This is a genomic window from Natronococcus sp. JC468 (assembly GCF_012163165.1).
Taxonomy (GTDB): domain Archaea; phylum Halobacteriota; class Halobacteria; order Halobacteriales; family Natrialbaceae; genus Natronococcus; species Natronococcus jeotgali.
Window position 1 is genome coordinate 1 of the sequence record NZ_JAAVUO010000023.1, and the last position, 43515, is coordinate 43515.

At 68.6% G+C, this 43515-nt stretch carries 50 protein-coding genes; 26 read left to right on the forward strand and 24 right to left on the reverse strand.

The annotated features are described in order from the left end of the window. Positions 1–21 precede the first annotated feature (21 nt). The gene (locus tag GWG54_RS13530) at positions 22–756 is read left to right on the forward strand and encodes a methyltransferase domain-containing protein (protein ID WP_167938331.1); all 735 of its coding nucleotides are present in this window, start codon (positions 22–24) and stop codon (positions 754–756) included. Between the two features lie 244 nt (positions 757–1000). Here the strand turns inward: GWG54_RS13530 and GWG54_RS13535 are convergent, their stop codons facing one another. Beyond that, positions 1001–1309 (reverse strand): transcription factor S, encoded by a 309-nt coding sequence (locus GWG54_RS13535; protein ID WP_008426978.1) that lies wholly within the window; start codon positions 1307–1309, stop codon positions 1001–1003. A 49-nt stretch (positions 1310–1358) separates the two neighbouring features. Next, positions 1359–1613, reverse strand: coding sequence for a hypothetical protein (locus tag GWG54_RS13540; RefSeq protein WP_167938277.1), 255 nt, complete (start codon positions 1611–1613; stop codon positions 1359–1361). Between the two features lie 115 nt (positions 1614–1728). Between GWG54_RS13540 and GWG54_RS13545 the strand changes: the two genes are divergently transcribed. After that, positions 1729–3015, forward strand: coding sequence for an MFS transporter (locus GWG54_RS13545; RefSeq protein ID WP_167938278.1), 1287 nt, complete (start codon positions 1729–1731; stop codon positions 3013–3015). Positions 3016–3079: 64 nt separating this feature from the next. Then, positions 3080–3580, forward strand: a complete 501-nt coding sequence (locus tag GWG54_RS13550) for a DUF5797 family protein (protein ID WP_167938279.1) — start codon at positions 3080–3082, stop codon at positions 3578–3580. 26 nt (positions 3581–3606) lie between these two features. On the opposite strand, the gene GWG54_RS13555 is transcribed toward GWG54_RS13550, so the two are convergent. Together GWG54_RS13555 and GWG54_RS13560 are read right to left on the reverse strand one after the other, a co-directional pair. Continuing rightward, positions 3607–4659: a DUF5787 family protein gene (locus GWG54_RS13555; RefSeq protein ID WP_167938280.1), complete on the reverse strand. Its 1053-nt coding sequence runs from the start codon at positions 4657–4659 to the stop codon at positions 3607–3609. A 164-nt stretch (positions 4660–4823) separates the two neighbouring features. Next, complete coding sequence (locus GWG54_RS13560; RefSeq protein WP_167938281.1) at positions 4824–5261, reverse strand: bis(5'-nucleosyl)-tetraphosphatase; 438 nt, start codon at positions 5259–5261, stop codon at positions 4824–4826. A 104-nt stretch (positions 5262–5365) separates the two neighbouring features. On the opposite strand from GWG54_RS13560, the gene GWG54_RS13565 reads away from it, so the two are divergent. Beyond that, entirely contained in the window at positions 5366–5701 is a 336-nt protein-coding gene (locus tag GWG54_RS13565) for an uS10/mL48 family ribosomal protein (protein WP_167938282.1), read from the forward strand. A gap of 57 nt (positions 5702–5758) precedes the next feature. Continuing rightward, positions 5759–7036: an amidohydrolase gene (locus GWG54_RS13570; RefSeq protein ID WP_167938283.1), complete on the forward strand. Its 1278-nt coding sequence runs from the start codon at positions 5759–5761 to the stop codon at positions 7034–7036. 111 nt (positions 7037–7147) lie between these two features. On the opposite strand, the gene GWG54_RS13575 is transcribed toward GWG54_RS13570, so the two are convergent. Beyond that, positions 7148–7999, reverse strand: coding sequence for a DUF4397 domain-containing protein (locus GWG54_RS13575; protein WP_167938284.1), 852 nt, complete (start codon positions 7997–7999; stop codon positions 7148–7150). Positions 8000–8134: 135 nt separating this feature from the next. Next, on the reverse strand, positions 8135–9541 hold the full coding sequence (locus GWG54_RS13580; RefSeq protein ID WP_167938285.1) for a geranylgeranyl reductase family protein: 1407 nt from the start codon (positions 9539–9541) through the stop codon (positions 8135–8137). Between the two features lie 163 nt (positions 9542–9704). On the opposite strand from GWG54_RS13580, the gene GWG54_RS13585 reads away from it, so the two are divergent. Next, positions 9705–10031: a 2Fe-2S iron-sulfur cluster-binding protein gene (locus tag GWG54_RS13585; protein WP_167938286.1), complete on the forward strand. Its 327-nt coding sequence runs from the start codon at positions 9705–9707 to the stop codon at positions 10029–10031. Between the two features lie 49 nt (positions 10032–10080). On the opposite strand, the gene ftsZ is transcribed toward GWG54_RS13585, so the two are convergent. The 4 genes from ftsZ to GWG54_RS13605 form a co-directional block, all read right to left on the reverse strand. Further along, complete coding sequence (gene ftsZ, locus GWG54_RS13590) at positions 10081–11265, reverse strand: cell division protein FtsZ (RefSeq protein ID WP_008426991.1); 1185 nt, start codon at positions 11263–11265, stop codon at positions 10081–10083. A 157-nt stretch (positions 11266–11422) separates the two neighbouring features. Further along, a complete protein-coding gene (locus GWG54_RS13595) occupies positions 11423–12742 on the reverse strand; it encodes a D-aminoacyl-tRNA deacylase (protein WP_167938287.1) in 1320 nt (439 codons plus the stop codon). Between the two features lie 56 nt (positions 12743–12798). Beyond that, a complete protein-coding gene (locus GWG54_RS13600) occupies positions 12799–13263 on the reverse strand; it encodes an NUDIX domain-containing protein (protein ID WP_167938288.1) in 465 nt (154 codons plus the stop codon). Between the two features lie 52 nt (positions 13264–13315). Continuing rightward, positions 13316–14260 (reverse strand): calcium/sodium antiporter, encoded by a 945-nt coding sequence (locus tag GWG54_RS13605; RefSeq protein WP_167938289.1) that lies wholly within the window; start codon positions 14258–14260, stop codon positions 13316–13318. 109 nt (positions 14261–14369) lie between these two features. Between GWG54_RS13605 and GWG54_RS13610 the strand changes: the two genes are divergently transcribed. The 6 genes from GWG54_RS13610 to GWG54_RS13635 all read left to right on the forward strand — a co-directional run bounded on the left by GWG54_RS13610 (position 14370) and on the right by GWG54_RS13635 (position 19870). Beyond that, the gene (locus tag GWG54_RS13610; protein WP_167938332.1) at positions 14370–15170 is read left to right on the forward strand and encodes a shikimate dehydrogenase; all 801 of its coding nucleotides are present in this window, start codon (positions 14370–14372) and stop codon (positions 15168–15170) included. Between the two features lie 76 nt (positions 15171–15246). Further along, a complete protein-coding gene (locus tag GWG54_RS13615; protein WP_167938290.1) occupies positions 15247–15969 on the forward strand; it encodes a helix-hairpin-helix domain-containing protein in 723 nt (240 codons plus the stop codon). A 47-nt stretch (positions 15970–16016) separates the two neighbouring features. Continuing rightward, positions 16017–17543, forward strand: a complete 1527-nt coding sequence (pabB, locus tag GWG54_RS13620; protein ID WP_167938291.1) for an aminodeoxychorismate synthase, component I — start codon at positions 16017–16019, stop codon at positions 17541–17543. Positions 17544–17679: 136 nt separating this feature from the next. Beyond that, positions 17680–18339 carry an anthranilate synthase component II gene (locus GWG54_RS13625; protein ID WP_394352928.1) on the forward strand — a complete coding sequence of 220 codons (660 nt, stop codon included), beginning with the start codon at positions 17680–17682 and terminating at the stop codon, positions 18337–18339. Next, positions 18336–19208 carry an aminotransferase class IV gene (locus GWG54_RS13630; protein WP_167938293.1) on the forward strand — a complete coding sequence of 291 codons (873 nt, stop codon included), beginning with the start codon at positions 18336–18338 and terminating at the stop codon, positions 19206–19208. Before GWG54_RS13625 ends, GWG54_RS13630 begins: the two co-directional genes overlap by 4 nt. Positions 19209–19534: 326 nt before the next feature. Next, positions 19535–19870 carry a hypothetical protein gene (locus tag GWG54_RS13635; protein WP_167938294.1) on the forward strand — a complete coding sequence of 112 codons (336 nt, stop codon included), beginning with the start codon at positions 19535–19537 and terminating at the stop codon, positions 19868–19870. Between the two features lie 94 nt (positions 19871–19964). On the opposite strand, the gene GWG54_RS13640 is transcribed toward GWG54_RS13635, so the two are convergent. Continuing rightward, positions 19965–21047 (reverse strand): trans-acting enoyl reductase family protein, encoded by a 1083-nt coding sequence (locus GWG54_RS13640; RefSeq protein ID WP_167938295.1) that lies wholly within the window; start codon positions 21045–21047, stop codon positions 19965–19967. An 84-nt stretch (positions 21048–21131) separates the two neighbouring features. Between GWG54_RS13640 and GWG54_RS13645 the strand changes: the two genes are divergently transcribed. After that, the gene (locus GWG54_RS13645) at positions 21132–21545 is read left to right on the forward strand and encodes a Rieske 2Fe-2S domain-containing protein (protein ID WP_167938296.1); all 414 of its coding nucleotides are present in this window, start codon (positions 21132–21134) and stop codon (positions 21543–21545) included. Here the strand turns inward: GWG54_RS13645 and GWG54_RS13650 are convergent. Together GWG54_RS13650 and GWG54_RS13655 are read right to left on the reverse strand one after the other, a co-directional pair. After that, on the reverse strand, positions 21542–21907 hold the full coding sequence (locus GWG54_RS13650) for a hypothetical protein (RefSeq protein ID WP_167938297.1): 366 nt from the start codon (positions 21905–21907) through the stop codon (positions 21542–21544). The two genes, GWG54_RS13645 and GWG54_RS13650, sit on opposite strands and share 4 nt — an antisense overlap. Positions 21908–22039: 132 nt before the next feature. Next, the gene (locus GWG54_RS13655; protein WP_167938298.1) at positions 22040–22330 is read right to left on the reverse strand and encodes a transcriptional regulator; all 291 of its coding nucleotides are present in this window, start codon (positions 22328–22330) and stop codon (positions 22040–22042) included. A gap of 104 nt (positions 22331–22434) precedes the next feature. Between GWG54_RS13655 and GWG54_RS13660 the strand changes: the two genes are divergently transcribed. From GWG54_RS13660 to GWG54_RS13670, 3 genes are all read left to right on the forward strand, one after another. Next, positions 22435–23406: a sugar phosphate nucleotidyltransferase gene (locus GWG54_RS13660; RefSeq protein WP_167938299.1), complete on the forward strand. Its 972-nt coding sequence runs from the start codon at positions 22435–22437 to the stop codon at positions 23404–23406. A gap of 264 nt (positions 23407–23670) precedes the next feature. Beyond that, complete coding sequence (locus tag GWG54_RS13665) at positions 23671–24345, forward strand: bacterio-opsin activator domain-containing protein (RefSeq protein ID WP_167938300.1); 675 nt, start codon at positions 23671–23673, stop codon at positions 24343–24345. 169 nt (positions 24346–24514) lie between these two features. Continuing rightward, on the forward strand, positions 24515–24886 hold the full coding sequence (locus tag GWG54_RS13670; RefSeq protein WP_167938301.1) for a hypothetical protein: 372 nt from the start codon (positions 24515–24517) through the stop codon (positions 24884–24886). 262 nt (positions 24887–25148) lie between these two features. Here the strand turns inward: GWG54_RS13670 and GWG54_RS13680 are convergent, their stop codons facing one another. From GWG54_RS13680 to GWG54_RS13700, 5 genes are all read right to left on the reverse strand, one after another. Continuing rightward, positions 25149–25874, reverse strand: coding sequence for a diphthine--ammonia ligase (locus GWG54_RS13680; protein ID WP_167938302.1), 726 nt, complete (start codon positions 25872–25874; stop codon positions 25149–25151). Positions 25875–25921: 47 nt separating this feature from the next. Further along, positions 25922–27217, reverse strand: coding sequence for a DUF373 family protein (locus GWG54_RS13685; protein ID WP_167938303.1), 1296 nt, complete (start codon positions 27215–27217; stop codon positions 25922–25924). 37 nt (positions 27218–27254) lie between these two features. Further along, a complete protein-coding gene (gene sppA, locus GWG54_RS13690) occupies positions 27255–28250 on the reverse strand; it encodes a signal peptide peptidase SppA (protein WP_167938304.1) in 996 nt (331 codons plus the stop codon). Positions 28251–28318: 68 nt separating this feature from the next. Continuing rightward, positions 28319–29620, reverse strand: a complete 1302-nt coding sequence (locus GWG54_RS13695; protein ID WP_167938305.1) for a carboxylate--amine ligase — start codon at positions 29618–29620, stop codon at positions 28319–28321. A 302-nt stretch (positions 29621–29922) separates the two neighbouring features. Further along, positions 29923–30804 (reverse strand): coiled-coil protein, encoded by an 882-nt coding sequence (locus GWG54_RS13700; protein WP_167938306.1) that lies wholly within the window; start codon positions 30802–30804, stop codon positions 29923–29925. 377 nt (positions 30805–31181) lie between these two features. Between GWG54_RS13700 and GWG54_RS13705 the strand changes: the two genes are divergently transcribed. Then, positions 31182–31607: a DUF5791 family protein gene (locus GWG54_RS13705; RefSeq protein ID WP_167938307.1), complete on the forward strand. Its 426-nt coding sequence runs from the start codon at positions 31182–31184 to the stop codon at positions 31605–31607. 6 nt (positions 31608–31613) lie between these two features. Here GWG54_RS13705 and GWG54_RS13710 read toward each other — a convergent pair whose 3' ends face one another. Beyond that, positions 31614–31910: a HalOD1 output domain-containing protein gene (locus GWG54_RS13710; protein ID WP_167938308.1), complete on the reverse strand. Its 297-nt coding sequence runs from the start codon at positions 31908–31910 to the stop codon at positions 31614–31616. A gap of 54 nt (positions 31911–31964) precedes the next feature. Further along, complete coding sequence (locus tag GWG54_RS13715) at positions 31965–32615, reverse strand: helix-turn-helix domain-containing protein (protein WP_167938309.1); 651 nt, start codon at positions 32613–32615, stop codon at positions 31965–31967. A 137-nt stretch (positions 32616–32752) separates the two neighbouring features. Between GWG54_RS13715 and GWG54_RS13720 the strand changes: the two genes are divergently transcribed. Together GWG54_RS13720 and GWG54_RS13725 are read left to right on the forward strand one after the other, a co-directional pair. Next, positions 32753–33637: an SDR family oxidoreductase gene (locus GWG54_RS13720; RefSeq protein WP_167938310.1), complete on the forward strand. Its 885-nt coding sequence runs from the start codon at positions 32753–32755 to the stop codon at positions 33635–33637. 62 nt (positions 33638–33699) lie between these two features. Further along, a complete protein-coding gene (locus GWG54_RS13725) occupies positions 33700–34887 on the forward strand; it encodes a bifunctional oligoribonuclease/PAP phosphatase NrnA (RefSeq protein ID WP_167938311.1) in 1188 nt (395 codons plus the stop codon). Between the two features lie 5 nt (positions 34888–34892). On the opposite strand, the gene GWG54_RS21185 is transcribed toward GWG54_RS13725, so the two are convergent. Then, positions 34893–35018 (reverse strand): hypothetical protein, encoded by a 126-nt coding sequence (locus GWG54_RS21185; protein ID WP_280842104.1) that lies wholly within the window; start codon positions 35016–35018, stop codon positions 34893–34895. A 68-nt stretch (positions 35019–35086) separates the two neighbouring features. Here GWG54_RS21185 and GWG54_RS13730 point away from each other — a divergent pair, with 68 nt between their 5' ends. The 4 genes from GWG54_RS13730 to GWG54_RS13745 all read left to right on the forward strand — a co-directional run bounded on the left by GWG54_RS13730 (position 35087) and on the right by GWG54_RS13745 (position 38248). Next, positions 35087–36214, forward strand: a complete 1128-nt coding sequence (locus GWG54_RS13730; protein ID WP_167938312.1) for a glycosyl transferase family 2 — start codon at positions 35087–35089, stop codon at positions 36212–36214. Between the two features lie 40 nt (positions 36215–36254). Continuing rightward, positions 36255–36752 carry a hypothetical protein gene (locus GWG54_RS13735; RefSeq protein WP_167938313.1) on the forward strand — a complete coding sequence of 166 codons (498 nt, stop codon included), beginning with the start codon at positions 36255–36257 and terminating at the stop codon, positions 36750–36752. Between the two features lie 4 nt (positions 36753–36756). Continuing rightward, entirely contained in the window at positions 36757–37347 is a 591-nt protein-coding gene (locus GWG54_RS13740; protein WP_167938314.1) for a CoA pyrophosphatase, read from the forward strand. A gap of 121 nt (positions 37348–37468) precedes the next feature. Next, on the forward strand, positions 37469–38248 hold the full coding sequence (locus tag GWG54_RS13745) for a luciferase (protein ID WP_167938315.1): 780 nt from the start codon (positions 37469–37471) through the stop codon (positions 38246–38248). Positions 38249–38408: 160 nt separating this feature from the next. On the opposite strand, the gene GWG54_RS13750 is transcribed toward GWG54_RS13745, so the two are convergent. Beyond that, entirely contained in the window at positions 38409–39143 is a 735-nt protein-coding gene (locus GWG54_RS13750) for a lamin tail domain-containing protein (RefSeq protein WP_245242811.1), read from the reverse strand. Between the two features lie 406 nt (positions 39144–39549). On the opposite strand from GWG54_RS13750, the gene GWG54_RS13755 reads away from it, so the two are divergent. Together GWG54_RS13755 and GWG54_RS13760 are read left to right on the forward strand one after the other, a co-directional pair. Beyond that, positions 39550–39783: a hypothetical protein gene (locus tag GWG54_RS13755; RefSeq protein WP_167938317.1), complete on the forward strand. Its 234-nt coding sequence runs from the start codon at positions 39550–39552 to the stop codon at positions 39781–39783. Continuing rightward, positions 39780–40967, forward strand: coding sequence for an FAD-binding oxidoreductase (locus GWG54_RS13760; RefSeq protein ID WP_167938318.1), 1188 nt, complete (start codon positions 39780–39782; stop codon positions 40965–40967). The genes GWG54_RS13755 and GWG54_RS13760 overlap by 4 nt, the downstream gene beginning before the upstream one ends. On the opposite strand, the gene GWG54_RS13765 is transcribed toward GWG54_RS13760, so the two are convergent. Both GWG54_RS13765 and GWG54_RS13770 read right to left on the reverse strand, forming a co-directional pair. Next, positions 40964–41407 carry an Hsp20/alpha crystallin family protein gene (locus GWG54_RS13765; RefSeq protein ID WP_167938319.1) on the reverse strand — a complete coding sequence of 148 codons (444 nt, stop codon included), beginning with the start codon at positions 41405–41407 and terminating at the stop codon, positions 40964–40966. The two genes, GWG54_RS13760 and GWG54_RS13765, sit on opposite strands and share 4 nt — an antisense overlap. Before the next feature lie 155 nt (positions 41408–41562). Then, positions 41563–41721 (reverse strand): hypothetical protein, encoded by a 159-nt coding sequence (locus GWG54_RS13770; protein WP_008427040.1) that lies wholly within the window; start codon positions 41719–41721, stop codon positions 41563–41565. Positions 41722–41902: 181 nt separating this feature from the next. On the opposite strand from GWG54_RS13770, the gene GWG54_RS13775 reads away from it, so the two are divergent. Then, positions 41903–43237, forward strand: coding sequence for an RNA-guided endonuclease TnpB family protein (locus GWG54_RS13775; RefSeq protein WP_167938320.1), 1335 nt, complete (start codon positions 41903–41905; stop codon positions 43235–43237). The last annotated feature ends 278 nt before the right edge of the window (positions 43238–43515 follow it).

Consider the following 43515-nt stretch of genomic DNA (forward strand, 5'->3'; position numbering starts at 1 on the left):
GTCGAGGCCCTCGAGTACCGCGTGACCGTCCCCGTTCTACTGGTCCGCGGCGACCGCGAGTCCCTCGTCGAGCCCGGCGAGGAGATGGGTACCGACCTGGGCGTCCTCGAGGTTCCCGAGGACGTCGAACCCGGCACGTCCCTCGAGACCCACCTGGGCGAGGAATTTCGGGTCCGGCGGCTCCGGGGTCCCGACCTCTTCCATCACTTCGAGCGCACGGGCGCCCCGATGGTCCCCCGGGATATCGGTCTGGTGATCGGCGAGACCGGGATCTCGCGGGGCGATCGCGTCCTCGACGCCGGAACCGGTACGGGCGTGCTCACGGCGCTTTTGGCCCGCGCGGGCGCGTCGGTCGTCACGTACGAGCGCGACCCCGAGTTCGCCGAGGTCGCCAAGAAGAACATGCGACTGGGCGGGGTCGCCGAGGACGTCGACGTTCGCACCGGCGATCTGGTCGAATCGGTCGACGAGCTCGAGCCGTCGTCGTTCGACGTCGTCACCCTCGATACGGGCGACGCCCCGGACGTGGTCGAGCACGTTCCGGAACTGCTCGTCGAGGGCGGGTTCCTGGCGGTCTACAGCCCGTTCGTCGAGTCGACCCGCGAGGTCGTCGCGGCCGCCCGCGAGGCTGATCTCTCGGAGATTCGCACTCGGGAGACGATCCAGCGGGAGATGCAGTTCGACGACCGCGGCTCGCGACCGTCGACGGCTCCGGTCGGCCACACGGGATACCTGACGCTCGCTCGAAACGAGTGATGCGGTCCGCTGTACGTGATTTCCGGAGCCGCTGCGGGACGGTCCCGGTCGCTCCGATAAACAGTTACAGCAGACCGTCCGAACTACCAAACGATATTGGAACCGGGCTTTTGTTTTCGGAGCGGTAGGTTCGGAGTGCAGTGCAGGTCGGTTGCCCCGACGGGGCGACCGCAGGTGTCAGAGGTTCGGTCGCCGTTCGACCCCCACCCTCACCCCCTTCGTTCGACGTTCCCGACTCGCAGCGCTAGTTGTCGTCCTCGCGCCACTTGTACTCGCAGTCGGTGCAGATGAAAAACCGCGTCTCGGACTCGTCGGCCGAGCGGATCTGTTGCATGTACCAGTAGGCCCGATCGTTGCCACACTCGGGGCAGTTCGCGTCGGTCTCGGGCAGCGACGTCTCCTCGGAGGACTCGATGACCTCGCTGGCCTCCTGATCCTCGGTCACCGTGTACTCCGCCGCGTCGCCTTTCGGTTTCGTAAAGCCGCAGCTCCCACACTCCCAGGTGCCGTCCTCGGCTTTCATCATCGAACCGCATTCGTCGCAGAATTCCATCGTTGTCCGGCATACGTCGACGGAGCGACTTAAGCGACCCGTTTGGGTGTTAGCCCTCGCCTTCCGACTGGTAGGGCTCGCCGACGGCCTCCCGGGGCAAGACGTTGTGCAGTTCGGTCTCGAGGTCCTCGACCGACTCGAATCGCTCGTCGTTCGCCCGCTCGATCAGCTCGCCCAGGTCGCGCTCGCCGTCGGCGAGCAACAGCGTGACGCCCGCGAGCGCGCTCGCGGCCGCGTCGGCGTCGATCGGGTACGAGAGCTCCTCGAGGGCGTCGTCGATCCGGCTGAGTTTGACCGCGTCCATGTGAGCGGAGACGACGGCCAGGGGCTTGTAGAATCGCGGCGATCACACGGACGGTCCGGACGGCAGGAACTTCGATTCGAAACGGTAATCGGGATGGACCGCACACCTCGAGTCGATGCGGCGTCTCGTTCGATGGATTCTCGCGCAGTTCGCCGTCGACAGGCGGGTGCTCGCGCTGGCGTTCGCACGGATGGCCGACGGGATCGGGAACTCGTTTCTGATCATCGTGATTCCGCTGTACATCGCCGACGACGTCGTCGGCGGACCGACGTTCGGGCTCGGCGAGTCGATGATCATCGGGGTCATCCTTTCGCTGTTCGGCTTTCTCAACAGTTCCTTCCAGCCGTTGACGGGACGGCTCTCGGATCGAACGCGGCGCCGGAAGACCTTCATCCTGGTTGGACTGGGCGGCCTCGCGCTGACGAACCTCGCGTACGTCTTCGCCGACACGTACGTCTCCCTGCTCGCGATTCGGGGGCTCCAGGGGGTCAGCGTCGCCTTCATCATCCCCGCGTCGGTCGCGCTGGTCAACGAACTCGCGACGACGGGCGACCGGGGCGGGAACATGGGCGTCTACAACACGTTCCGGCTGGTCGGGTTCGGCGCCGGTCCCGTCGCCGCCGGTGCGGTCGTCAGCGCCGGACCCTACCCGCTTCCCGGCGGGCTGGTGATCAGCGGGTTCGACGCCGCCTTCTCCGTCGCCGCGATCACGGCCGCGCTGAGCTACCTGCTGGTGACGGTGCTGATCACGGATCCCGACTCGACGGGTGCGACTGCGGGCGCCGACCTCTCGATCGACGTCCTCGATCCGTCGGGGAAGAACCTGCTCGACCCCATCTTCACGCTGGGGGTCGTCTCGCTGTTCATGGCGGCGGTGATCGCCCTGTTCTCGACGATCCAGCCCCAGATCAACGCCCACCTCGAGCAGGGATCGACCTGGTTCGGGCTCCAGTTCTCGGCGTTCATCATCGCCCAGATCCTGCTGCAGACCCCCATCGGACGGGCCTGTGACCGATACGGGCGACGGCCGTTCATCCTGACCGGGATGGTGATCCTGATCCCGGCGACGATGGCCCAGGGGCTGGTCGCGAGTTCGGTGGCGATGTTTCTGGCCCGCCTCGCGCAGGGGGTCGCCGGCGCGATGGTGTTCGCTCCGGCGCTCGCCCTGGCGGGGGATCTCGCCGGGGAGGGCGAGTCCGGCTCGAAGCTCTCGGTGCTGACGATGGCCTTCGGCTTCGGGATCGCGATCGGCCCGCTCTCTTCTGGGGCGCTGATCGGGTTCGGGATCTGGGCGCCGTTCGCCTTCGGTACCGTCCTGGCGGCGCTCGGCGCCGTTCTGGTCTACACCCAGGTCGAGGAGACCCTCGAGACGGCCGCGCCCGTCTCGATACTCGGGGACTGAGCGGGCCGCGCCCCGCCGGAGCGGGACACAACGCAAAAGTATCGGATCCGCGTACCTCCGGGCGATGACGCTCTCGGACGAGGCCAGGGAACGGCTGGCGGACGTGGTGGAACTACAGCCGACGAAGAACGCGGAGCTACAGGAACGGTGGGGGCTGGAAAGCGGCAGCGAGGTTCACGGCTACCTCGAGGACGAGTTGGGCGACTACTACTTCCGGGACGACAACAGCCTGATCCGGGCGACCGCCGAGGCGGCCGACCTCGTCGACGTCGAGCCGGGCGTCGAGAGCGATCCCGACGACGGCACGCCCTCCAGGATCCGGGTGCCCGAGCTTCAGGCGCTGATCGTCGACGTGCTCGCCGGCCCCGACGAGGAGTCAGAGAGCGTCGTCTCGGTGTTACACAAGCTCCGGAACGCCCACGACGTCGACCCTGACTCCGAGGACGTCCGCTCGGGACTCCAGAGCCTGCGCCGGAAGGGCGTCGTCGAGATCGAGTACCGCACCGTCCCGACGTTCCGGCTGGCCGTCGACCGCGACGAGCTCGAGGTCTCGACGACGGACTGACCGCCGCGTCTCGGTCCGCAGTTCGGCTACAGTCCGGGGCGACGGCGTCGTCGTCGATCCTCGAGCAGCCGTCGACAGCGTGTTCCCGGCCCGCCCTCGATAGGCCACCCCTTCGTCCGCCAGCGCGGCGGTTCGGGTTCGAACTCCGGGCAGGCGCCCGAACACTCCGCGGCCGTCTGGCAGCGTCCCTTGGCCCCGCAGTAGGGACGCAGCTGAGCTCCGTCGGTTCCCCGCAGCGCGAAGTGTCGACAGTCGGGGCGCATCGTGTCGACGAACGAGCGCCACCCCCGCTCGTAGGCCCGTTCGGCGATCGCCAGGCGCTTCTCGACTTTCGTCTCCGGGGGAACGTACTCGAACCGAGCGGCCGACCCGTTCCGTCGACCACCCTCGGGCCGCTCGAGGATCCGGGTTCCCGGCTCATCGACCGAAAGCGAGCGGGGATACCACGCGACGTCGGCCGACGGCGACTCGGGCTCGAGCGCGAGCACGCCGGCCTCGACGGGCAGGTCCTCGAACAGCACGGGTTCGACCCGTTCTCCCGTCGCCCGGGTGGCGACCCAGACCTCGTCGGCGAGCCCGAGCGCGACGTCGTACTCGAGCTGGGCCGCCAGGTTCCGGGCCGCGCTGGCGTCGAGGTCGGGCTTGTTCTCGATCGCGACGATCCGGTCGACCCACTCCGGATAGTCCCACTTCCGGCGGATCTCGATGCGGTTGCCCGACTTGCGGGTCTCGAGGATCCCCCGGTTGTCGGCCTCGTGGATCGCCTCGCGGACGTACCGCCAGGGGTAGCCCGGATCCGGGAGCGCGTCGCGGTAGTAGCGCCAGTCGGCGGGCGCGTTCCGGACGACGTGCAAGAGGTCGCTATCGAGTCGCTTCGGGCCGAAGTTCGCGCGCCGCTCGAGGGCCTCGCGGTCGCACTCGAGGACGATCGTGTCCCAGCGCCGGCGCTTCGTGCCGAGCTGGCGGGCGACGAGGACGGCCCGGTCGTCGTCGACGTCCTCGGCCGGCGGCCAGGCCCGCTCGGCCCACCGGCAGGCCCGCAGCTCGAAGGCGAACTCGCTGTCGGTCGCTCGCGTCACTGGCGTCGGTAGGGCGATCGGAGACAAGTGTACTGCGGTCCGCCGACGGCTCCGAGAACGCCTCGCTCGTATTCGAGCGGTCGGCGGTCACCGTAGATCGCCGCGATCGACGGAGCCCGGGCTTGCCGACCGCTGTTCCGTCGCGGCCCGGGTCGCCGGGGGGCCTACTCCTCGTCTTCCTCCAGAATCTGGTTCAAGTACACGTGGGCCTCCTCTAAGATCTCGCGTGGCCCGTCCTGAGTGACGGTGTTTATCGCCTGCTCGTAGTCGCGCCACTGGAGGTCGCGGTGCTCGTTCGAGAGCTCCGCGCTGGCCTCGAACGACTTCGCGATAAAGAGGTGGACGGTCTTGTGGATCGTCTTCCCGTTGGCCTCGAAGACGTAGTCGTAGTCCTCGCGAAAGCCGTCGAGTAGTCTGAACTGGTCGATACCTGCCTCTTCCTTTACTTCGCGGATCGCCGTCTGCTGTAGCTCTTCATCTCCTTCGACACCGCCCTTCGGAAACTCCCAGTCGCCCGGGCGGCTCTTGAGTAGAAGATACTCGCGCCGGCCCCGCGTATCGCGGAAGAGGATCGCGCCTGCGCTCGTAGCTTCGACTGCCATTACCTCGAGTAACGTGCCCGACGTTAAGAGAATATCGGACCGTGCGTCCGCCGGCACCGGATCTCAGCAGGTTTTTACGCGCCGGCCGTTCAGGGTCGTACAGCATGACCTTCGTCACCCGGCTCACGCTTCAAAGCGGCGATCGAGCCGCCCTCGACGGCATCGTCGACGACATCAAATCCACCGCCGAGCGCAAGGGTGCGGCGCTGAAGGGACCCCACTCTCATCCCCCGGAAAAGCTGACCGTCCCCCAGCACGCTCGCCTGCACGGCGACGACGAGCGCCGGTTCGCGTCCTGGGAGTACACGGTCTTCACGCGGGAACTCGAGATCCACGGTCACGACGACCTCGCGCGAAACATCGCCGAACAGAACTTCCCGAACTCGGTCCACATCGAGGCCGAGGTCGAGCAGATCCACGGTGCCGGGCGAGGAAACTGAGACGGCCGTCTCGAAGAACCCGCCACTGCTTTGAGGTCGCCCGACGAAGACGGCGCCATGTCCACCGATCCGGACCTCGTTTCGCTGCGCCGCGACCTCCACCGCAAACCCGAGCCCGCCTGGCGGGAGTTTTACACCACCGCGAGGATCGTCGAGGAACTCCGGTCCCGTCTCGACCTCGAGGAACTCCACGTCGGCCCCGACGCCCTCGCGGGCGAGCACCGAATGGGCGTCCCCGACGAGACCGAACTCGAGACCTGGTTCGAGCGGGCCCGCGACCACGGCGCCGACGAGGACGTCCTCGAGGCCCTCGAGGGCGGGTACACGGGCGCCGTCGCCGTCCTCGAGCGCGGCGAGGGGCCGACGGTCGGACTCCGGGTCGACATCGACGGCCTCCCTCAGCCCGAGTCCGAGGACCCGGACCACGCTCCATCCGCGGGGGGGTTTCGCTCCGAACACGACGGGGCGATGCACGCCTGCGGCCACGACGCCCACGCGACGATCGGAATCGGGGTCCTCGAGGCGGTCGCGGACAGCGACTTTTCGGGCACGCTGAAGGTCTTCTTCCAGCCCGCCGAGGAGGTCGTCGGCGGCGGGAAGTCGATGGCGAAAAGCGACCACCTCGCCGACGTCGACTACCTGCTCGCGCTCCACGTCGGGCTGGACCACCCCACGGGCGAGATCGTCGCCGGGATCGACGGCTTCCTCGCAGTGCGCCACCTCGAGGCCACGTTCACCGGTGAGCCCGCCCACGCCGGGGGCCACCCGGAGCAGGGCCGCAACGCCGTCCAGGCGATGGCGACGGCGGTCCAGAACTGCTACGGCATCCCGCGCCACAGCGACGGCGCCACCCGGATCAACGCGGGCGTCGTCGAGGGCGGCAGTGCGGCCAACGTTATCCCCGAGGAGGCCCGCATCGTCGCCGAGGTGCGCGGCGAGACGACCGAACTGATGGAGTACATGTACGGGAAGGCCGAGCGCGTGATGCGATCCGCGGCCGAGATGCACGACTGCGAGGTCGCCCTCGAGATCGGCGCCGACGCACCCAGCGCGACGAGTGACCAGGAACTCGCCGATGTCGTCGCCGACGTCGCGGGCGGCGTCGCCGGGGTCGAGAACGTCCTCGAACGCGACCAGCTCGGGGGCAGCGAGGACGCGACGTTCCTGATGCGGGAAGTCCAACAGAACGGCGGGCTGGCGTGTTACGTCGGCGTCGGCACCGACCATCCGGGCGGCCACCACACCTCGACGTTCGACGTCGACGAGGACAGCATCGGCCAGGGGGTCGAGACGATCGCGGGCGCGATCGAACGGATCGCTACCGAGCGCCCCTGACGTCCTCCCGCGGCTGACGTCGTGGGCGTTCTCCTCGAGTCGCTGTAATCGACGGTAACGGAAGAAAGGGGACAGTGGCTGTCGGCGTCGATCGTCGCGGCAGCGGGCGTCTCAGTACTCTTCGTCGGAGCCGTTGTCGTGATCGTCGGATTCGTTGCCGTGATCGTCGCCACCGTCCTCTCCGCTCCCGTCGCCGGTGGCATCCGCGACGACCTCGAGGTCGAACGCCTCGTCGGCCGGCGCGCAGTTGGGCTCGAGGTAGCCGACCGCGAAGGCGCTGTAGACGCCGCCGGCCTCGGGCGCGACGTCGAACTCGGCGACGACGTCGCCGTCGTTGCAGTCGGTGGCGGGGCGGACCTCGAGGGTGTACTCGCCCGCGGGAACCTCGAGGGCGCCGGCCTCCCCGAAGGCGACGTTCTCGAACAGCACCGTCTCGCCGCCGTCAGCGGTGACGTCGACCGCCGGGGCGTCGGGCGAGGCGTGGACGAGCCGTACGCGAGCGTTCTCGCCCGGATCGCTCGGGTCGTCCTCGAGGACGGCCGGTGCGAACGCCTGGTTCTCCCCGGAGAGCTCGCCCAGCGCGGCGATCGTAAAGGCCCCTTCGGCGAGCTCCAACTCCTCGTCGAAGACGACGGTGTCGGGGTCCTCCGCCGCCGAGATGGCGACGTTTGCAGTGCCGACCGGGAGTTCGAGGTAGTCGCTGACCGCGCGGAAGGGAACGTCCTCGAGGACGGTTTCGCCCTCGACCGCGACGTCGACGTTCGGCGCGTCCGGCGAGAGGTGGGCCGCACGGACGCGGGCCGTCGCCTCCGCACCGTCGTCCTCGTGATCCTCGTCGGATTCGTTGCCGTGATCCTCGCCGCCGTGTTCGTCGCTCGCTGCTCCGAAGCTGCCGGCGACCAGACCGGCGCCCGCGGTTCCGACCAGCGCTAGTGTGCGTCGACGGGTATGTCCTTGCGACATGGATACTCGTTACAGGGGACAGGAATAGTCGGCTTTCCCTAACAGAGTAGGAATCGGTGTTCGCCAATTCGGGCCGACGCCCGACCGAGAGCGCGCCTCGAGCACCGCGAGAGACTGCAGAGTAAAAGGTTGGTGTTAGTACTTCGGATCGGCGCCCGTCGTCTCGTAGACCGCCTCCATCAGGTCGTCGCGTCGGTCCTGCCAGCTGTCGAGCGCGCCCGGGTGCGAGGGGTAGTGACCGTAGTGCTCGAGCAGGTCGTCCGCACACTGCTTCGTCTTGTAGAGGTTCCAGATCGTCCCCCAGTGGTCGCGGCTCTTGAGCAGCGCCTCGAGCTTGAGCTTCGTTCCGATGTCCGTGCTGCCGGAGTACAGCGCCTCGGCGAGCTTGTCGCCGGGCATCGCCGCGAGTAGCCCCATCAGGTCGTCGACGTCGACGGCCGTCGAGAGGATGTTGTAGACGTCCAGGGCGGCGTAGCGGGCGCCGAAGTGGTCCATCACGCGCTGGTTGTACTCCCAGAGCGCTCGCTCGCCGACATCGCCGCTCTCGATCGCCTCGACGGCGGCCTCGGCGGCGTACTTGCCGGCGTAGGCCGCGCCCGCGATTCCGCCGCCCGTCGTCGGGTTGACGTGCCCCGCGGCGTCGCCGACGGCCACGTAGCCCGGGTGGACCGCCGAGTCGTAGGGCCGACGCGTCGGGAGCGCGGCGCCGAGCTTGTCGTCGACCTGCGCGCCCTCGAACTCCGGGCGGCTCCGGAGGTCGCGCTTCAGACTCTCGACGAGTTTCATCGGCTCCTCGGTCATCTGGAAGCCCAGGCCGACGTTGATCTCGGTCTCGGTGCGCGGGAAGTACCAGAGGTAGCCCGCGGCCCGATCGGTCGGCTTGAAGACGAGGGCGTCGGACCACTCGACGGGGTCGTCGACGGTGACGACCTCGCGGTAGCCCGAACAGAAGTGGGTGTAGTTCACGTTCGTGTCGAACGTCGACCCCGAGAAGTCGACGTGGTCCTGCAACACCGACAGCGAGCCCGCGGCGTCGACGACGATTTCGGCCTCGTACTCGAGGGGCTCGCCCTTCCGGGTCGCCCGCACGCCCGTCACCCGACCGTCCTCGGCCTGGGTGACGTCCTGAACGACGGTGTCGTAGTGGATCTCCGCGCCCGCGTTCGCGGCGCCCTCGATGACGAGTTTGCCGTACTCCCAGCGGTCGACGACGGCCAGCTCCCCGGGGATCGGAATCTCGAGGACGGTGTCCTCCTGGGGGATCTCGAAGCGGCCGTGGTCGACGTCGGTGTTCGTGAAGGCGGGCTCGAGCTGGGATTTGGGAATCGCGTCGGGGAAATCGGCCGCGCCCTTCAGGGCGTCCCCGCAGGCGATGTGGCCCGCCTCCTCCTCGGACTTGCGCTCGAGGAGGACGACGTCGTACCCCTCGCTTGCGGCGGTCGCTGCGGCGTAGCTGCCCGCGGTTCCGGCGCCGACGACGACCACGTCCGCCGATCGGGTGCCCGGCGTCGCGGCGTCGGCCGACTGCTCCTGCGTGCTCATATAGGACAGTGTGAACTCCGCGGTAAGAAAACGTTTTATGTGCACGTCCTCGCGCGCTCGGATCGCGGCCCGCGGGCACGGCCCCCGCGTCGGTCGATTTCGTCGGCTCGAGGGCGACGAATCGTAATAAAGAGTTTTAGTGCGGTCTTCCGTACCGTTCGGTATGACTGAGTACACGGTCGAGTTCGTCGGCACGGGGGAGTCGATCACCTGTACCGACAAGGAGACGATTCTCAGCCGCTGTCTCGAGGAGGGGATCGCCCAGGAGTACTCCTGCCGCGTGGGAATGTGTCTGGCCTGTACCGCCGAGATCCTCGAGGGCGAGGTCACCCAGCCCGCGGCTCGCGGGTTCACCGAGGAGGAAGCCGAGAACTACGCGCTGACCTGCATGGCCCGCCCCCAGTCGGATCTGAAACTCGAGCGCGGGAAGTACCCGCCGAGCATCGAGGCCGACCTCGCGGGCGGGGAGCCGGCCACGGCCGACGACTGACGGCGCCGTCGATTCTGCGAAGAAGCGTCCCGCGAGTCGCGTCCGCCGATCAGTTGACGAAGTCGATGTCGTCCTCGCCGCGAGCGCCGCCCCGACCCCGCGCCCCGGAGCCGCGTTCCGGCTGGGTCGACTCGCCGTCGCCGTTGCCGTAGATCTGGGGCGATTCGACGCCCGTGACGACGATCATCGTCCGCATGCTGCCCTCGAGGGTCTCGTCGATCGAGGTCCCCCAGATGATGCGGGCGTCGGGGTCGATCCGGTCGTAGATCTCCTCGACGACGCCCTCGGCCTCCTCGATGGACATGTCGTTGCCACCCGTGACGTTGACCAGCGCCGAACTCGCCCCGGAGATGTCGACGTCCAAAAGCGGCGAGCGCAGCGCGGTCTTGACCGAGTCCTCGGCCTTGGCCTCGGAGTCGGACTCGCCCAGACCGATCATCGCGACGCCGCCGCGTTCCATGACGGTGCGGACGTCGGCGAAGTCGAGGTTGACGAGACCGGGCTTGGTGATGAGTTCGGTGATACCCTTCACCGAGCGCATCAGCACCTCGTCGCTGACCTTGAACGCCTGGCGAACCGGCAGCTTGCCGACCGAATCGAGCAGGCGATCGTTGGGGACGACGATCACCGTATCGCTCACGTCGCGCAGGCGCTCGAGGCCGGCCTCGGCGTTCGTGCGGCGGACCTCTCCCTCCGCGGTAAAGGGCGTGGTGACGATCGAGATCGTGAGCGCCCCGGACTCTCGAGCCGCCTTCGCGACGACGGGCGCCGAACCGGTACCGGTGCCCCCGCCCAGCCCCGCGGTGACGAAGACCATGTCCGACCCCTCGATCGCCCCGGAGATGTCCTCCTGGCTCTCGAGGGCGGCCTCCTCGCCGACCTGCGGGAGCGAGCCGGCGCCGCGACCGCCCGTCTTGTCCTCGCCCATCAGGATCTTGGTGTCGGCCTCGATCTCCACGAGGTGCTGGACGTCGGTGTTCGCGGCGACGAGTTTGGCCCCGTGGATCCCCTCCTCGTGCATCCGGTTGACAGTGTTCCCGCCGGCGCCGCCACAGCCGACGACCGTGATGTCGGTCTGGAGATCCTGCAGAACGTCCTCGAGTTCGTCGTCCGTCATCGTCCCGCTGTTGTCGGCCCCGTTCGCGCCCGACTGGCCCGACCGCGACGCGTCGGCGGGGACGTCCCCCTCCGCGGTCTCGGCCTCGTCGATCGCGTCTTCGATGAGAGAGTCCATTCCTGGGAGCCAGTAGTAGATGGAGCATAATTACCTTTCCCCTACACGTCAGCCGCCCGGAGGCGGGATAACGCGGGGTTACGTGTCGGAACTCGAGAATCGACCGATCGCGGGGCGGGGCGGAACAGTCGGCGATTTCCCTCCGGGATCGAACCGGTCAGAACTCGAACCGGCGGTTCCGCTCACGGTGGACGGCGTCGGGGTCGATCCGTTCGCCGTCGACCGTGACCGCCTCCCCGTCCGCGAGCGCGCCGAACGCCGGCCCCTCCGGAACCCCGAGGGTCCGGGCGAGGTCGGGATCGAACGCCACCTCCTCGACGACGACGGCGTCGTCCTCGAGGGCGACGCGCTCGAACTTCGCCTCGAGGACGTCGGCGACGGCCGCGACGAGCTCCCGTTTCGCCCCGGAGTCGGGGAGGGCGATCCGACTGCCGACGCGGCTGCCGGCGTTTTCGGTCTCGAAGGCGACGGCGTGGCGTTCGACCAGCTCCCGGACCCGGTCGGGGTCGATCCCCTGGGCGGTCTCGAGCAACTCGCTCGGGAGTTCGCGGACGACGAAGGAGTCCTCGCGGCGGTCGCCGAAGCGAACGCCGTCCTCGATGCGGCCCAGTTCGTCCTCGACGGCGTCGACGAGTTCGAGCGGTCGGTCGCCGACCGCCCGCAGCCAGGTCTCGCCGACGATCCGGCGGTCGAGGTCGTCGAGGACGTCCTCGAGGACGGGCCACTCGCCGTCGAGGACGGCGAGGTCGGCCCGGCTTGCCTCGAAGGCCCGTTCGATCACCTCGCGGTGGGTCTCGGGGTGGCCCATCGACTCGAGGGCCCAGTCGGCCGCGGCGTGGCCGACCGTCCACTCGGTCTCCTCGACGATCCGCTGGAAGCGGGGCGCGTAGTGGTTACCCCCGAAGCCGACGACCTGCCGATCGCGGTGGGCGTCGACCCCGCGGAGCTCGAGGATCGCTCGCGCGACGGCCGCGGCGCCGTCGGGATCGGTCCACTGGGGTTCGTCGCTGCCCAGCTCCGCAAAGAGCGAGGGACAGCCGACGTCGCTGGGGCCGTGGTGGGTACACTCCATCCCGACGTCGTACCTCTCGGGCGCGTGGGTCTCGAAGGCCTCGAGCAGTCGCGCGAGGGCGTTCGGACAGGCCTCGGCGAGGGAGTCGTCCTCGCCGCCGAACTCCGCGGCGCCGAAACTTCCCGTGAAGTGGCCCGTCAGCAGGGCGCCCGTATCGCCCGAGTGCCGGGAGGCGAAAACCAGCAGCTCGGGGTCACAGTCGAAGGCCTCGGCGGGGCGTTCGAGCTCGAGGTGGAGGTCGTCGAACGAGCGCAACTCGGCGTCCTCGAGGCGGTAGTACGTGCCGCCGCCGTCGCCCGCGGGGCGGGCGTCGTCCTCGCGTTCGGTCCAGTCGGCGAGCTCCCGGAGCCGCTCGCAGACGTGGACGGAGGCGCTGTCGGCGCGGCTCTCGACGATTGCGATCACGACGAACGTTCGGGGGCGGCGCCTCGAATACTCTCCGTTTTCGTTCCGAAAAGGCGTCAGTCGGAGGCGACCGGCCGATCCGGGCCGGCCGTCGCGGACGGCAACAGGCCGACGTAGTCGTCGAGGTCCAGCGCGAACTCGCGGTCGCCCGTCGGCTCGATCCAGCTGAACTCGAACTGGGAGCCGTGCTCGTCCCCGCCGTCCCGGACCGTGTGTGTCCAGCTGTCCCGGGGCTCGTGGACGGTCGCGTGGAAGAAGTGACGGACGTAGTACTTCGGCGGGGACGGGCGTCGCACCCAGATGTCCGTCGTGAGGTGCTCGGCACCCTGCAGCGTCGCCAGACCGCTCTCCTCGCGTACCTCGCGGAACAGCCCCTCTCGAGGGGATTCGTCGCCCTCGAGAGTCCCCTTCGGGATCTGCAGACCCTCGTGTCCCGGGCCTTCGAAGACGAGTAACTCGCCCGTCTCCCGGGTGATGTACGCGCAGGCCTTCCCGACGTACGTGGTTTCCGGTTCGCTCATACGTTTCGTACAATGGGTATCCCGTAAAGTCCACTCCCAAATCCTTTGGGTTCTACGGGACGAGCAGGTAGACGAAACCGAGGTAGGCCGCAAGGAGGGTGGCGCCGTCGAGCCGGGAGAGGCGGCGTCCGTACCCCATCATTCCGATCAGGACGACGGTGAACCCCACCAGTACCGGGAGCTCGAACCGGATCGTGCTCGCGGCGACCTCGATCGGCGTGATCAGAGCGACGATCCCGAGCACCGCGAGGATGTTGTAGATGTTCGAGCCGACGACGTTGCCGACGGCGAACTCGGTCTGTCCGCGCAGGGCCCCGATCGCGGAGGCGGCCAGCTCCGGCAGTGAGGTGCCCAGCGCCAGCACCGTGAGCCCGACGAACAGCTCCGAGAAGCCGAAGGCGAGCAGGAGGTCGGTCCCGCCGGAGACGAGCCACCGCGAGCCGACCACCAGCGCGAGCAGTCCCCCGCCGACGAGCGCGAGGTCCCGAACCGAGACACCGCCGCTGGATTCGGGCGTCTCCTCGGCCGGCATCGGGTCGGCGTTGACGTAGTACAGCAAGTAGGCGGTGAAGCCGGCGAGCACCAGCAGGAAGATCGCCCCCTCGAGCCGGCCGATCCGCCCGTTCGCGCCGAAGGCGACGAGCAACAGCGCCGCGATCACCATGAACGGAACGTGGCGTTTCATCACGATCTCGCCGACCGACAGCGGCTTGATGAGCGCGGAGACGCCCAGCACCAGCCCCACGTTGGCGATGTTCGAGCCGACGACGGCACCCAGTCCGATGTCGGTCGAGACGTCGAGGGCGCCGATCGTGGCGACGAACAGCTCGGGGGCGGTCGTCGCGAACGCGATCACGGTGACGCCGACGGTCGCGGCGCGGAGGCCGATCCCGAGCGCGAGGCGGCCGGCCCCGGCGACCAGCAACTCGGCGCCGGCGTACAGCGCGACGATCCCGGCGCCCAACAGGAGCAGCGAGAATCCGGTTTCCGACAGCATGGCGACCGCTACTCGAGAACGCCGTATAAGCGACCCGGAACCCGCTCGGCGGAAACGCTGCCGGAGTCACACCCGTTATAGGCCCCCTCGCTCGAGTCGACGTATGACCATGGACGTGTTCGGACTGATCGGCAACCCGGTCGGCCACTCGCTGTCGCCGCCGATGCACGAGGCGGCCTACGACGAACTCGGACTCGACGCGCGCTACGTCACCTTCGAGCCCGCTCCCGACGACCTCGAGTCGGCGATCCGGGGCGCCGAGGCGCTCGGCGTTCGCGGGCTGAACGTGACGATCCCGTTCAAGCGGGACGTCCTCGAGTTCGTCGAGCCCGACGAGCTGGCGGGTCGGATCGGCGCGGCGAACACGATCGACTTCTCGGGCGCGGAGCCGACCGGCCACAACACCGACGCCGCCGGGGCCCTGCGGGCGCTGCGGGATCACGGCGTCGCCCTCGAGGGCGCCGACGCCCTCGTGGTGGGCGCCGGCGGCGCCGGGCGGGCGATCTCGTTCGGGCTCGCCGACGCCGGGGCCGCGGTGACGATCGCCAACCGGACCGCCTCGACGGCCCGCGAGCTCGCCGCCGAGGTCCCCGGCGCCGACGGACGCGGCCTCGAGGACCTCGCCGAGGCCGTCACGGACGCTGACGTTCTGGTCAACGCGACGAGCGTCGGGATGGAGGAGGACGCGACGCCGGTGCCGGCCGAGGCCCTCCACGGCGAGCTGGCCGTGCTCGACGCGGTGTACCGCCCCCTCGAGACGCGCCTGCTGCGGGACGCGGCCGCCGCCGGGGCGACGACCGTCGACGGCGCCTGGATGCTGCTGTACCAGGGCGTCGAGGCGTTCGAACTGTGGACGGATCGAACCGCCCCCGTTGACGAGATGAACGAGGCGCTTCGCTCGCGGCTGTAGGCCTCGAGCGTCGAACCTGTCGTTCAGCTCGGGTATCAGGCGAATTTAAGTGGTGGGAGTCGACTATATCCAGCTAATGGCAATCCTCCAAAAGCTGAAGTCGCTGTTGGGGTTCGACGACTCCGACTCGGAGCGCGGGGACGCCCGGGACGTCGGGGTAACGGTCGAACGAGAGCGCGGGGCCGGCCCCGGCGAGGAGTCGGCGGCCGCCGAAACCGCGGCCTCGGCCTCGCCGGGGGCGAGAACCGCCGTCAACAACGCCCCCCAGGGCGCCGCCGAGCCGGCCGAGGCGACGGGGCCCGACCAGTCCGACGCGGCGCCGACCGAGTCGAAGGTGCCCGACGAGGAGGACGTCCACGACGAGGAGTTCGTCGACGACGCCGAGCCGGAGGCCGGGGGCGTCGAACTCGAGGACCCGTCCGACTCGGTCGAGTCGGCCGACACGGACGATGCGGACGAGGACGGAACCGAGACCGAACCGGCGAGCGAGGCCAAGACGGTCGACGACTCCGCCCCCGACAGCGGGGACGCGCTCGAGGAGGCCGAGGACGCGACGGCGACCGACGGGGAGGAATCGTCGGCCGAAAGCGACGAGGCCGACGGCGAGCCGTCCGATACCCCCGACGAACCGGTCGACGTCATCAAGGGGATCGGTCCCGCCTACGCGGATCGGCTGGCCGACGCCGGCGTCGAAACCGTCGCCGAGCTCGCCGCGGCCGACGCCGCCGCCCTCGAGTCCGAGACCGACATCTCCGAGAAGCGCATCCAGGGCTGGATCGACCGCGCGAAGGTCCGCTAACCCGACCGAACCGTACACTGATTAGGCCGACGCCCCTCTTCGGGCGTATGAGCGATCCGCGCGTCGAGACGGCGGCCGAGGCCTTTCGCGCCGCCGCCCGCGACGGGCTCGAGGACGGCTCGACCGTCCGCGTGCCCGTGGTCGTCCGTCTCCCCGTTTCCGATCCCTTTCTCGCGTACCGCCGGGCCCGCGACGGCCCCGGCGGCGTCTACCTCGAGACCACCGGCGGCCAGCCCGGCTGGGGGTACTTCGGCACCGACCCCGTCGACGGGCTCACCGTCGGCCCTGACGCCGTCGGGCCGGCCGACGGCCAGTCGCCGACGCTCGCCGCCCTCGAGGGCGTCCTCGCGGGCGAAGCGCTCGCCCGTGGCGAGTGTTCGATCCCCTACCCCTGCGGCGCCGTCGGCTGGCTCTCATACGATATCGCCCGCGAACTCGAGGACCTCCCCGAATCGGCCGTCGACGACCGCGGGCTGCCCCGCCTCGAGGTCGGCGTCTACGATCGGCTGGCGGCCTGGGAGGAGCCGACCTCCGACGACGAACAGACCGAGCTCCGGATCGCGGCCTGTCCGCGCGTCGAGTCCGGCGAGGACCTCGAGGACGCCTACGAACGGGGCCGAGAGCGAGCCCTCGAGCTCGCCCGGGCATGTCTCGAGGGCGATCCCGCGGTCGGCGCCCCGCCCGCCGCGACCGACGAGGCGACCTTCGAGAGCGACTGCGGCCGCGAGGCCTTCGCCGACCGCGTGCGGCGGGTCAAGGAGTACGTCCGGGCCGGCGACACCTTCCAGGCGAACGTCTCCCAGCGGCTGGTCGCACCTGCAGCAGTTCATCCCGTCGCGGCCTACGACGCCTTGCGACGGGTGAATCCGGCGCCGTACTCGGCGCTGCTCGAGTTCCGCAGCGCCGACCTGGTGAGCGCGAGCCCCGAACTGCTGCTCGAGCGAGACGGAAAGTTCGTCCGAACGGAGCCCATCGCGGGAACCCGTCCGCGCGGGGAGACGCCCGAGGCCGACGCCGAACTCGAGGCTGACCTGCTGGGCGACGAGAAGGAACGCGCCGAGCACGCGATGCTGGTCGACTTAGAGCGCAACGACCTCGGGAAGGTGAGCGAGTACGGCAGCGTCGCCGTCGAGGAGTACCGCCGCGTCGATCGCTACTCGGAAGTGATGCACCTGGTCTCGAACGTCACCGGGCGGCTCCGTTCGGACCTGACCCTCGCGGACGCGATCGCCGCCGCGTTTCCCGGGGGGACGATCACGGGCGCGCCCAAACCCCGGACGATGGAGATCATCGACGAGCTCGAGGCGACCCGACGCGGTCCCTACACCGGCAGCGTCGGGATCTTCGGCTTCGACGGGCGGGCGACGCTTTCCATCGTCATCCGAACGCTCGTCCGCCACGCCGAGGAGTACCACCTCCGGGTCGGCGCGGGGATCGTCCACGACTCGGATCCCGACGGCGAGTACGACGAGACCCTCGACAAGGGGCGGGCCCTGATCACCGCCATCGACGACGCGCTCGGGGAACGGGCCGGAATGGGCCTCGAGGGCACCGGAGGTGAGGACGATGAGTGACGAGCACGGCAGCCGCTCGCTCGCATCCGCGAGCGAGCGGCCCAACGACCGACCGGAGGGAGGGAGGCAGGGTTTTCATCAACGTTTTGCCAGCGAACGAGCGTCAGCGAGTGAGCGCAGCAAAAGGTTGCTGGTCATCGATAACTACGATTCGTTCGCGTACAACCTCGTCCAGTACGTCGGCGAGGCCGTCGAAGCGACGGCTCCCACGACGGCGTCGCAGGACGAGGACACCGTTCTCGTCAGACGAAACGACGAGATCGACCTCGAGGGCGTCCGCGAGCTGGATCCGACGGGGATCGTCGTCTCGCCGGGGCCCGGCACCCCCCGGGAGGCCGGAATCTCGATCCCGCTGTTCGCCGAGACCGAGTATCCGATCCTCGGGGTCTGTCTGGGCCACCAGGCGCTGTGTGCCGCCGAGGGAGCGCCCGTCGTCCACGCGCCCCACGTCGTCCACGGCAAGCCCTCGCGGATCACCCACGACGGCGCGGGACTGTTCGACGGGCTCCCCGATCGGTTCCAGGTCGGCCGCTACCACTCGCTGGCCGTCGAGCGCGAGGACCTGCCCGACAGCCTCGCGGAAACGGCCCGGACCGCCGACGAGCGGGGCGTCCTGATGGCCGTCCGCCACCGCGAGAAACCCCACCTGGGCGTGCAGTTCCACCCCGAAAGCATCCTCACGCGGGATCCCGAGGAAGACGACGGCGGGGAGATCTCGCTGTCGGTCGGTAAGCGGCTGATCGAGAACTTCTGTCGGTTCGCCGCCGCGCGGTCTGACTCGGAGGACGGGAGATGAACGACGACCGCGTCTACCACGTCGACGGCGAACTCGTCCCCGCGGCGGAGGCGACCGTCAGCGTCGACGACCGGGGGTTTCGCTACGGCGACGCCGCCTTCGAGACCCTGCGAGCCTACGGCGGCCGCGTCCTCGAGTGGGCGGCCCACCGCGAGCGCCTCGCGGGGACCTGCGAGGCCCTCGCCCTCGAGCACGGCCTCTCGGGGAGCGAACTCCGAACTCGGATCGACGAGACGCTGGCGGCCAACGACCTCGCGGACGCCTACGTCCGGCTGTCGATCACCCGCGGCGTCCAGCCCGGGAAGCTGACCCCCCAGCCATCGGTCGAGCCGACGGTCGTCGTCTACGCCAAACCGCTCCCCCGCGGCGGGCTCGAGGGCGACCCCGTCTGGGACGAGCCCGCGACGGTCAGCAGCGTCGAGACCAGACGGATCCCCGACGCGGCACTGCCCGCCGGAGCGAAAACGCACAACTACCTCAACGGGATCCTCGCGCGGGCGGAACTCGAGGACGGGGTCGACGAGGCCCTGCTCTCGACGCTTGATGGCGCGGTCGCCGAGGGTGCCACCAGCAACCTGTTTTTCGTCCGCGACGGGCGGCTCCACACGCCGACGACCGACGCCGACGTCCTGCCCGGGATCACCCGGGCGACCGTCCTCGAACTGGCTCGTGAGGCGGGCCTCGAGGTCGAGACGGGACGGTACGAACTCGCCGACGTCCGCGGAGCCGACGAGGCCTTCCTCACCAATCGCACCTGGGAGCTGCGACCGATCGACGTCCTCGACGGGATCGGGATCGGCGGCGGCCCGGTAACGGAGCGACTCTCGAGGCTGTACGACGAGCGCGTCGAGGAGCGCTGTTATCGGTAGCGCGATTCGATTCCCCCGTTCTACCGCGGACGCCGATCGGTAAAAACACCCGATACTGGGGGAGTACGCGTAGATTAGCGTCCGCAACGAATAGTATGAAGGGGACCGATACGCCAGTACGAACCGATGGGACGCTACTACGCCGTAGCGACCGCGACGGGTCGGGAGCGCCCTCCGAAACGCGCGATCCGTCCGTTCGGCGGCGGGACCGACCGTCTCTCGACAGTGCGAGAACGCCGCGACGCGGCTCCGCGGGGCTGGACCGCGCCGAAGCGTCCGAGGACGGCCTCGCGGGCGCAACCGACGCCACGGAGGTGCGCTACGCGATGAGCGAAGACCCGATCCCGCACAGGCGCGTCCAGCGAGACGATCCGGTGCCGGAAGTGATCTGGTGTCTCGTCGACGCGACGGGGGAAAACCGGATCGTCGGAATGTTTCTCACCCGCAAGGCGGCGAAGGAGGTGGGCGTCGAGGAGGCGAAAGCGCGGGACCTGACCACGGAGGACTTTCCGGTCGTCGCGGTCCACTACAAGGACCTCCACGACCTGTACAGGGCGCTCGAAGGCGGGATCTGCGACGACGTCCTCGTTCCCACGTCGGACGGGTTCCGGGAGTTTCGCGCGTACATGGACTCGGACGAGACGGGCGGTTCGAACGCGTAGCCCGATCGCGTCCGAACGGTGGCTCGAGTTTCGGCGACGGATCGAGACGAGACGATCGTTCTGCCGACGGTCCGCCCCGCTGGAGCGGGTCGGCTCAGTCGGCGGGCTCGAGCCCCACCTCGGCGTTCGACTCGAGGACGTCCAGTTCGACTCCCGCCAGCTCCGTGACGAACTCGGCGCCGAACGCGCTCGCGGGCGTCCGGAACCCGGCCTCGAGCCCGTCCTCGAGGACGCGTTCGACCGCGCTGACCGCGGCGTCGGCCGTCAGCGCGTAGGGGTTAGGCGTGGATAGCCGCCCGGTTGCGCGCCCGCCGTCCCCGTCGGCGACCTCGCCCCAGACGGTCGCGGAGCCGGTTGCGAGCGCGCTGCCGTCGGGCCCGTCGACGAGGGCGTCGATCGCGCGGGTCGCCGCCCGCTCGACCGACGGGCGCTCGAGCAGCCAGCGCAGCGAGTCGGCGGCCGACAGCAACGGCTCGCCCCGTTCGGGGACGGCGCCGTAGACCTCGACGGACTCGATCCCGGTGGAGTGGGCGGCAGTGACGACGTCGCCCATCGGAATCGTCACGGCGTGTTCGGGGCCGTCGCCGAAGTTGATCTTCCGGCTCCGGTAGGCGGCGGGGACGGTGAGCAGGCGTCCGTTTCGGCGGACGACTCCCCCTTGTCCCGCCAGTTCTACCATCGTCCGCGCGGTTCCCGGCGAGATCTCGTCGTCGCTTTTGATCCCCAGCCGGAGCCGTTCGGCCGTGGGAAGCTCCCCGTGGAGCATCGCTGCCAGACAGTCGGTCGGCACGACGTCGAAACCGACGCCGGGCAGGAGCCCGATCCCTGCCGCGCGGGCGGTCTCGCCGTACTGGCGAAGCCGTTCGAACACCGGGAACTCGCCGGTGACGTCGAGGTAGTCCGTGTTCGATTCGAGGCAGGCCAGCACGAGCGGTTCGGCGGTGCGATCGAACGGGCCGGCGCAGTTCAACACGGCGTCGAACTCGCGGAGTTCGTCCTCGAGAGGTCCCTCCGTGAGGTCGATCGTCCGTCCCTCGAGGCCGAGGTCGGCCGCCTGCTCGGTCACCCGGTCGCGATCGCGCCCCGCGAGGGTCGGGGAGCGACCGCGCGCTGCCGCCTCGCGCGCGATCAACCGGCCGGTGTAGCCGTACGAGCCGTAGACGAGGAAGGAGTCCATGGCAGCCGTTCGGGACTCGGCCTGTTAAAACTCCGTCAGACGGTCTCGAAACGTTCACGAGTCCTGATGCGTAACGGCGAAGCGATGGCGGCTACACAGCGAATTATGGCCCTCGAGAACGTCCCCGCGGAGTCGACGTTTCTGTTTCGGGTCGTCGACGAACTGGGCGACGAGCGGGAGGCGATCCTCGTCGCTACGGGGGACGACGTCTCCTGCTGGCTCAACTACTGTCAGCACTTCACGCACATCAACCTGGACAAGGGCGACGGCGCGCCGATGCGCGACGGCGAGGTGATCTGTGCCAACCACGGCGCGTACTTCGCGGCCGACTCCGGGGAGTGTACGTTCGGCCCCTGCGAGGGGGCGTACCTCTCGGCGCTCGACGTGACCGTCTCCGACGGCGCGGTCTACCTGTCCGACGACGAGTACGAGTTCGTCGGCCCGGGCCCGATCGACGACGGCGACGATCTGACCTCGACGTCGAACGTCGAGTTCTAGCGCATCTCGAGCGGGAACACCAGATCCCGCTCCTGGTCGTACTCGATGAGGCCGGCCTCGACGAGCCGGGGCATGTGATCGTGGTACAGCGAGATGTAGACGTTGGCGACCCGTTCGGCCGACAGCTCGGTCACCTTGCGGCCGGTCTCGCGGACGGCGACCTCCTCGGCGGCGTCGGGCAGGGTCAGCTCCTCGCCGTAGGTTCGCATGACCTCGAGCAGCAGCCGGCGGCGCCGATCGGCCAGCAGCTCCAGACAGGCGTCGACGTCCGCCGAGGACTCCTCGCGGTCCTCGAGCCACTCGATGACGGCCAGGGCGAGCTCGGGGGAGTCGAGATCCGGATCGGAATCGGGGGTGGACATGCGTATGTTCCTCGGGCCTCGCGTCGGCGGCGTCCGTCGAGACCGGCGATCCGCCCGCTCGAGGCGTCGATATCGGATCGTTGCCACGCCGACAGATAGGCGTGTCGAAACAGCACCGACGGTCGCGGCCGGCTACTCGATCGTGTACGCCGGCTCGTCGATGGCCTCGCTCTTGCAGTCGGGACACCGCGAGGGGCGGTTCAACAGCTCGTCGAAGTCGTCGAACCCGCAGTCCTGGCAGGTCGGCGGCGCCACGAGGAACTGTTCGTCGCCACCGTCGACCGACCGCGAGACGTGCTCGAGGTGACGCAGGATCGTCTCCGGGGTCAGCTCGAACTGGACCGCGAGCTCGCTCGGGGTCGCCGGCTCGGCCCGGAGCGCGTCGGCGAGTCGCTGTCGGGTCGTCTCGTCTGCCTCGCGCATACGTAGGAGGATCGGCCGGACCCGCATATGTGTTCGGCTTCGCCCGATGCGACGCGCGGCGCGCAGGGGTAAACGACTTACATCCCCTCGGCGAACTCGAGGGCATGAAAGCCGTCGTTCTGGCAGGCGGATACGCGACGCGGATGTGGCCGATCACGAAACATCGACCGAAGATGTTTCTCCCGGTCGGCGACGCCACGGTCATCGATCGAATCTTCGCCGAACTCGAGGAGGACGATCGGATCGACGAGGTCTACGTCAGCACGAACGAGCGCTTCGCCGCCGACTTCGAGGCCCACCTCGCCGACAGCGAGTTCGAGAAGCCGACGCTGTCGGTCGAGGAGACCACCGAGGAGGACGACAAGTTCGGCGTCGTCGGCGCGCTCTCCCAGCTGATCGACCGCGAGAACATCGACGACGACCTGCTGGTCGTCGCCGGCGACAACCTGATGAGCTTCCACGTCTCCGAGTTCGTCGACGACTTCTTCGAGCGGGAGGCGCCCACGCTCGCGGCCTACGACGTCGGCTCCCGGGAGAAGGCGACGTCATACGGACTGGTCGAACTCGAGGGCGACCGCGTCGTCGACTTCCAGGAGAAACCCGACGACCCCAACAGCACGCTGGTCTCGATCGCCTGTTATGCCTTCCCGCAGGAATCGCTCTCGCTGTTCGACACCTACCTCGCGGGCGACAACAACCCTGACGAGCCGGGCTGGTTCGTCCAGTGGCTCCAGGATCGCGAGCCGACCTACGCCTATACGTTCGAGGGGGCGTGGTTCGACATCGGTACCCCCGAGAGCTACCTCGAGGCGGTCTCCTGGTACCTCGAGGGCGAGTCGCTGGTCGCCGAGTCCGCGACCCTCGAGAACGCGACGATCGGTGAGAACGTCCACGTGATGGACGACGTCACCCTGATCGACACCGACCTCGACTGTGCGGTGATCTTCCCGGAGGCGTCGATCGAGAGCGCCACCGTCCGGCGGTCGATCATCGACGAGGGCACCCGCCTCGAGGAGCTGAACCTGGCCGGCGCGCTGATCGGCGCACACACGACGATCACGAACGGCTCGGACTGACCGCTCCGGGAACCACCGGGGGTCGGCGCACGCTCGATCGCACGCCGACCGGGCGGTCGGCTCCCAGCCGCAGTCGTTCCGCTAGACGGCCCTCGACAGCTCCCGGAACCGGCCGAGACCGTCCTCGGCCTCGGTTTTCGTCTCCTCGAGCGGGTCGACGATCTCCGCGGGCGGGTTCATCCCGACGACGCGGCGCGGTTTCGCGGGATCCCGTCGGTAGCTCGCTCCCGATTCACTTATGCTGACCCGGAAAAAGTAGCGTCTATGAGTCTGTTCGGGGAGTTTCGTATTCCGGCCGAGGCGTTCGCGCTCCACGAGACGCTCCGGTCGCTGCCGGAGCTGGTCGTCGAGGTCGAGCGCGTCGTCGCCGCCGACGAGGTTCTCACCCCGTACCTGTGGGCCTCGGGCGTCGACCGCCGCGCGTTCGAGCGGGCGATCGGCGCCGATCCGTCGATCCGAAGCGTCGAACACATCGACGACTACGAACGCTCGATGCTGTACCGGGGTGAGTGGACCGAGAACGTCGACTCGCTGGTGTACGCGTACACGGAGCTGGGGGCGACGATCCTCGAGGCGTCCGCCCAGCGCGACGAGTGGGAGCTTCGGATGCGATTCGTCGATCGGGACAGCCTCGACGAGTTCCAGGCCTACTGCAGCGAGTTCGACGTTCCCTACCGACTCACGCAGCTGTTCGCCCGCGCGCACTCCCGCGGTGTCGGCCAGTACGGACTGAGCGAGAAGCAACACGAGGCGTTGCTGACCGCCTGGGAGATGGGCTATTTCTCCTCGCGGTCGGTCTCGCTCGCGGACGTCGCCGCCGAGCTCGGAATCACGCCCCAGTCGCTGTCAGAGCGCCTCCAGCGCGGTCACCGGGCGCTGATCGAGAACACCCTCGCGGTGACGCCGCCGGCCCAGGAGTCGTCGATGGCCATAGAGTGAACCGCCTCGGGGTCAAGCCCCGAGGCACTCGCCTTGCTTTCTCTGTAGATCCCGCCCGCGACCCCGGGCGGCGCAGGTACCGTCGCGCGACGGATTCGGGAGCCGCAGTATATGAACGGTTGAACATACAACCCGACCAACGAATAGGGGGCGACGCCGGTACGTAGGTATGACACGCGGTCGCCCCGATCCCGACGTCGTCTTCGACCTCCTGGCGAACCAACGGCGTCGGCGGGTCCTGGCCGTCCTCAGCGCCGAAGACCGTCGACTGACGGTAAACGACCTGACAACGGCGATCGCCCTCGAGGAGTCGGGACCGACCATCGCCGACGTCCCCGGCGAGACGGTCGAGGACATCTTCCTGTCGCTACAGCACGTCCACGTTCCGAAGCTGGCCGCCCTCGAGCTGATCGAGTACGACGGGGAGCGACGGCTCGTCGAGCCGACCGATCGGCTCGCGGCCCTCGAGCCGTCGCTGTCGGCCGTCCTCGACGGCGACCTCGAGTCCGTCGCGTGGCCCGATCCGGCGGAATCGCAGTAGCTCCTCGAGGAACGACACGTTCGTCGCGAGTCCGCTCACTCCAGCCGCGCGTCGGTCACCCGCAGCGTCCCTCGGGTGCCGTCCCACTCGGTCTCGTACTCGAGGGCGATGCGCCGGTCCATGTGCGGGCCATCCACCACCAGCGTCTCAGAACCACCTTTTTCCTCTCGGGTTCTCCCGAACTTCGTTCGGTCGAACCGCTCGAGCAAAAATCTGGACCAAAAACTGCTCGTTCGCTCCGCTCACTCGCAGTCCAGTACCGTTACTCCAGCCGTGCGTCGGTCACCCGCAGCGTCCCTCGGGTGCCGTCCCACTCGGTCTCGTGCTCGAGGGCGATGCGCCGGTCCATGTGCGGGCCATCTACGACCAGCGTCTCGAACTCCCCGCCCTCACCCAGGATGTGGACGCCGTACTCCTCGTTGAGCGCCTCGAGTTCCGCGAGGGCCTCCGCGTCGATCGTGCGCCCGAGCCAGGATTCGTCGAGGCCGTAGGCCGCGACCCGGACGATCCGGATCTCGAAGCCCGCGGCGAGCATCGCGTCGGCGAGCTCGCGGGGGTCCTCGCGCCACAGCGGCGCGAACAGATCACAGCCGAGGCGGTCGCACATCGCTTCGATCCGGCTCGTCTGGTACTCGCTCTCGACGGCGCCGGCGGTGACGCCCGCGATCCCGCCCGGGAGTTCGGCGTCGAGCTCCCGCAGGGCCGCCTCGAGGGGTTCGAGCTCGTCGTCGCCCTGCGCGCTCGCGTCGGTCGCGGCGTCGGCTCCGAAATCGTCGGGCTCGACTTCGAGCAGCGGAACGCCGATGCTCTCGGCCGCTAGCCCGGCCAGTTCGGTCGCGGGGACGTGGTACATGTAGGAGTCGCCCGTCGGGTGGACGGTCACGAGCCGCTCGACGTTCAGGTCGCGCTCGAGGGCCCTGTACAGCGCCCACGCCGAGTCCTTGCCGCCCGAGAAGAGGCTGACCCAGGCGCCGTCTGCGTCGCTCATACGGACACCTGGGCCGAGGGAACTATAGGGGTGACGAGTTCCGGACGCTACCGGGGGTAGTCAGGACCCGATCCGGCCTCGTCGCGCGTCGAGTCGGACCCCTCGGACTCGGAATCGGCGCCCGGGCTCGAGTCGCCGTCCGAATCCGACCGCCAGCCGTCGAGCCCCTGGGGGCCGCCGTCGGTGAGCCCCGACTCCGGCGCGACGTCCTCGAGGACGGTTCGGTCGGCGTCGCCGCTGAAGGTCGCGGCGACCTTGGCGCCGACGAGGCTGACGACGATGGCGCTGACGACGTAGCCCGCCAACCGCTCGCCGGCCGTGATGCCGAAGGTGTCGATCGAGAGCACGCCCAGCTCGATCGCGGACACCTGGACCGGATCGATCAGCGCCTGCTGCTCGAGGAAGTACGCCGAGAACCCCCGAACGACCAGCCCGACGGCGACGACGATGAAGGGCAGATTCAGGTAGGAGCCGCGGATCGGCTCCTCGCCGATCGCCTCGTCGAGCAGTCGCCCGGCGCTGGCGGTCAGGGCGGCGGCGGCGAGCCAGGGGACGCTGTCGAAGGCGAACTGCACCGCCGGAAGTGCGACGCCCGAGGCGTCCTCGAGGCTCGAGACGCCGAGGACGCCGACGAAGATCCCGACGAGGGTCAGTCCGGCCGCGACGGCGTAGGTGACGACCGAGACCTGTCCGGAGTACAGCGACTCGCGGATCCGGCGGGCGAGCCCGGTGACGACCTCGTCGACGTTGAACCCCTTGTAGAGCAAGAAGAGGCCGATAACGGTCGTGATCGCCGCGGCGCCCTCCGCGGGGCCGACGAACCACGCGAGCATCGGAAACACCAGCAACGTCAGTCCGATCGGGACGAGCACGGTCTGGCGCAGCTCCTCGTCGGCCAGGAACTGCTTGAGCAAGTAGTACGTCGACTCGATGTCCCTGGCCTGGCGGACGACCACGCGGTCGACCGAGTCGACCCGCACGCGGCTCTCGACGATCGGCACCAGTCGCTCGTCCTCGGCGCTGTCGATGACGACGACCGCCGACTCCGGGTCGTGGGCCGCTATCAGGTCGTCGAGCTGTCGCGCGACCGAGCGGTCGGCCGACACCATCGACTCGCGGTCCCCCGAGACGACGGCGACGACGACCGCCTCGCCGTCGTCGCGGAGGTCCTGGGCGACCCGAAGCGTCTCGAGCAGGGAGTTGACGCCCGAGTCTTCGGGGTCGGCGAGACCGACGTCGGTCACCAGCGCGCGAACTGCCTCCCAGCCGACGACGGGCGACCGGAGCCCGGTCTTGCGCCCGACGTCGTCGGTCCGGTCGAGACAGACCACCAGCGTTGTCACGGTAGGCGTTCGATCCCGTGCGACGATAAAACCACGGCTAGAATCGCAGCCGGAACTCGCGGTCGCCGACGAGGCCCGCGACGCCGGCGCCGAAGGCGTAGGCGACGCTCCGGGCGCCCGCGCCGACGCGGGCCATCAGCGGCCGCCTGGGTTCGAACTCCTCGACGGCCACCGCGTCCCGCTCGAGCCGATCCGCGAGTTCGTCCTCGAGCTCGCGGCGGGTGCCGAGTTCGTCGACCAGGCCCATCTCGTGGGCCTGCTCGCCGAGGTAGATCCGAGCCTCGGTCTCGCGGACGAACTCCGGGTCGAGCTCACGGCCCTCGCTGACCCGCTCGACGAACGTCTCGTAGTAGTCGTCGATCAGCCCCTGGAGGTAGGCCCGCTCGTCGTCGCTCATCTCCTTTAACGGGGTGCCGGCGTCCTTGAACCGCCCCGCGGCGAAGCGCTCGTAGGAGACCCCGAGCCGCTCGGCGAGGTCGCTGGCGTTGACCCGCGAGCCGATGACGCCGATCGAGCCGACGACCGAGCCGTCGCGGGCCCACAGCTCGTCGCAGCCGCTGGCGATCCAGTAGCCGCCGCTGGCGCAGACGTCGGTCGCGTAGGCGATCGTCGGCCCGTCGAACCGTTCCGCGGCGAGTTTGATGTCGTCGCTGGGGACGACTTCGCCCCCGGGCGTGTTCAGCTTCACCAGCAGGGCGTCGACGGCCTCGTCCTCGTCGGCGCGGTCGATCTGGTCGACAATGTCGTCGGCGGGCGTCGACCCCGGGCTTGAGGGGAACCGTCCGCCCCCGCCGTCACGGGTGATCGGTCCCTCGACGGCGACTTCGGCCACGTCGTAGCCGGGGAAGATGCTGCCGGCGATCGGACCGATGATCCGCACGCCCAGCGCGGTCGCGGCGAGCGCGGCGAGAACGCCCGCGAGGTCGGCGAGCGTCTCGGGGTAGACCACGAACAGCGCGACCCCGACCACCGCGAAGGCCGCGGCGCCGGCCGCGAGGACGGCGAGTCGACCGATTCCATCGCTACTGACCACTCCGGACACCTCGAGTCATACCCGTGAGTGACGCCGCAACCCCGTTAAGCGTTGGCGGTCCAGCGCCGTCACTCGGCGGTCACGCCCCCGGGTGCGTCGGCGGAATCCCCGTCGTCAGCGACCCGTCCGTCGGCGTCGGCGCGGTAGGGGAGTTCGCCGTCGGGATCGGCCGTCCAGTCGCCGACCCACTCCCGGAGGACGTTCAGACCGTCCCGGACGAACGGCAGCGGGTCGTCGGCGACCGCGTAGTCGAACCGGGGCTGGCGAACCAGCGACAGTCCGACCTCGCGGAGGGCCCGCCGCGGCGACGGGCGCTCGACCGCGGGGTACTCCTCGGTTAGGACGCTGTGCAGGTAGCTCAGCTCCCCCCGCAGGAGGTGGCCGCCCAGCCCCGTCTCGTAGGTCGGCTTCCCCGGGATCGGCTCGTCCACCGCCTGCTGCCAGTAGTAGAACGGAAAGTCCGCGCCCGCCTGGACGGTAAAGGGCAGCGACGACCAGAACCGGGGGTTGATCTCCATCAGCTTGAACCGCCCGTCGCGAGGGTCCCGCAGGAACTCCACCATCGCCAGCCCGTGCCACTCGAGTTCGTCCAGAAGCGCCCGGCCGTCGGCCTCGAGTTCGGGGAGGTAGATCGACTCGCGGTAGGCGCTGGGGCCGCCGCAGTACTCCCAGCCCCGTCGCTGACAGTGCTGGAAGGTCGCGACCGCCTCGCCGCGATCGTACAGCGCGAAGAAGCCGTACTCCCTCGAGTCGGCGATCCGCTCCTGGACCAGCGGGACGTGGCCGCGAGCCTCGATCTCCGCGGCCGCGTTCGGCGGCGTCCCGGGCGTCTGGTAGGCCGTCGAACCGACCTCGACCCGATCGTACGTCGGCCCGAGGTACTCCGGCGTGGCGACCGAGTAGCGGGGTTTGATGATCGTCTCGCGATCCCAGTCGTCCCACTCGTCGAGGAGGGCGGTCTCGGGGGCGGCGACGCCGGCCCGCTCTGCCGCCGCGAACAGTTCGATCCGGTCCTGAACCGTCCGGAGCGTCTCGAACGTCGGCCACGGGGTCGCAACCGACGCCGCGAACGCCTCCCGTTGTCGGGCCAGCGCGTAGACGTCCTCCTCGCGGACCGGAACGATGGTCTCGACGTCGGGCCGACGGGCGACCGAGAGGAGGGCGTCGCCGTAGGCCGCCAGCTCCTCGGCCGGATCGGGCAGGCGGACGAACTCGTCACAGTACCGCGAGACTGCGCTGGGCGTGGTCGCGGTCTCGGAGCCGACGATCGTTCTGATACCGCGAGGGCGAAGGGACCGAAGGCAGGCGACCGTACTCGGGGCGTCGATCCCGGGTACGAAGACGGCGACGTCGTCCCTGGACTCGTGCATGTGAGTCGGGCCACGCGATGGACCCATTGTTATTGCCGGACTACCGATCGCGTCCGGAGCCGGCGCCCGCACACGGTCCCCGATCGACGGCGTAAGTCCCGGTTACCACGGTCTTCGGGTCAGAGCCGGCGCTCGCGGTCGAACTCCGTCCCTCGAGACCGTCGGATCGGGGATCGTACTCGACGGCTACGGGTTCGAGACGACGGCTGTCCGACCGCCGAGCGGGACCGCCCGGAGTCGAGAAGGGGGGCGGTCACTACCGAGAGAAACGAACGGCAGCAGACACAGGTTGACGAATCGGCCTACAGCAGTCCGGTCTTCTGGAGCTTCATCAGGTCCTCGGTGTCGAGGGTCTCGCCTTCCTTGAACTTCTGATAGATCTCCTCGGCCTCCTCTTTGGCCTCCTCTTTCTTCTTGTCGCGCTCGGACTTGCGCTCCTCCTCTTCCTGCTTGTCCAGCTCGCGCAGGCGCTTCTGGACGCGGACGAAGTCCTCGTGGTGGCGGTCGGCAGCCTCCTGGGCCTCGACGAAGGACTCGTGCATCTCGTCGGCCTCGTCGCGGATGTCGTCGGCCTCGCGGTAGGCCTCGATCATCTGGTTGTGGTGCTCCTGGGCCTTGTCCGCGAGCTCGGTGACCTTCTGGTGGTGCTGGGAGGCCTCCGAACGGACTTCCTCGGCTTCCTCGACGAGCTCCTCGAGATCCTCGTTCTGGTCGAGCTTCTGCTTGCGCTCCTCGTACTCCTCGCGCTTGGACTCGATCTTCTCGATGAGCTCCTGTTCTTCCTCGCTCGAGAGGACCTCGGTCTGCTGTTTGAACTCGAGTTGCTCGATCTCCTCCTCGAGCTCCTCGAGGTCCTTGCCCTCGTCGAGCTCCATGTCCGACTTGAGCTGCTCGACGCGGTCGAACAGCTCGTTGGCTTCGGCGTTGAGCTCGTTGCGCTTGTCCTTGTGCTCCTGGACCTGCTCGTTGAGCTCGTCGCGCTTCTCGCGGTGCTCCTGGGCCTCGTCGACCTTCTCGCGGGTCTTCGCGTTGAGGTCGTCGCGCTCGGAGGCGCGCTCGGAGGCCATCTGGTTGAGATCGTTTCGTCGATCTCGGAGCTGGCCTGCCTTCTTGATGAGCTGTCCCTTGGAGTTGTTTTCGAGGTCGTCCTCTGTCAGTTCGATGTTTTTCGATTCGTCTACCATGTGTTAGTCAAACCTCTGTGCCATACCCGCACCGGGGAGCGGTCGGGGCGGCTCGTCGCCGGGCGTCGACCCGCGCGTTCGGCGAGTCGCCGGCTCGTCGCCCCGCCGCGTACAGCGTTCGCTCGCGACCTGCGAAACCTCGGTGAATAAGATTTCCTGTCATCGATCGTCGAGCGATACGCGCCCCGGTGGCGTTCTGGTACCCGCATCTACTGTCGCCGGTAATTTAAATGTACCGGTCACTTTACCCCTGAAAACCGTTAGCAGGGGTCGCGTCGGGCGAACTCGAACGATTCGGGATATCGCGTACGGGTATAAATACTGACGGCGCCGCCGGAAGGGCAATCCACTTGGGGCCGACCGCTGTGGTCTCGCGTATGTTCTACGAACAGCGGACGTCCGTCCCCGAAACGGCAGCCGACCTCCGCGCGGAGTACGACGACCAGCTCGCCTCGATCGTCGACCGACGCGGGCTCGAGACCGTCGCCGAGCGAACGAGCGCCGATCGCGACGCCCTCGAGGCGCTGCTGGCCGGCGAGTCGCCCGCCCTCTCGCTCGAGGCGGCCGCCGAGATCCAGGCCCTCGAGGAGGGGGAGCCCGACGCCGAGACGATCGAGACGATGGCCTGCGAGCACCTGCTGCTGGGGATGACGACGGCGGTGCTCGACGTCGACGCCGTCGAGAGCCACCTGGAGCTCGAGCTCGACGCCAAGGAGGTTCAACAGAAGATCGAACGGCGCGCGCCGATGTCGTTCGAGGAGTACGTCCATCTCCAGCACGTCATCGCGGGTCGCGCGCGGTAGCGGCCGTCAGGAGGTGAGGGTTACCTGTCCGGTTCGGTCGACCGACACCAGGTAGCCGGCGTACTCGAAGGTGACGCTGCCCATCGAACGGCCGGTCTCGGCGCGCTCGCAGAACAGCGAGTCGAGCGCCGACGGGTCGATCGCGTGATACAGCGGGCCGAACTCGTCGGCCAGCTCGAGCTGATCGACGCCGGTCGCCTCGCCGACGGCCTCGAGGACGGCCTGGCTGAGCGACTGGTCGGGGTCGGCCTGGTAGGTCGTCGGGGTCCCGTTCGCCCCGTCGGATGCTGTCATCGAAGTCATACCTCCCCGTATCGCCGGGAGCGTCGAAACGGCACTGATTGGATCGCCAACGTTTCAAGTGGGGTCGGCAGTCGTGAGCGTGTTCCGGAGCAGGGCGGCCTGTCCGCGGCGGAGCCGCGCCGACAGCGCCTGATCCGAAATCTCGAGCTCCTCGGCGACCGCCGCCAGCGTCGCCTCCCGGGGCACGTCGTAGTAGCCAGCCTCGAGGGCGGCCAGCAGCGCCTCGCGCTGCCTGCTCGAGACGCCGTATCGGGTGGTTTCGGACTCGGACTCCCGGAAGATCCGCCGGAGCCGAAACCCGAGGTCCCGCTCTAGACAGCTCTCGCGGTAGGCCCGCAGCGCCTCGCGAGAGGGAACGCGGGCGCGGATCCGCGTCTCTCCGTCCCCCGCGACGGTGATGTCGCGGAAGGCGATGTCGTTCGTCGCGGCCGCGGGGTAGATCAGCAGGTCGGTACCCCACTCGGTCAGCGCCGCGCTGTAGAGCCGACGCTCGGACAGCGCCTCGAGCAGCGAGTACTCGGCGACGGTGGGGTCGGTCTCGAGGGCCGCCTCGATCGCCTCTGAATCGTCCCCGTAGGCCCAGAAGACGAGCTTCGTGGTGTCGTCCCCCGAGCGGTAGACCTGCTCGATCGTGAGTTTCGAGCTCGCGACCGCCGTCTCCCGGAGGATCGGCGTCGAGAGCTCGAACTCGGCGATGAAACTCATACGCTCCGTTTCGCCTCGAGCGGGATAGGTTCTCCGCGCACTCCCGGCTCGAATCGCTCCCGGCCCTCGCTCGACGAGGCGCCCGTCGGCTTCCGGGCCGTCGGTGCGATTATGGGGACCGAACCCCGAGTCGGGGTATGCGAGTTGCGATTCTCGGCTGTGGCTACGTCGGACGCGAACTGGGCCGCCAGCTCCTCGAGGACGGCCACGAGGCGATCGGAGTCCGCCGCTCCGACGACGGGATCGAACGGCTCGAGGACGACGGCATCGACCCGATCCGGGCCGATCTCACCGACCCGACCGACCTCGAGGCCGTTCCGGACGTCGACGCCGTCGTCTTCGCGGCCAGCAGCGGCGGTCGCGACGCGGCGGCCGCCCGCGAGATCTACGTCGAGGGACTCGAGACGGCGATCAGGGCGTTCGGCGGGCGCGAGGACCCGCCCGAGCGACTGGTCTACACGTCCTCGACGGGCGTCTACGGCGACCACGACGGGGACTGGGTCGACGAGGAGACCCCGATCGAGCCGACGACCGAAAAGACGGAGGTGCTCGCCGAGGCCGAACGGATCGCCCGCGAGGCCCCTTCTGAGTACGGATTCGACGGCACCGTCGCGCGCTACGCGGGGCTGTACGGGCCAGACCGCTACCGCCTCGAGCGCTACCTCGAGGGCCCGGTCACGGCGGGGTACCTGAACATGGTCCACCGCGACGACGCCGCCGGCGCCGTCCGACACCTGCTCGAGACCGACCGCGCCCGCGGCGAGGTCGTTCAGGTGGTCGACGACGAGCCAGTCGAGAAGTGGACCTTCGCCGACTGGCTGGCCGACGAGGCGGACCTCGAGCGACCGCCCAAGCGGACGAAGGCGGAGCGACTCGAGGACGACGACCTCTCCGAGACGGCCCGCCGTCGAATCCTGACGAGCAAGCGCTGCTCGAACGCGAGGCTCCGGGAACTCGGTTACGAGCTCGCCTATCCCACGTTCCGAGAGGGGTACCGTGAGGCGATCGCCGCCCGCGAGTAGGTGGCGATTACGCCAGACGAGCCGGGGAGAACCTTCTTGAGGATCCGATGTAATGGTGCGGTATGCGACGTCGAGGCGCCGACAGCGACGGGATCGAGGGCGTCACGCTGGCCCTCGACTCGGTTGGAGACGCGGTTCGGACGCTCGATCCGCTCGTGGTCTCCCTGCTCGTCGTCGCGGTCGGCGGCGTCGCGGTCGGCGGCTGGTGGTTCGGTCGATGGGTTCGCCGCCCGCCCGGCGTGCGGCTTCGCAACCTGCTCGAGAGCTACGACGAGGTCGCGGTGCTGTTACACCCCAATCCCGACCCCGACGCGATGGCGTGTGCGCTGGGGATCGCCGAGATCGCCTCGTCGGTCGACACCGATCCGATCCTACAGTTTCCCGGCGAGATCCGCCACCAGGAGAACCGCGCGTTCCGAACCGTCCTCGAGCTCAACCTCGAGCGCGTCGAGGCGGCCTCGGAGCTGGCCGCCGAGCCCGTCGTCCTCGTCGATCACAACACGCCGCGAGGGTTCACGGGGGCCCAGCTCGTCGAGCCCGTCGCGGTCGTCGACCACCACCCCGGGAACGGCACCGGAACCGAGTTCACCGACGTTCGGACGAACTACGGCGCGGCCTCGACGATCGTCGCGGAGTACTTCGAGGAGCTGGGCGCCCCCGCGGGCGAGACCGACGGGGGGCTCGAACCGGCGCTCTCGCCCGCGCTGGCGACGGGGTTGCTCTACGGCATCCAGTCGGACACGAACCGGTTGACCCGCGGCTGCTCGTGGGCCGAGTTCGCGGCGTGTGGCTACCTCTACGACGGAATCGACGAGGACCTGCTCGATCGGATCGCCAATCCCCAGGTCAGCGACGACGTCCTCAAGACGAAGGCGCAAGCGATCACCGAGCGCCGAATCGAGGGCTCTTTCGCCGTCTGCGACGTCGGCTCGATCGGGAACGTCGACGCGATCTCGCAGGCCGCCGACGAGCTGCTCCAGCTCGAGGGGGTGACCGCGGTCGCCGTCTACGGCGAGTACGACGGCACGATCCACGTCTCGGGTCGGTCCCGCGACGATCGGGTTCACATGGGCGAGACGCTTCGCCACGCAGTCAGCGACGTCCCGATGGCCAACGCCGGGGGTCACGCCCGGATGGGAGGGAGCCAGATCCCCGTCGATCACCTCGAGGCGATCGAGACCGAGGACGGCAGCGGGCGGGCGGTCTTCGACGATCGGCTGTTCGCGGCGATGGCCGGCAAGTGGCGGTAGCGCGGTCAGCCCCGATCGCGCAGAACCGCCGCCGGCGCCGACCGATCGCCCGTCTCCGCGGTCGCGACGAGGCGGGACGGGCAGGCGCTGGCGAGCGCGTCCCACGGGGCCAATCGTGGGCGATCGGTCACCGACGAGAGCCCTCGTCCGGCTCGCCGGAGTCGTGGTCGTTTTACCGGCTCGCACCAACAGTTGACCGATGGAGTACGTCCAGGAGCGGATCGCGACGCTCCACGACCTCGGCGACGCGAGCCCGTCGGACGGCCCCGCGGCCGACCCCGTCGCCGAGGCGGCCGTCGTTGTCCCGATGACCGACCGGGAACACCAGAGCCCCGCCGCTGCCCGCGTACTCGGCGAACTCGAGGCGCTCGATCCCGCCGCGGTCGTCGTCCCGGTTCGAGCCTCGGCCGACCGGATCGGCCCTTTCCGCGAGTGGCTCGAGTCGTTTTCCCTGCCGCTCGAGGTGCTGTGGTGTAACGCGCCGGCGCTGGAGAGCGCGCTCTCGGCCGCGGGGATAGACGGCGAGGCCGGCAAGGGTCGGGACGTCTGGCTCGCGCTCGGGCCCGCCGCCGAGGCCGGCGAGTACGTCGTCGTCCACGACGCCGACGCCCGCAGCTACGAGGCCGACCACGTCCGTCGGCTGCTCGCGCCCCTAACAGCCGAGTTCGCCTTCTCGAAGGGATACTACGCGCGCGTCGAACGGGGGCAGCTCTACGGGCGCCTGTTCCGACTGCTCTACGAGCCGCTGATTCGGGCCCTCTCGGCCCGGCACGACGAACCGGTCCTCGAGTACTGCGGCGCGTTCCGGTACGCGCTGGCCGGCGAGTTCGCGATGACCGCCGGGTTAGCCGAACGGCTGCGCCCGCCCCGGACGTGGGGCCTCGAGGTCGGCACCCTCGGGGACGCCCTCGAGCACGCCGGCTTCGAGGGGACCGCCCAGGTCGACCTGGGCGTCCACGAGCACGACCACCGCGCCGTCGCCGGCGAGGCGGGACTCGAGGGGATGAGCCGCGCCGTCGGCGCGGAGCTGCTGCGGGTGCTCGAGGAGGGCGGCGTCGCCCCCGACTACGAGACCCTGCCCGCGCGCTACCGGGAGGCGGGCCGCGAGCTGATCGCCCAGTACCGCGCCGACGCGGCGTTCAACGGACTCGCCTACGATCCCGACGGCGAGCGCGACCAGCTCGCCCGCTACGCCGACGCGATCGCGCCGCCCGGCCCCGACCGCCGACTCCCCCAGTGGCGCGACGCTCCGATCGACCCCGAGTTCGTCCGCGAGCGGGCCCGACCGTGGCTCGATCCCCGCGTCGGTTCCGCGCGCGACAGCTGACCGCTCAACCTTTATCAGCGCACCGACCGTTGGACGGCATATGGACGCGACCGCCGACGAACTCGCCGGCGTCGTCGACCTCTTCGGCGGCCTGACTCGGGGCGAACTCGATCGGGCCCTCGCGGAGGCTGCGTTTCGCGACGGCGGCGGCGACGTCGATCGCGACGCCCTCGAGGCGCGGGTCGATCGGGCCCTCGAGTCGTTCGCGCTCGTCGCCTACGACCCCCCCAACCGGTCGGTCCCCGACGGGATCGAACCCGGCGAGCCGCTGCTGGTCGCCGGCCCCACCGCCTTTCCGACCGTCCCCGACGGCGCAGAGGACGTTCCGCACATCCTCGAGATCGAACCCAGGCGCCTCGACCGCGAGGCCCTCGGGGAAACGGTTCGCGGGGAGTTCGTCGCGGCCGTCGAGGACGCCGTCGCCGACGGCGACGACGACAGGATCGAGACGCTGCTGGACGCGAGCTACGACGTCGAGACGTGGGCGCCCGTCGAGCTCGCGGACGAACGCGCGCGCCTGGAGGACGCACTCGAGTGATCCGATGGAACCGAGACTGACCCTCGAGCCCGTCGCAGCCCACCGACCCGACGAGATCCACGACCAGGAGTACGACGCGGCCGTCGTCGCCCCAGTCGTCGAGCGCGACGACGGGGACTACCTGCTGTTTACCCGTCGGTCGGACGACCTGGGCAACCACCCCGGACAGATGAGCTTTCCCGGCGGCGGCGCCGAACCCGAGGACGAGTCGATCCTCGCGACCGCGCTGCGGGAGGCCAACGAGGAGATCGGCCTCGAGCCCGAGGAAGCCGAGGTCGTCGGCCAGCTCGACGACATTCGGACGATCTCGGAGTACGCCGTCACCCCCTTCGTGGCCCGGATCCCCGACCGGGAGTACGAGCGCGACGGAATCGAGGTCGCCGAGATCGTCGTCCTCCCGCTGTCGGGGTTTCTCGACCCCGCGAACTACGAGTTCGAGCGCCGCGACCACCCCTACTACGGTGACATCGTCATCCACTACTTCCACGTCGACGGCTACACCGTCTGGGGGGCGACGGGACGGATGCTCGTCCAGCTGCTCGAGCTCGCCACCGAGTTCGAGGCTCCCGAACGGGTCGATCGCTCGACGCCGTGAGCGCTGCGCGGAGCGTCAGCTTTTTGCTCGCGGACCGCCCAGAACGGCCATGATCGCGCAGACGAGTGATCGCGTTCCGCACCGGTCGTAGCCGCCCTTTCGTCGCGCGAGGTGAGTTCCAATGTTGACCACGAGCACCTTCGCCCGCGCCGGACTAGACGGGATCGCGCTCAAACCCACCGAGTGCGACGTCTCCCGAGCAGCATCGATCCCCGCCGAGACGATCGCCGTCGACTACGAGGGTCGCGAGTACGTCCCGGCGCCGCACGTCCTCGAGTCGCTGTCGGCCGACGCCGACGTGTTCGTGACGACCCCGGTCCGGGCCGACGGCTTCGACCCGCTGGGCGACGACTCCCTGCTTGCCGAACTCCCCGCGAGCGTGAGCCGCGTGCTGGTCGCCGGCCACCCCGCCTACCTCACCGACGAGGAACGCGAGCGGGCCGTCGCGCCCCGACTGGGCGCGGCCCTCGAGACCGATCCCGACGCCTGGGTCGGTTCCGAGAGCGTCGAACGGATCGCGATGGCGACGGGCGCGACCCAGTACGACCTGCTCTCGCGGTCGACCCCCCGCGAGCTTCGGGCCCTGCGGGCGGCCGGCTTCGAGGGCGACCTCGCCGTCTACGCGCCCGCGGTGTTCGCCGGCGAGGACGACGCCGTCCTCGACGCGGTCGGCGACTACGTCGCCCGCCGTCGGCCCGTCGCTCGAGCCCTGCCCGAGGAGTGTGCCACCGACTCGAGCGCCACCGGGCGCGCACGCGAGGTCCTGCTGAAGGCCGCGGGGGACTACGCGCTGGTCGGCACCGAACGGGAGGTCAGCGAGCAGACCGACGCCCTCCGGGAGGCCGGCGCGACGACCGTCGTGGGCTACCCCGCCCGCGGGTTGGATCCCCTGCTCGAGTAGCGCCGTCCCGTCGCCGGATTGCATCTTCTAAGGAATTGCTGAAACGGTGGTGTGTGTCTGTTGACGGAATACGGGTGTGGCTGAGCGCCCCTCTCCAAGCGTCCAAAATCAACCGCGTGCGGTGGGAAGCCCCGTTGTTTGCGACGGGGGACGTCACACGTTAGCAGTCTTCGGGCTCAGGCTCGGGCTCTTCTTCGGGACAGTCCTCGTCCTCGGACTTCTTTTCGCTCTTTGTCTCGGTGGCCGTTTCCTCGTCCGGACAGTCGTCCTCGGTGTCCGTTTCATCGTCGCATCCGTCGTCCTCGGGTTCTTCTTCCTGCTCGTCGGATTCCTCGACCTCGTCCGGCTCTCCTTCGGGCTGGTCGTCGACGTCGGATTCAGTCTCGCTATCCTCCTCGGATTCGTCTTCGACATCGTCGCCCGTACCGTCGTCATCGGCGTACTCGTCAGGATCGTAGCCGGGACTGTCTCCGACCGTCTCGTCCGTCTGATCGACGACGTCCCCCCCAGATGTGAGAAGCGCGATAACGTCCGATTCGGAGTCGTTGATCCGACCGTTACCGTACTCGTCGAGACGGACGTCGGCCTCGATCGGCGGGACCTGCTCCGACTGGAAGCCGCTCCACACGGATAAGGACTGACCAGCGCCGATCGTCGTCCCCTGTGGGATCGAATCGGTCTGATCCTGATCACCTTCGTGCTCCCAATCGACCACGTATCCGCCCAGATCGATGTCTTCGTCGCCCGTGTTCTCGAGAATAACGACTTCCTCGACGGGATACACGTTCGCGATCTCAACGGGGATCGAAACGTTAGCTCCAGCGCTCGAGGTCAGTCCAGCGACGGCGAGAGTCGATCCAGCCCCAACTACGAAGGTACGTCGATCTAACTTCATATCCGCGTAATCGACTATCTCAGGCAGATATAATGATTATGGAATAGAAATTAACTATTGTGGATACAATCAGATAGAAAATGTGCTGATAGAATAACATACAGTAAAAACAAATTCTATGTTTACAGAGGTTCACTAGATTGTGTCTTGGCCAGAAGTTGATATGCATACTCTCCAGATCTAGCATCGAACTGTCTCTCTATAATTGCCGAAACGGTGGTGTGTGGGGACGACAGTCCGGCTCCCGAAATTGCTGAAACGGTGGTGTGTCCCGGCTCGGTATCAGTATGAGTACGAGCCGCCCACTCCCAGGAGACACGTTCGACCACCCTCGAGGGGGTTCCACGAGTCCTCTTTTTCGGTTCTTCCCCGTGTAAATAAGTCCCTCCGGCGCCCACCGGCGGGTATGACGTCGCTCGCCGAACGGACGACGACGGCTGCCGAGGACCTCGAGGCGGCCGCCACCACGATCGTTCCCGTCGAAAGCTCCGAACAGTACGACCCTGCGCTCCCGTCGGGAGCGGATCGCGCGGCCGTCGGGGTAGTCGCCCGCGCGGCCGAACAGGAACGTCTCCGCGCGCCGCTCGAGTGGCTCGCCGAGCGCTCGCTCGAGGCCCGCTGGCCTCGTGATCGCCGATGAGCGGGGCGCCCGAACTCGCCGTGGGCGCGGACGCCTTCACCGAGCGCGGTCGTGACCTCGAGGTGGCCGTCGTCGGCGCGGGCGCGATCGGCGCGACCGCGGCCTACGATCTGGCTCGGGAGGGCGCCGACGTGACGCTGTACGACCGCGGCTCGATCGCGAGCGGCTCGAGCGGGCGCGCGGCGGGGGTCTGTTACGACGCCTTCGCCGACCCGCTTGACGCCGAGATCGGTAGCGACGCGATCGAGCGCTTCCGGGAGCTGTCGGGTGACGACACCTTCCCGTTCGTCGAGTGTCCCTACGTCTGGCTGGCTCGGGAGGGCGACGAGCGAAACGCCGCGGCGCTTCGCGATCAGATCACGCGAATGCAGGAAAACGGGACGATCGCGCTCGAGGTCGACGGCGACGAACTCGCGGAACGGTTCCGGGCGCTTCGGACCGACGACGTCGCGGTCGCGGGGATCGCCGGCGCTGCGGGCTACACCGACCCCGCGAAGTACACGGCCTGTCTCGCGGCCGCTGCCGACGGCGCCGGCGCGACGCTGCGCCCGGAGACGCCGGTTCGCGTTCGGACCGATCCCGCGCGGGTCGTGCGCGATGCGGACGGAACCACCCACGAGGTTGACGCCGTCCTCGTCGCCGCGGGCGCCCACACCGAGCGACTGCTCGCGGACGCGGGGATCTCGATCGCGATGAAACCCTACCGCGTGCAGGCGCTGGTCGCCGACTGCGAACTCGCCGAACCGATGTGTTACGACGCGACCGCGGAGTTCTACCTGCGACCCCACCCCGAGGGACTGTTGGCGGGCGACGGCACCGAGTACGTCGAGGCAGATCCCGACGGGTACGACCGGGACGCCTCGCCGGGGTTCGCAACTGACTTGCTCGAGCGGGTCGACCACCGCGTCTCGGGAGTTCACCTCGAGGGCGACGACCTCGTGCGGGCCTGGGCGGGACTGTGTACGGCGACGCCGGACCGGGACCCGCTGGTCGGCGAACTCGCGGACGGACTCTACGTCGCCACCGGGTTCCAGGGCCACGGCTTCATGCGCGCGCCCGCGATCGGCGAACGGGTCGCCGACCAGGTGCTGGGCGGGGCGGGGATCGACCCCTTCGATCCGACGCGGTTCGACGGCGACGAGGCCTTCGACGTCGCCGAGGGGATGACGCTCCCGGAGAACTAGTCGTCGATCGCGATTCCGTCAGCCCCGGGCTCGACCGCTTCCTCGATCTCGACGTCGTCGACGGCCGCCTGCTTCGGGATCTCGATGCGCAGGGCGCCCGATTCGGTGAGCGTGGCCGTCCCCGCGTCGGGCTCGACGAGCGCGTCGTCAGGGAGGTCGGCCTCCCCCTCCAGTGTCATCCCGCGGCCGGGAAAGCGCATCTCGTAGCCGTCGTGGAACTGCCGGAACCGATCGATGTGGACCCTGACGGTTCCCTCGAGGTAGCGAACCTGCACGTCGTCGGCGCCGGCGCCGGGCGCGTCGAGGACGACGAGGTAACTGGTCTCGTTCTCGAGGACGTCGACCGCGAGCGGGCGGTGGCGCTGTACGCGCCCGTTCGCGCGCCCGATCTGTCGGTAGATGGCCCCGCTCACCGCGCCCGCGAGATCCGAGAGACTCATCGGCGCCGTCCTCCGCGCGCTCGACGCGAGCGAGGGCGACCGAACGCCGGGACGGAACTCGACCGAGGGATCCAGGTCATCGTCAGATTCGAACGGTACGGCGGGCTCGCTCTTAGTGATTGTGCCCGTGCAAAATACGGGGTGACGGCGACCGATCAGAGCTCGACGGGCCGCAGGCAGTCGGTCCCCCCGCAGACCGGACAGGAGAGCTCCGAGACGTCGAAGTCCTCGGGAACGTCGTAGGTGTAGTGGTTCTCGAAGAGGTCGAGAAAGCAGTCCTCGGCGGTGCAGACGATCTCCTCGGTCGGTGGCATAGGCGCTAGTAGCGCCACGAGTACTATCAACGTCGGGGTTACAGAGAAACGGGAGAAAGCCCACGACTTTAGTCGTGGGATGAATCCGTCACTCCGCGACACAAACCACGTGCGATGGCAGGCTGAGTCTCCCACGCTCCCCCGTGCACTTTTATAAATCAACATACTGTACCGACCAGTGATGAAGCGAACCAACCAGTTCGATGTTCGCCCCCGTTCCGAGAAGGAGCGTGAGGCGTTCATGCGCTGGTTGGACGCTTCTGCCAGTCTCTGGAACGAAACCAACTACGCTCGCCGCCAAGCCTTCCTCTCAGACGATGATAAAAACGTCTGGGATGCCGACACTGGCAAACTCGAAGGTGAATACAAAGGCGTCCTCAGCAGCTCCGTTGCCCAACAAGTTATCCGCAAAAACTCCGAAGCGTGGCGGTCGTTCTTCGACCTCAACGGGAAACACCACGCCGGGAAACTCGATGAACGACCGTCGCCACCGGGGTACTGGGGCAACGAAGAAGACGGACGGGTGCTTCGCACCTACGTCCGCAACGACCAGTACACCATCGAGTACGGAGAACGTTCCCGACTCGAAGTCCCAATCGGCTCCGACCTCAAAGACGAACTGGGGTTGAATCGGAACCAACGGCTCCGCGTTGAAGTCTCAGGGAACGCGAAGTGGAGCGGCGAGCAGAACCGGCTTGAAATCGTGTACGACGAAACCGCCGACTCGTTCAGGGCTTTTCAACCAGTCACTATCGACACTTCTCGACTGGAGTCACCACTGGCTGACAATTCAGCCGCTCTGGACGTTGGAGCGAACAACCTCGTCGCCTGCACGACCACGACCGGTTCACAACTCCTGTACGAGGGACGCGACCTGTTCGATCAGTTCCGTGAAACCACCGAGCGGATTGCGTCCTATCAGTCGCTCCTCGAAGACCAGTGCAAAACCAGCAAGCGCATCGACCGCCTGTACCGGAAACGCACGAATCGACGCAACCACGCCCAAAACACACTCGTCCGCGATCTCGCGGAACGACTGCACGCCGATGGTGTGTCAACGCTGTACGTAGGCGATATCAAAGACGTTCTCTCGAGGCACTGGTCGCCACATGTGAACGAGAAGACGCACAACTTCTGGGCATACCGACGATTTATCGACCGTCTTGAAGATGTGTGTGAAGAATACGGTATCACGGTCACGGAGGACTCTGAAGCGTGGACGAGTCAGGAGTGCCCAGAGTGTGGCGAGCGCGAAGGGACTATTCGCCATGAGGATTCGCTGGCGTGCCCATGTGGTTTCGAGGGGCACGCTGACCTCGTGGCGTCGGAATCGTTCCTGAGACAGCAGACAGAAGTCGGGTCGATGGCACGGCCCGTGTACCTCAAGTGGAACAATCACGGTTGGCGGGAATACCATAGCTCGCCCTCCCTTGTGGAGACAATGGCCAACGAGGAGTACACAGACCAGAGTACCGCATCGAGCGGGAATGTCGCTCTCGAGGACTCAGACGACTGAGACTCCCACGAGAGGAATCCCACGACTTCAGTCGTGGGTGGATGTCAAGGCACGCCGAGCGTCGCCGACGCCGAAGCGTCGACTCGATCGAGGTGCCTCGAGACGCGTGCGATCCGCCGGTGTCGGCCTCCCGACCCGGTCACCGCCGGGCGGGACTGAACGGGGTGACGCGCCGAGTCGCAGTCCGGCGCGTCGGGGCTTTCGGGTGGAACTGAACGGGGTCGCCGCCCGCGCTGCCGTGCAGCGCGGGCGGCGAGGGCGTTCGTGTAGTCACCGTT

Coding starts and splice junctions, on each gene's coding strand:
- GWG54_RS13630 (WP_167938293.1), top strand. CDS start 18,336: ATGAACGACGACCGCGTCTACCACGTCGACGGCGAACTCGTCCCCGCG.
- GWG54_RS13700 (WP_167938306.1), bottom strand. CDS start 30,804: ATGGTAGACGAATCGAAAAACATCGAACTGACAGAGGACGACCTCGAA.
- GWG54_RS13695 (WP_167938305.1), bottom strand. CDS start 29,620: ATGCACGAGTCCAGGGACGACGTCGCCGTCTTCGTACCCGGGATCGAC.
- GWG54_RS13725 (WP_167938311.1), top strand. CDS start 33,700: ATGCGACGTCGAGGCGCCGACAGCGACGGGATCGAGGGCGTCACGCTG.
- GWG54_RS13705 (WP_167938307.1), top strand. CDS start 31,182: ATGTTCTACGAACAGCGGACGTCCGTCCCCGAAACGGCAGCCGACCTC.
- GWG54_RS13670 (WP_167938301.1), top strand. CDS start 24,515: ATGACACGCGGTCGCCCCGATCCCGACGTCGTCTTCGACCTCCTGGCG.
- GWG54_RS13640 (WP_167938295.1), bottom strand. CDS start 21,047: ATGGACTCCTTCCTCGTCTACGGCTCGTACGGCTACACCGGCCGGTTG.
- GWG54_RS13575 (WP_167938284.1), bottom strand. CDS start 7,999: ATGTCGCAAGGACATACCCGTCGACGCACACTAGCGCTGGTCGGAACC.
- GWG54_RS13745 (WP_167938315.1), top strand. CDS start 37,469: ATGTTGACCACGAGCACCTTCGCCCGCGCCGGACTAGACGGGATCGCG.
- GWG54_RS13720 (WP_167938310.1), top strand. CDS start 32,753: ATGCGAGTTGCGATTCTCGGCTGTGGCTACGTCGGACGCGAACTGGGC.
- GWG54_RS13765 (WP_167938319.1), bottom strand. CDS start 41,407: ATGAGTCTCTCGGATCTCGCGGGCGCGGTGAGCGGGGCCATCTACCGA.
- GWG54_RS13565 (WP_167938282.1), top strand. CDS start 5,366: ATGACCTTCGTCACCCGGCTCACGCTTCAAAGCGGCGATCGAGCCGCC.
- GWG54_RS13775 (WP_167938320.1), top strand. CDS start 41,903: ATGAAGCGAACCAACCAGTTCGATGTTCGCCCCCGTTCCGAGAAGGAG.
- GWG54_RS13740 (WP_167938314.1), top strand. CDS start 36,757: ATGGAACCGAGACTGACCCTCGAGCCCGTCGCAGCCCACCGACCCGAC.
- GWG54_RS13550 (WP_167938279.1), top strand. CDS start 3,080: ATGACGCTCTCGGACGAGGCCAGGGAACGGCTGGCGGACGTGGTGGAA.
- GWG54_RS13560 (WP_167938281.1), bottom strand. CDS start 5,261: ATGGCAGTCGAAGCTACGAGCGCAGGCGCGATCCTCTTCCGCGATACG.
- GWG54_RS13660 (WP_167938299.1), top strand. CDS start 22,435: ATGAAAGCCGTCGTTCTGGCAGGCGGATACGCGACGCGGATGTGGCCG.
- GWG54_RS13605 (WP_167938289.1), bottom strand. CDS start 14,260: ATGCTGTCGGAAACCGGATTCTCGCTGCTCCTGTTGGGCGCCGGGATC.
- GWG54_RS13650 (WP_167938297.1), bottom strand. CDS start 21,907: ATGTCCACCCCCGATTCCGATCCGGATCTCGACTCCCCCGAGCTCGCC.
- GWG54_RS13730 (WP_167938312.1), top strand. CDS start 35,087: ATGGAGTACGTCCAGGAGCGGATCGCGACGCTCCACGACCTCGGCGAC.
- GWG54_RS13715 (WP_167938309.1), bottom strand. CDS start 32,615: ATGAGTTTCATCGCCGAGTTCGAGCTCTCGACGCCGATCCTCCGGGAG.
- GWG54_RS13570 (WP_167938283.1), top strand. CDS start 5,759: ATGTCCACCGATCCGGACCTCGTTTCGCTGCGCCGCGACCTCCACCGC.
- GWG54_RS13610 (WP_167938332.1), top strand. CDS start 14,370: ATGGACGTGTTCGGACTGATCGGCAACCCGGTCGGCCACTCGCTGTCG.
- GWG54_RS13635 (WP_167938294.1), top strand. CDS start 19,535: ATGAGCGAAGACCCGATCCCGCACAGGCGCGTCCAGCGAGACGATCCG.
- GWG54_RS13665 (WP_167938300.1), top strand. CDS start 23,671: ATGAGTCTGTTCGGGGAGTTTCGTATTCCGGCCGAGGCGTTCGCGCTC.
- GWG54_RS13750 (WP_245242811.1), bottom strand. CDS start 39,143: ATGAAGTTAGATCGACGTACCTTCGTAGTTGGGGCTGGATCGACTCTC.
- GWG54_RS13580 (WP_167938285.1), bottom strand. CDS start 9,541: ATGAGCACGCAGGAGCAGTCGGCCGACGCCGCGACGCCGGGCACCCGA.
- pabB (WP_167938291.1), top strand. CDS start 16,017: ATGAGCGATCCGCGCGTCGAGACGGCGGCCGAGGCCTTTCGCGCCGCC.
- GWG54_RS13770 (WP_008427040.1), bottom strand. CDS start 41,721: ATGCCACCGACCGAGGAGATCGTCTGCACCGCCGAGGACTGCTTTCTC.
- GWG54_RS13735 (WP_167938313.1), top strand. CDS start 36,255: ATGGACGCGACCGCCGACGAACTCGCCGGCGTCGTCGACCTCTTCGGC.
- GWG54_RS13545 (WP_167938278.1), top strand. CDS start 1,729: ATGCGGCGTCTCGTTCGATGGATTCTCGCGCAGTTCGCCGTCGACAGG.
- GWG54_RS13535 (WP_008426978.1), bottom strand. CDS start 1,309: ATGGAATTCTGCGACGAATGCGGTTCGATGATGAAAGCCGAGGACGGC.
- GWG54_RS13710 (WP_167938308.1), bottom strand. CDS start 31,910: ATGACTTCGATGACAGCATCCGACGGGGCGAACGGGACCCCGACGACC.
- GWG54_RS13645 (WP_167938296.1), top strand. CDS start 21,132: ATGGCGGCTACACAGCGAATTATGGCCCTCGAGAACGTCCCCGCGGAG.
- ftsZ (WP_008426991.1), bottom strand. CDS start 11,265: ATGGACTCTCTCATCGAAGACGCGATCGACGAGGCCGAGACCGCGGAG.
- GWG54_RS13585 (WP_167938286.1), top strand. CDS start 9,705: ATGACTGAGTACACGGTCGAGTTCGTCGGCACGGGGGAGTCGATCACC.
- GWG54_RS13600 (WP_167938288.1), bottom strand. CDS start 13,263: ATGAGCGAACCGGAAACCACGTACGTCGGGAAGGCCTGCGCGTACATC.
- GWG54_RS13540 (WP_167938277.1), bottom strand. CDS start 1,613: ATGGACGCGGTCAAACTCAGCCGGATCGACGACGCCCTCGAGGAGCTC.
- GWG54_RS13680 (WP_167938302.1), bottom strand. CDS start 25,874: ATGAGCGACGCAGACGGCGCCTGGGTCAGCCTCTTCTCGGGCGGCAAG.
- GWG54_RS13615 (WP_167938290.1), top strand. CDS start 15,247: ATGGCAATCCTCCAAAAGCTGAAGTCGCTGTTGGGGTTCGACGACTCC.
- GWG54_RS13760 (WP_167938318.1), top strand. CDS start 39,780: ATGAGCGGGGCGCCCGAACTCGCCGTGGGCGCGGACGCCTTCACCGAG.
- GWG54_RS13655 (WP_167938298.1), bottom strand. CDS start 22,330: ATGCGCGAGGCAGACGAGACGACCCGACAGCGACTCGCCGACGCGCTC.
- GWG54_RS13755 (WP_167938317.1), top strand. CDS start 39,550: ATGACGTCGCTCGCCGAACGGACGACGACGGCTGCCGAGGACCTCGAG.